General features: G+C 63.1%; 72 protein-coding genes and 1 tRNA gene (1 of these 73 cut by a window edge). 50 read left to right on the top strand and 23 right to left on the bottom strand.

Features of this window, described 5'->3' with window-relative positions; all coding sequences use genetic code 11:
• From J3489_RS19400 to J3489_RS19360, 9 genes are all read right to left on the bottom strand, one after another.
• Window positions 1-191: the 5' portion of a hypothetical protein gene (locus J3489_RS19400; protein ID WP_207000695.1), read on the bottom strand. Its footprint begins 346 nt before the window's first position; only the first 191 of its 537 coding nucleotides appear in the window; it begins with the start codon at window positions 189-191; the stop codon falls past the left edge of the window.
• Entirely contained in the window at window positions 191-706 is a 516-nt protein-coding gene (locus J3489_RS19395; RefSeq protein ID WP_207000693.1) for a polynucleotidyl transferase, read from the bottom strand. The genes J3489_RS19400 and J3489_RS19395 overlap by 1 nt, the downstream gene beginning before the upstream one ends.
• Entirely contained in the window at window positions 699-2,096 is a 1,398-nt protein-coding gene (gene dnaB, locus J3489_RS19390; protein WP_207000690.1) for a replicative DNA helicase, read from the bottom strand. Before dnaB ends, J3489_RS19395 begins: the two co-directional genes overlap by 8 nt.
• The gene (locus J3489_RS19385; protein ID WP_207000688.1) at window positions 2,093-3,091 is read right to left on the bottom strand and encodes a phosphoadenosine phosphosulfate reductase domain-containing protein; all 999 of its coding nucleotides are present in this window, start codon (window positions 3,089-3,091) and stop codon (window positions 2,093-2,095) included. The genes dnaB and J3489_RS19385 overlap by 4 nt, the downstream gene beginning before the upstream one ends.
• Window positions 3,088-4,059 (bottom strand): hypothetical protein, encoded by a 972-nt coding sequence (locus J3489_RS19380; RefSeq protein WP_207000686.1) that lies wholly within the window; start codon window positions 4,057-4,059, stop codon window positions 3,088-3,090. Before J3489_RS19380 ends, J3489_RS19385 begins: the two co-directional genes overlap by 4 nt.
• A gap of 13 nt (window positions 4,060-4,072) precedes the next feature.
• Window positions 4,073-4,309 (bottom strand): hypothetical protein, encoded by a 237-nt coding sequence (locus tag J3489_RS19375; protein WP_207000684.1) that lies wholly within the window; start codon window positions 4,307-4,309, stop codon window positions 4,073-4,075.
• Window positions 4,306-6,822 (bottom strand): DNA methyltransferase, encoded by a 2,517-nt coding sequence (locus J3489_RS19370; protein WP_309491394.1) that lies wholly within the window; start codon window positions 6,820-6,822, stop codon window positions 4,306-4,308. Before J3489_RS19370 ends, J3489_RS19375 begins: the two co-directional genes overlap by 4 nt.
• On the bottom strand, window positions 6,819-7,187 hold the full coding sequence (locus J3489_RS19365; protein ID WP_207000683.1) for a transcriptional regulator: 369 nt from the start codon (window positions 7,185-7,187) through the stop codon (window positions 6,819-6,821). Before J3489_RS19365 ends, J3489_RS19370 begins: the two co-directional genes overlap by 4 nt.
• 285 nt (window positions 7,188-7,472) lie before the next feature.
• The gene (locus J3489_RS19360; RefSeq protein WP_207000681.1) at window positions 7,473-7,688 is read right to left on the bottom strand and encodes a hypothetical protein; all 216 of its coding nucleotides are present in this window, start codon (window positions 7,686-7,688) and stop codon (window positions 7,473-7,475) included.
• A gap of 90 nt (window positions 7,689-7,778) precedes the next feature.
• Here J3489_RS19360 and J3489_RS19355 point away from each other — a divergent pair, with 90 nt between their 5' ends.
• The 33 genes from J3489_RS19355 (at window position 7,779) to J3489_RS19195 (ending at window position 23,503) form a co-directional block, all read left to right on the top strand.
• Complete coding sequence (locus J3489_RS19355; RefSeq protein WP_207000678.1) at window positions 7,779-8,369, top strand: helix-turn-helix domain-containing protein; 591 nt, start codon at window positions 7,779-7,781, stop codon at window positions 8,367-8,369.
• A complete protein-coding gene (locus tag J3489_RS19350; RefSeq protein WP_207000676.1) occupies window positions 8,329-8,592 on the top strand; it encodes a hypothetical protein in 264 nt (87 codons plus the stop codon). Before J3489_RS19355 ends, J3489_RS19350 begins: the two co-directional genes overlap by 41 nt.
• Window positions 8,593-8,595: 3 nt before the next feature.
• Entirely contained in the window at window positions 8,596-9,006 is a 411-nt protein-coding gene (locus J3489_RS19345; RefSeq protein ID WP_207000674.1) for a hypothetical protein, read from the top strand.
• Window positions 9,003-9,269, top strand: a complete 267-nt coding sequence (locus tag J3489_RS19340) for a DUF4236 domain-containing protein (RefSeq protein ID WP_242540134.1) — start codon at window positions 9,003-9,005, stop codon at window positions 9,267-9,269. Before J3489_RS19345 ends, J3489_RS19340 begins: the two co-directional genes overlap by 4 nt.
• A 158-nt stretch (window positions 9,270-9,427) precedes the next feature.
• Window positions 9,428-9,565 carry a hypothetical protein gene (locus J3489_RS19335; RefSeq protein ID WP_207000672.1) on the top strand — a complete coding sequence of 46 codons (138 nt, stop codon included), beginning with the start codon at window positions 9,428-9,430 and terminating at the stop codon, window positions 9,563-9,565.
• A gap of 8 nt (window positions 9,566-9,573) precedes the next feature.
• Window positions 9,574-9,750 carry a hypothetical protein gene (locus J3489_RS19330; RefSeq protein ID WP_207000670.1) on the top strand — a complete coding sequence of 59 codons (177 nt, stop codon included), beginning with the start codon at window positions 9,574-9,576 and terminating at the stop codon, window positions 9,748-9,750.
• 14 nt (window positions 9,751-9,764) lie between these two features.
• Complete coding sequence (locus J3489_RS19325) at window positions 9,765-10,199, top strand: hypothetical protein (protein WP_207000668.1); 435 nt, start codon at window positions 9,765-9,767, stop codon at window positions 10,197-10,199.
• A gap of 141 nt (window positions 10,200-10,340) precedes the next feature.
• On the top strand, window positions 10,341-10,625 hold the full coding sequence (locus J3489_RS19320) for a KTSC domain-containing protein (RefSeq protein ID WP_207000888.1): 285 nt from the start codon (window positions 10,341-10,343) through the stop codon (window positions 10,623-10,625).
• Between the two features lie 259 nt (window positions 10,626-10,884).
• Window positions 10,885-11,205, top strand: coding sequence for a hypothetical protein (locus J3489_RS19315; RefSeq protein ID WP_207000666.1), 321 nt, complete (start codon window positions 10,885-10,887; stop codon window positions 11,203-11,205).
• Entirely contained in the window at window positions 11,202-11,384 is a 183-nt protein-coding gene (locus J3489_RS19310; protein ID WP_207000907.1) for a hypothetical protein, read from the top strand. Before J3489_RS19315 ends, J3489_RS19310 begins: the two co-directional genes overlap by 4 nt.
• Window positions 11,384-11,545, top strand: coding sequence for a hypothetical protein (locus J3489_RS19305; RefSeq protein ID WP_207000665.1), 162 nt, complete (start codon window positions 11,384-11,386; stop codon window positions 11,543-11,545). Before J3489_RS19310 ends, J3489_RS19305 begins: the two co-directional genes overlap by 1 nt.
• Window positions 11,546-11,562: 17 nt before the next feature.
• Complete coding sequence (locus J3489_RS19300) at window positions 11,563-12,441, top strand: ERF family protein (protein ID WP_207000663.1); 879 nt, start codon at window positions 11,563-11,565, stop codon at window positions 12,439-12,441.
• Window positions 12,434-14,074 (top strand): YqaJ viral recombinase family protein, encoded by a 1,641-nt coding sequence (locus J3489_RS19295; protein WP_207000661.1) that lies wholly within the window; start codon window positions 12,434-12,436, stop codon window positions 14,072-14,074. The genes J3489_RS19300 and J3489_RS19295 overlap by 8 nt, the downstream gene beginning before the upstream one ends.
• Window positions 14,075-14,106: 32 nt before the next feature.
• Window positions 14,107-14,850: a hypothetical protein gene (locus J3489_RS19290; protein WP_207000658.1), complete on the top strand. Its 744-nt coding sequence runs from the start codon at window positions 14,107-14,109 to the stop codon at window positions 14,848-14,850.
• An 87-nt stretch (window positions 14,851-14,937) separates the two neighbouring features.
• Window positions 14,938-15,312 carry a hypothetical protein gene (locus J3489_RS19285; RefSeq protein ID WP_207000657.1) on the top strand — a complete coding sequence of 125 codons (375 nt, stop codon included), beginning with the start codon at window positions 14,938-14,940 and terminating at the stop codon, window positions 15,310-15,312.
• Window positions 15,313-15,320: 8 nt separating this feature from the next.
• Window positions 15,321-15,599, top strand: a complete 279-nt coding sequence (locus J3489_RS19280; protein WP_207000655.1) for a hypothetical protein — start codon at window positions 15,321-15,323, stop codon at window positions 15,597-15,599.
• Entirely contained in the window at window positions 15,596-15,940 is a 345-nt protein-coding gene (locus tag J3489_RS19275) for a hypothetical protein (protein ID WP_207000653.1), read from the top strand. The genes J3489_RS19280 and J3489_RS19275 overlap by 4 nt, the downstream gene beginning before the upstream one ends.
• Entirely contained in the window at window positions 15,937-16,122 is a 186-nt protein-coding gene (locus J3489_RS19270) for a hypothetical protein (protein WP_207000651.1), read from the top strand. Before J3489_RS19275 ends, J3489_RS19270 begins: the two co-directional genes overlap by 4 nt.
• Before the next feature lie 2 nt (window positions 16,123-16,124).
• Window positions 16,125-16,532, top strand: a complete 408-nt coding sequence (locus J3489_RS19265) for a hypothetical protein (protein WP_207000650.1) — start codon at window positions 16,125-16,127, stop codon at window positions 16,530-16,532.
• An 85-nt stretch (window positions 16,533-16,617) separates the two neighbouring features.
• Entirely contained in the window at window positions 16,618-16,980 is a 363-nt protein-coding gene (locus J3489_RS19260) for an Lcl C-terminal domain-containing protein (RefSeq protein WP_207000648.1), read from the top strand.
• A 30-nt stretch (window positions 16,981-17,010) separates the two neighbouring features.
• Complete coding sequence (locus tag J3489_RS19255) at window positions 17,011-17,472, top strand: Lcl C-terminal domain-containing protein (RefSeq protein WP_207000646.1); 462 nt, start codon at window positions 17,011-17,013, stop codon at window positions 17,470-17,472.
• Window positions 17,473-17,491: 19 nt separating this feature from the next.
• On the top strand, window positions 17,492-17,866 hold the full coding sequence (locus tag J3489_RS19250) for a four helix bundle protein (protein WP_207000645.1): 375 nt from the start codon (window positions 17,492-17,494) through the stop codon (window positions 17,864-17,866).
• A 180-nt stretch (window positions 17,867-18,046) separates the two neighbouring features.
• Complete coding sequence (locus tag J3489_RS19245; RefSeq protein WP_207000644.1) at window positions 18,047-18,490, top strand: hypothetical protein; 444 nt, start codon at window positions 18,047-18,049, stop codon at window positions 18,488-18,490.
• On the top strand, window positions 18,487-18,954 hold the full coding sequence (locus J3489_RS19240; RefSeq protein ID WP_207000643.1) for a phosphatase domain-containing protein: 468 nt from the start codon (window positions 18,487-18,489) through the stop codon (window positions 18,952-18,954). Before J3489_RS19245 ends, J3489_RS19240 begins: the two co-directional genes overlap by 4 nt.
• A 1-nt stretch (window position 18,955) precedes the next feature.
• Window positions 18,956-19,120: a hypothetical protein gene (locus tag J3489_RS19235; RefSeq protein WP_207000904.1), complete on the top strand. Its 165-nt coding sequence runs from the start codon at window positions 18,956-18,958 to the stop codon at window positions 19,118-19,120.
• Window positions 19,113-19,829, top strand: coding sequence for an HNH endonuclease signature motif containing protein (locus J3489_RS19230; RefSeq protein ID WP_207000642.1), 717 nt, complete (start codon window positions 19,113-19,115; stop codon window positions 19,827-19,829). Before J3489_RS19235 ends, J3489_RS19230 begins: the two co-directional genes overlap by 8 nt.
• A complete protein-coding gene (locus J3489_RS19225; protein ID WP_242540133.1) occupies window positions 19,819-19,998 on the top strand; it encodes a hypothetical protein in 180 nt (59 codons plus the stop codon). The genes J3489_RS19230 and J3489_RS19225 overlap by 11 nt, the downstream gene beginning before the upstream one ends.
• Before the next feature lie 62 nt (window positions 19,999-20,060).
• Window positions 20,061-20,279, top strand: coding sequence for a hypothetical protein (locus tag J3489_RS19220; RefSeq protein ID WP_207000640.1), 219 nt, complete (start codon window positions 20,061-20,063; stop codon window positions 20,277-20,279).
• Window positions 20,276-20,467: a hypothetical protein gene (locus J3489_RS19215; RefSeq protein ID WP_207000639.1), complete on the top strand. Its 192-nt coding sequence runs from the start codon at window positions 20,276-20,278 to the stop codon at window positions 20,465-20,467. Before J3489_RS19220 ends, J3489_RS19215 begins: the two co-directional genes overlap by 4 nt.
• Entirely contained in the window at window positions 20,460-21,554 is a 1,095-nt protein-coding gene (locus tag J3489_RS37705; RefSeq protein WP_242540132.1) for a hypothetical protein, read from the top strand. Before J3489_RS19215 ends, J3489_RS37705 begins: the two co-directional genes overlap by 8 nt.
• The gene (locus tag J3489_RS19205; protein ID WP_242540131.1) at window positions 21,551-22,042 is read left to right on the top strand and encodes a hypothetical protein; all 492 of its coding nucleotides are present in this window, start codon (window positions 21,551-21,553) and stop codon (window positions 22,040-22,042) included. Before J3489_RS37705 ends, J3489_RS19205 begins: the two co-directional genes overlap by 4 nt.
• A complete protein-coding gene (locus J3489_RS19200; protein WP_207000638.1) occupies window positions 22,039-22,425 on the top strand; it encodes a hypothetical protein in 387 nt (128 codons plus the stop codon). Before J3489_RS19205 ends, J3489_RS19200 begins: the two co-directional genes overlap by 4 nt.
• Before the next feature lie 4 nt (window positions 22,426-22,429).
• The gene (locus tag J3489_RS19195) at window positions 22,430-23,503 is read left to right on the top strand and encodes a DUF5131 family protein (RefSeq protein ID WP_309491393.1); all 1,074 of its coding nucleotides are present in this window, start codon (window positions 22,430-22,432) and stop codon (window positions 23,501-23,503) included.
• Window positions 23,504-23,505: 2 nt separating this feature from the next.
• Here the strand turns inward: J3489_RS19195 and J3489_RS19190 are convergent, their stop codons facing one another.
• On the bottom strand, window positions 23,506-23,757 hold the full coding sequence (locus J3489_RS19190) for a hypothetical protein (RefSeq protein WP_207000634.1): 252 nt from the start codon (window positions 23,755-23,757) through the stop codon (window positions 23,506-23,508).
• Between the two features lie 35 nt (window positions 23,758-23,792).
• Between J3489_RS19190 and J3489_RS19185 the strand changes: the two genes are divergently transcribed.
• The 4 genes from J3489_RS19185 to J3489_RS19170 all read left to right on the top strand — a co-directional run bounded on the left by J3489_RS19185 (window position 23,793) and on the right by J3489_RS19170 (window position 25,871).
• Entirely contained in the window at window positions 23,793-24,464 is a 672-nt protein-coding gene (locus J3489_RS19185) for a hypothetical protein (RefSeq protein ID WP_207000632.1), read from the top strand.
• Window positions 24,465-24,592: 128 nt separating this feature from the next.
• Window positions 24,593-25,099 (top strand): J domain-containing protein, encoded by a 507-nt coding sequence (locus tag J3489_RS19180; protein ID WP_207000630.1) that lies wholly within the window; start codon window positions 24,593-24,595, stop codon window positions 25,097-25,099.
• On the top strand, window positions 25,099-25,638 hold the full coding sequence (locus J3489_RS19175; RefSeq protein ID WP_207000629.1) for a DUF1643 domain-containing protein: 540 nt from the start codon (window positions 25,099-25,101) through the stop codon (window positions 25,636-25,638). The genes J3489_RS19180 and J3489_RS19175 overlap by 1 nt, the downstream gene beginning before the upstream one ends.
• Window positions 25,635-25,871, top strand: coding sequence for an AlpA family transcriptional regulator (locus J3489_RS19170; RefSeq protein WP_207000627.1), 237 nt, complete (start codon window positions 25,635-25,637; stop codon window positions 25,869-25,871). Before J3489_RS19175 ends, J3489_RS19170 begins: the two co-directional genes overlap by 4 nt.
• Here the strand turns inward: J3489_RS19170 and J3489_RS19165 are convergent.
• The 5 genes from J3489_RS19165 to acs all read right to left on the bottom strand — a co-directional run bounded on the left by J3489_RS19165 (window position 25,846) and on the right by acs (window position 31,917).
• On the bottom strand, window positions 25,846-27,087 hold the full coding sequence (locus tag J3489_RS19165; protein WP_207000625.1) for a tyrosine-type recombinase/integrase: 1,242 nt from the start codon (window positions 27,085-27,087) through the stop codon (window positions 25,846-25,848). The two genes, J3489_RS19170 and J3489_RS19165, sit on opposite strands and share 26 nt — an antisense overlap.
• Before the next feature lie 148 nt (window positions 27,088-27,235).
• Window positions 27,236-27,326 (bottom strand) — tRNA-Ser (locus J3489_RS19160).
• Between the two features lie 62 nt (window positions 27,327-27,388).
• A complete protein-coding gene (locus J3489_RS19155) occupies window positions 27,389-29,407 on the bottom strand; it encodes a sodium:solute symporter family protein (protein ID WP_207000623.1) in 2,019 nt (672 codons plus the stop codon).
• On the bottom strand, window positions 29,404-29,769 hold the full coding sequence (locus tag J3489_RS19150; RefSeq protein WP_207000621.1) for a DUF4212 domain-containing protein: 366 nt from the start codon (window positions 29,767-29,769) through the stop codon (window positions 29,404-29,406). The genes J3489_RS19155 and J3489_RS19150 overlap by 4 nt, the downstream gene beginning before the upstream one ends.
• Window positions 29,770-29,934: 165 nt before the next feature.
• Entirely contained in the window at window positions 29,935-31,917 is a 1,983-nt protein-coding gene (gene acs / locus J3489_RS19145) for an acetate--CoA ligase (RefSeq protein WP_207000619.1), read from the bottom strand.
• A 494-nt stretch (window positions 31,918-32,411) separates the two neighbouring features.
• On the opposite strand from acs, the gene J3489_RS19140 reads away from it, so the two are divergent.
• The 8 genes from J3489_RS19140 to J3489_RS19105 all read left to right on the top strand — a co-directional run bounded on the left by J3489_RS19140 (window position 32,412) and on the right by J3489_RS19105 (window position 39,482).
• Window positions 32,412-33,314 carry a DMT family transporter gene (locus J3489_RS19140; protein ID WP_207000617.1) on the top strand — a complete coding sequence of 301 codons (903 nt, stop codon included), beginning with the start codon at window positions 32,412-32,414 and terminating at the stop codon, window positions 33,312-33,314.
• 185 nt (window positions 33,315-33,499) lie between these two features.
• Entirely contained in the window at window positions 33,500-35,023 is a 1,524-nt protein-coding gene (locus J3489_RS19135; protein ID WP_207000615.1) for a fumarate hydratase, read from the top strand.
• Window positions 35,024-35,264: 241 nt separating this feature from the next.
• Window positions 35,265-35,747, top strand: a complete 483-nt coding sequence (bfr, locus tag J3489_RS19130; protein WP_207000613.1) for a bacterioferritin — start codon at window positions 35,265-35,267, stop codon at window positions 35,745-35,747.
• A gap of 159 nt (window positions 35,748-35,906) precedes the next feature.
• Window positions 35,907-36,812, top strand: coding sequence for a glutamate racemase (murI, locus tag J3489_RS19125; RefSeq protein WP_207000611.1), 906 nt, complete (start codon window positions 35,907-35,909; stop codon window positions 36,810-36,812).
• A gap of 204 nt (window positions 36,813-37,016) precedes the next feature.
• A complete protein-coding gene (locus J3489_RS19120; RefSeq protein ID WP_207000609.1) occupies window positions 37,017-37,253 on the top strand; it encodes a (2Fe-2S)-binding protein in 237 nt (78 codons plus the stop codon).
• 286 nt (window positions 37,254-37,539) lie between these two features.
• Complete coding sequence (locus tag J3489_RS19115; RefSeq protein ID WP_207000607.1) at window positions 37,540-38,295, top strand: energy transducer TonB; 756 nt, start codon at window positions 37,540-37,542, stop codon at window positions 38,293-38,295.
• A 25-nt stretch (window positions 38,296-38,320) separates the two neighbouring features.
• The gene (locus J3489_RS19110; protein WP_207000605.1) at window positions 38,321-39,049 is read left to right on the top strand and encodes a MotA/TolQ/ExbB proton channel family protein; all 729 of its coding nucleotides are present in this window, start codon (window positions 38,321-38,323) and stop codon (window positions 39,047-39,049) included.
• A gap of 13 nt (window positions 39,050-39,062) precedes the next feature.
• The gene (locus J3489_RS19105; protein ID WP_207000603.1) at window positions 39,063-39,482 is read left to right on the top strand and encodes an ExbD/TolR family protein; all 420 of its coding nucleotides are present in this window, start codon (window positions 39,063-39,065) and stop codon (window positions 39,480-39,482) included.
• Window positions 39,483-40,008: 526 nt separating this feature from the next.
• Here J3489_RS19105 and J3489_RS19100 read toward each other — a convergent pair.
• Complete coding sequence (locus tag J3489_RS19100) at window positions 40,009-41,010, bottom strand: LysR family transcriptional regulator (protein ID WP_207000601.1); 1,002 nt, start codon at window positions 41,008-41,010, stop codon at window positions 40,009-40,011.
• A gap of 122 nt (window positions 41,011-41,132) precedes the next feature.
• On the opposite strand from J3489_RS19100, the gene J3489_RS19095 reads away from it, so the two are divergent.
• The 4 genes from J3489_RS19095 (at window position 41,133) to hemP (ending at window position 43,570) form a co-directional block, all read left to right on the top strand.
• The gene (locus tag J3489_RS19095) at window positions 41,133-42,005 is read left to right on the top strand and encodes a pirin family protein (RefSeq protein ID WP_207000599.1); all 873 of its coding nucleotides are present in this window, start codon (window positions 41,133-41,135) and stop codon (window positions 42,003-42,005) included.
• A 160-nt stretch (window positions 42,006-42,165) separates the two neighbouring features.
• Window positions 42,166-42,564: an OsmC family protein gene (locus tag J3489_RS19090; protein ID WP_207000597.1), complete on the top strand. Its 399-nt coding sequence runs from the start codon at window positions 42,166-42,168 to the stop codon at window positions 42,562-42,564.
• A gap of 51 nt (window positions 42,565-42,615) precedes the next feature.
• Complete coding sequence (locus J3489_RS19085) at window positions 42,616-43,101, top strand: SRPBCC family protein (RefSeq protein WP_207000595.1); 486 nt, start codon at window positions 42,616-42,618, stop codon at window positions 43,099-43,101.
• A 214-nt stretch (window positions 43,102-43,315) separates the two neighbouring features.
• The gene (gene hemP / locus J3489_RS19080) at window positions 43,316-43,570 is read left to right on the top strand and encodes a hemin uptake protein HemP (protein WP_207000594.1); all 255 of its coding nucleotides are present in this window, start codon (window positions 43,316-43,318) and stop codon (window positions 43,568-43,570) included.
• A gap of 188 nt (window positions 43,571-43,758) precedes the next feature.
• On the opposite strand, the gene J3489_RS19075 is transcribed toward hemP, so the two are convergent.
• The 6 genes from J3489_RS19075 to uvrB all read right to left on the bottom strand — a co-directional run bounded on the left by J3489_RS19075 (window position 43,759) and on the right by uvrB (window position 49,880).
• Window positions 43,759-44,169, bottom strand: coding sequence for a GlcG/HbpS family heme-binding protein (locus tag J3489_RS19075; protein WP_207000592.1), 411 nt, complete (start codon window positions 44,167-44,169; stop codon window positions 43,759-43,761).
• A gap of 61 nt (window positions 44,170-44,230) precedes the next feature.
• Window positions 44,231-45,643: a 4Fe-4S binding protein gene (locus J3489_RS19070; RefSeq protein ID WP_207000590.1), complete on the bottom strand. Its 1,413-nt coding sequence runs from the start codon at window positions 45,641-45,643 to the stop codon at window positions 44,231-44,233.
• Window positions 45,640-46,482, bottom strand: a complete 843-nt coding sequence (locus tag J3489_RS19065; RefSeq protein WP_207000588.1) for an FTR1 family iron permease — start codon at window positions 46,480-46,482, stop codon at window positions 45,640-45,642. The genes J3489_RS19070 and J3489_RS19065 overlap by 4 nt, the downstream gene beginning before the upstream one ends.
• Window positions 46,483-46,536: 54 nt before the next feature.
• Window positions 46,537-46,875, bottom strand: coding sequence for a cupredoxin domain-containing protein (locus J3489_RS19060; RefSeq protein ID WP_207000586.1), 339 nt, complete (start codon window positions 46,873-46,875; stop codon window positions 46,537-46,539).
• Between the two features lie 70 nt (window positions 46,876-46,945).
• On the bottom strand, window positions 46,946-47,494 hold the full coding sequence (locus tag J3489_RS19055) for an iron transporter (protein WP_207000584.1): 549 nt from the start codon (window positions 47,492-47,494) through the stop codon (window positions 46,946-46,948).
• A 295-nt stretch (window positions 47,495-47,789) separates the two neighbouring features.
• Window positions 47,790-49,880 carry an excinuclease ABC subunit UvrB gene (uvrB, locus tag J3489_RS19050; RefSeq protein WP_207000582.1) on the bottom strand — a complete coding sequence of 697 codons (2,091 nt, stop codon included), beginning with the start codon at window positions 49,878-49,880 and terminating at the stop codon, window positions 47,790-47,792.
• 301 nt (window positions 49,881-50,181) lie between these two features.
• Here uvrB and J3489_RS19045 point away from each other — a divergent pair, with 301 nt between their 5' ends.
• Entirely contained in the window at window positions 50,182-51,381 is a 1,200-nt protein-coding gene (locus J3489_RS19045) for an amino acid aminotransferase (protein ID WP_207000581.1), read from the top strand.
• Window positions 51,382-51,579: 198 nt separating this feature from the next.
• Here the strand turns inward: J3489_RS19045 and J3489_RS19040 are convergent, their stop codons facing one another.
• Window positions 51,580-52,815 carry a DUF3734 domain-containing protein gene (locus tag J3489_RS19040; protein ID WP_207000580.1) on the bottom strand — a complete coding sequence of 412 codons (1,236 nt, stop codon included), beginning with the start codon at window positions 52,813-52,815 and terminating at the stop codon, window positions 51,580-51,582.
• Between the last annotated feature and the right edge of the window lie 88 nt (window positions 52,816-52,903).

Raw genomic sequence — 52,903 nt, 5'->3', positions numbered from 1 at the left:
GAGAACTTCGAACGCACTGGAATCGGCCTGCGCCCCAAGCCCATCTGTATGGCGTGCCCGATCACCGATTGATACGAGCGATCGCCGAACATGTGCATCGCCTCTTTGATCGGCGTCTGCGTGGCCCACAGCTCGCGAAGCTGCTTTTCTTCTTGAACCGTCCAGAACCGGTATCCAGCGCGCTTTCCCATCACTTCGTCTCCACTTTCATCGCCAGGTTGAGGATCGCCAGCGCATCAGCCGTGTCGTCGGCGTCCGCCGACACCTTGAAGCCGCGGCGGCGCGCCTCGTCGATCATCTCGTCCTTGTTCGAGTTGCCGCGCCCGGTCCAGGCCTTCTTGATCTGGCCCACGCCCACGCCGACCAGGCGCACTCGGTTGATGTCGCAGAAGACCTGCAGCTGGGATTCGAATCCACCGTAGCAGTGCGCCGCCTGCGTGCCGGCGTGGTTCTTCACGTCCTCGTAGTAGATGGCGTGAAGCTCGCCGGCCGTGTTGTAGAGGCGCGCGAGCATCGCGCGGAATTTCAGCCACCGTTGACCGGGCCCGTCGTGCCGCTTCGGCGCGAACACAGAGGTGCCGTAGGTCATCGCGGCGCCGCGCGCGAGTGCCCAGCCGCAATAGGTTCCAAGGTCGAGCGCGAGGATATTGAGCGTCGGGTTGGCGCCCACATACTCGACGTCGAATTCGGTTACGAGATCAGTCATCTGAGAATCCCCTCGGCTTTGATGGCGGCGTACGCGGTGCAGGCATGTAGCCCATTGGCATGTCAGAGAAGCGCGCCTGCTCGTGCACGAACGACAGGTATGCAGTCCCGAGCGCGCCATTGCGCTGCTTGGCGATGATTGCCTCGGCGACGCCCTTGTCCGAGGTGTTCTCGTGATAGACCTCGTCGCGGTACAGCATCAGGATCGTGTCGGCGTCCTGTTCGAGCGCGCCTGAGTCGCGAAGGTCGGCCATGATCGGCCGCTTGTTAGGGCGCTGCTCGAGCGCGCGATTCAGCTGGGACAAGGCGATCACCGGCACGCCTAGCTGCTTCGCCAGCGCCTTCAGGCCTGCCGAGTAGCTACCGATGCGCAGGTCGTGGCGCTCGTCCGGTCCGCCGGTCATCAGCTGTAGGTAGTCCACGATGACCAGCTTCAGCCCGTACTTCCGCTTCACGGCACGGCTACGGCTCGCGATCTCAGGCATCGACAGCCCGGCGGTGTCGTCGATCAGCAGCGGCAGTTCGGAGACGATCTGGACGGCATGGGTGACCCTCGGCCAGTCCGCATCGGTCATGCGCGAGCCGTTTCGGATCACGTGCAGCGGGAGATCGCCGTGGCGCGAGAGCGCGCGCTGTATCAGCTGCTCTCCGGGCATTTCCAGCGAAAAGACCGCGACAGGCCCGTACTGCTCGGCCACGTGCTCACCGATCGCCATCGCCAGTCCCGTCTTGCCCATCGACGGTCGTCCGGCCACGATGACCAGTTCGCCGTCGTACAGACCGCCACCGAGCTTGAAGTCGAGCTCGCGCAGGCCGGTCGAGAGCGCTGTCGACGCTTCGCCGTGGTATTCGCGATCCATCCGTTCGACCACTGCAGTGAGAAGCGGGCCAACTTGCTTCATGCCCCCCGTGATCCCTTCCGACAGCGGCTCGAACTTCTCTTGCGCGTAGGCGATCAGCTCATCGACCGTCTTGCCATTTCGGGTGAACACCTCGGCAGAGACTTCGTCGGCCGCCGTGATCAGCTTCCGCATCTTGGCGCGGTCGATAACGATCTGCGCGTAGCGAAAGATGTTCGCGGCGCCCGGGGTGTTGCCGGTGATGGAGTTCAGGTACTTGAGGCCGCCGGTCTGATCGACATGCCCTGAAGCGCCCAGGCTTTCATAGACCGTCATCACGTCGGCCGCGCGGTTCGACATGATCAGCTTGGCGATCGAGTTGAAGATGAGGCGATGCTCGTAGCGGTAGAAGTGCTCGGCGCGCAGCTCGCCGATCCGGTCGATCGCCTCGTTATCGAGCATCAGCGCGCCGAGCACCGACTGCTCCATCTCGATGCTGTGCGGCGGCACGCGGACGCCGGAATCGTCATCAGGAAGTTCTCGCGCGTTCATTCGCAAAGTCCGTAGGAAGAGGAGCAGGCCGTCGGCTCAGTGGCATCAGCGAGCAGGTTGTACTGACGGCCACCGCGCGTGGTCTTCGCCCAGTCGACCACGCTCCAGATCGTCGATGACTGGCCGCGATGTCCTTTCGTGCCGAGGTGGAAGAACGAGACTGGCGATTCCGCGCGGCAGACGCTCGAGACGAGCCGCTCCCATTCGGCGATGCGCTCAATGTGCTCAGGGAAACGACGCGCGACTGCGGATAGCTCATCCTTCGAACAGTTGATGCAGGGCATGCACCCGACACGCGTCATGTCCTGGAGGTAGAGCGGGTTCGGCTTGATGCCAGCGTGCGCGTGCGCTTCGAAGACGTCTGCGACGTGCCAGCGGAGGATCGGCCGGTTGATGAACAGACCGCCGCCTACCACCTCGAAGCCCTTCACGCATGCTCCGGTGCCTTGCAGCCGCGTGCGGCGCGATTCACTTTCGTCGATGCGAACTCCCTGCCATGACCAGACCGCGTGACCTTCGTCGATGCGCTCAAGCGCGTATTCGGTCAGCGGCTCGGTCTTCAGGTACTGCGTGCAGAACTGGCGCTTCCGCGAAGGAAAGCCGCCTTTGAGCATGCAGAGATCAAGGTAGGGATTGCCGGTCGGATGCAGCAGTTCGAGCGCACGAGTAGCTGCCTCTTGCGTCCATGCGTATTTGAACTTCCGGCGCCCATAGACCGCCGACTCCGGCTCGCCCGCCGCGATACGCGCCAGGTTCCGACGCTTCACCTCGAACTCAGCGGAGAAATCCGCTCGCACGACGTCGACCGTGATGTCCAACGCGCGCGGCAGATATTCCAGCGCATATTCGTAGGTGATCTCGTGCTCGTTGCCGGTATCGGCAAAGACGAAGCGGCAGTTCTCGCGGCCGTGCATCTCGATTGCCAACAGCGCGGTCGTAGTGCTGTCCTTGCCGCCGGACATCGAAACGACGTGGAGGATCGGTCGATCTGTCACGCAGCCTCCCGGTGGTACTTGTTCTCGAGGATCTTGGTGAAGTTCGCCGCGTTCATCACCCAGTCGATGTCGGCCAGGAACGGCGGCTTACCGGGCTGTGGCTTCGCTTTGCCAGTCAGGAAGTCCGATTGCGCGCATACCGTGAAGAACTTGCGCCAGGCCACCATGCCAGCTTCGACGGTTTCATAGCCGAACGGTCGGCACTTCAGCTTCGCCGCCTCTTTCCACCGAGCGGCGATGTTCTTGCGCCGGGCGTCGCTAAGGTTCTTCACGCGGGGGTTGTCCGGCATGAGTTCGTGATAGGCGTCAACGATGCGTTGAGCGGGGCAAACCAAGGAAGGTGCAGGCACGTGGCCGAGCAGGTCGACAGGCGGCGCGACTTTGCCGCTGTCGACAGAGGCGTTAGCCTCTGTGTTTTTCTCCTGCTCCTGCTCCTGCTCCTGCTCCTGATTAAGGGAAGTCTTTCCGGAAGGCTTAACCGAAGCCTTTCCGGAAGGCTTAGAGAAAGCCCTATCGAAAGCCTTGGCGAAAGCCTCTCCAAGCCCACAGATATTGGCTCTCAACGATTCGTACGACTCGCGTTTCAGGTCGCACTCGGGGATCAATTCCCACTCGGAACCCCACGATGTGACGACGTTAGGCGACTCCGGACGGTTGCACGCAACAGCGTTCGGAATCCACACGACTTTGGCTTTCCAGTCGGCTTTCACGATGCCTTGCTGGAAGGCTTCCCGGAAGGCTTCGTCGAAGGCTTCGATGTCCCAGTTCAACTCTTCGGCCATCGCAGCGCGACCGATGCGGAAGATTCCCGGGATCGGTCCGGTATGCGGTCCAGTCAACAGATAGACCCAGAGACCCTGGCCGCACGGCGGGATCGGCGTCAGCTTGCAGAACTTCTCGTCGCCCCACATCCGCACTTCGATCTTGCGGAATCGGGCACGCTTCTCGGGTTTTACGGCTTCGCTCATGGCGGACCTTCAGTTACTCGGCTTGTTGCTTCACCACGTACGCGCGCAGCTTCACGATCGCGTCGCCTGCCATCCATTGCAGCGTCGCCAGCGTCCCAGTCGACGCCATGCGATGCAGCAGCTCCATCACCGCGGCGAGATCCGGGTCACGGATCGGGAAGGCGTCGCGCGTCGACACGATGCGACGCAGACGCTCGGCGATCACGCCCTCGTCGGCCGTCAGTGGCCGCACTTTCCGGTTGGCTGTCATGCGGGGTGCTCCTCGAAGTCGAACAGCGTGGGCATCGACATCTCGCGCTCCGCTGCCTTGAGGTAATGGACGCCGTCCATGAAATAGGCGGTGTTGAGCTCGCTGCCGGCGCCGCAGCGCCCTTTTAGGAGCGCCCGGTACGGTACGGTCATCAGGCCGGCGAACGGGTCATAGACCAGGTCGCCCGGGTTGCTGTAGCGCTCGATTAGGCGGTCGACGATGTCGAACTGCAGCGGGCAGACGTGCTGCTCGACCGCGCGGCGCTGCTGGTCGCCGTTGAGCGTGCGCATGCGGTTGACGTCGTGCCAGATATCGTCGCTATGGCTGCCGGGCGCCAGGCTCATGAAGGTCGACGGCAGCGCGCCGCGCTCGTCGAGCTCCTCGCCGATGCGCACGTGGAACTCGTGGTCGTAGACGTTCGCGAGGCTGTACTCGGTGAACATCTTGGCGAGCTTCGCGGGCCCGTAGCTGGCCATTTCCTCGGCGGTCAGGAGCCGGTTGCCGCTCGAGCGCCAGAACGCATGGGCGTCCGTCTGCCAGCGGGCCCGGGTGTAGGCCGCCTTGTCCTTCTTCACCGGCTCGTCGGCATAGCCGCGGCTGCGATCGGTCTGGGGCTTGCGGACCACCAGGACGTATTCCGGGCAGCCGACACCCATCTTCGTGCCGTCCTTGCACTGCTCCGACCAGCCCAGGCGGTACGTCTGGTTGTTCTCGCGCACGACGTCGGTGTTCACGACGATCATCGCCATCTTCACGAAGCCGTGCTTACGGAAGTGGAGCGAGGCCTCCTCGTGGAAATAGTCCATCGACGGCGCGCCGAGTCCGGTCACGTTCTGGAACAGCACGCGATCCTTGACGTGAAAGCAGGCGATGCGGCCCGGACGCAGGATCCGGAACAGTTCCGGCGTCAGGAAGTCCATCTGCTGCCAGAAATGCCCGTTGTTCTCGGTATGGCCGAAGTCGTTGTAGCTCGGCGAGTACTCGTAGTGGTTCGCGAACGGGATCGACGTCACGATCAGGTCGGTACCGTTCTCCGGCTGGCGGCGCGCCTCATCGACGCAGTCGTTATTCGCGACCGTGAAGTCCAGGCCGCTGACTTCGAGACGCTCGACGCCGATCGAGCGCACCAGCGCGTCGCGCATCGCAAGCTGGTTGAGTCCGTACTCGCGGATGATCGCTGTCATCTTCTCGCCCACCTTAATGTGCTGTTGCCACTTCACCTGCAGGTTGCGCACGACTTCGCGCTCGGCCTCGGTGTGGACGATGTCGATCCGCACGCGGTGCAACTGCTGGAAGCGCTGTACGCGGTGGATGGCTTGGATGAAGTCCCGGAATTTGAAGCCGACGCCAGCGAAAACCTCGCGGTGGCAATGGCGCTGGAAGTTGCAGCCAGCGCCAGCGATGATCGGTTTGGTCGACAGCACGCGGTAGGCGCCGTCGCTGAAGTCGGCAATGCGCTGCTCGCGCTCGTCGAGGTTTTGCGTACCCCAGACGCTGACCGCTTCAGGAATCGCAGCCTGCAGGGAATGGCGCTCGTCCTCGAGGTCGTGCCAGACAATGAAGTGGTCGTCCGGATCCGCAGTGACAATCTCGGCCGCCTTCGCTACGCGCGCCGCCATGGAGCCGCGCTTCTCGCTCGCCGCGGCGGACAGGCCCATCGCGATATCCGGAATCAGCAGACCCTGGCCCATCTTGTCCGCGCCGGCCGCCGCGTAGTCGCTCGCGACCTCGTGATAGCGGACGTCCATTTCCGGCAATGTGTATCCATCGTCGGAGTGGCCTAGATCGCTCGGGCGCTGGATGAATACTGCCCAGCTCGCGACCCACAGCCAGAACTCATGTTCCTTGTGCGGATAGAGCGTGAGGTTCCCGGCCTTCTCGCTGTCGCGTTGAAAGAAGCGCGTGAGCGCCTGGCCGCTATCCATGACGCCGAGGAACGCGGCGTAGTGGATCAGTTCCTTGTACCGGTTCGGGCTGGGCGTCGCCGAATTGACGAACTTGAACTCGACGCCGTCGAATAGCGGCAGGAACTCCTGGAAGGTCTTCGAGCCGTAGCTGCGCAGTACATCCGCCTCGTCCAGGCTCGCCGCGCGGTACCTCCGAGGATCGATCTTGCCCTCGCGCACCGACTCGTAGTTCGTCAGGTAGAGGGTGCGCTCGTCGCCAATTTCGCTGTCCGACCGGATGAACCGCGCATCGATCGCATAATCGTCACGAAAGCGCTGCTCGATCTCGCGGCGGAACTCCTGGCGCACGCCGAGCGGCATCACGTTCAGGCGCAGGCCAGGGCGATGCACGCCGATCAGGCGCATGCACTCCAGTTGCGTAGCCGTCTTGTGCAGCCCGAACGAGGCGAACACCGCGCGCCGGCCGCCCTGTAGCGCCCATCGCACGATGTCGCGCGTGTGCGGCTTCAGGTTTGGATTGATCTCTTCCGGTGATACATCGAAGCCATCGAAGTGCGCCATGCGCACCTTGGCTTCGAGGAACGCGCGATAGTCTGGCGCGCTCACGCGGCCTTCCCTTGCAGGAGTTGCCGCAGCAGCTTGTTCTCGCTCTCCAGCCGCTTGGCCTCGGCCTGCGCCTCCTTCGCCAAGCGCTCGGCCTCGGTCTGGATCATCATCAGCGTGCAGCCGACCTGAAACGCGACCCATTCGGGGTAGACGGTGTTCTTCACGATCCGGCAGAACTCGCCCACACGGTCGCCATCGAGCGTCGCGGTGCCCTTTTTCATGCGCGAGAAGTAGCCCGCGTCGATCGGCGGCGCGAACGCCATGTAGATTTCTTTGTCGTCGAGGCCCGACGTGTCGCACGCCAGCGTGAACGCAGCCCCAACGGTCTTTTTCTTCTGGATCATCTCGATCGGTACGGGCGTCATGTTTGGCGTCCTGATGAGTGCGAGTTCCTGCTGGTCAACAATCCGGCTCAATGTTTCTGACGGCACTTGACGAACCCCCAGCTGCGAAAAAATAGGACCATGCGGTCCATACGAACAACGAACGAACGCCGCATGACTACCGATCTATTCGTCCGCCGCCCTTCTTCTAGCCGCCCAAGCTGCTCTGGCTCAGACGGTTCAGGCGTAAAAAAGCCCAGCCCTGAGGCTGGGCAGACCAACCCGCACGGGGACGCGGGAGGAGACCACTGGTTGCCACTGAGCTGCTTACGCAGCTTCGCCGGCAGATTCCGTTCTCGACTTCAACTCGGCGTGCCATTGCTGGATCGCCATCAAGGTCCCGGCCTTGCACTCCGATTTCCCGTTCAGGATTCGGTTGACGGTGGGCTGCGAGATCCGAAGGCGTTCGGCAATAGCGATCTCGCCGAGCTTCGTCAGAGCCTTGATCTCGATGAGCAGTTGCGTCGGAGTGAGTGTATTCATGGCTCACATTCTATACGCGATTGAATAGATGTCAATGCGCGAATGAATGCGATTTTGACCCACCCTATTCACGCTCGCATAGTTTGCGTCATGAAAGGACATGCAAAGGAACGGTCCGTCGGCGACCGACTCGACGAATTGATGCAAGCCTCACCACAGTTCAGGGTGCGCGGCCAGAGCGCCCTTGCGCGCGCGTCGGGCGTTAAGCAGCCGACCATCAACCGGATCCTCAACAACAAAAGCGATCCAGAGTCGGAGAACGTCAGGAAGCTTGCGAACGTCTTCGGTGTAACTTTCGAATGGCTGATGAGCGAGCGCGGACCGAAGTACGTCGTCGACTTGGCGTACACCGAAAAAGATGGCAACCGGGTATCAGTAGAGGCCAAACGGCTGCCGCTATCGGCAAATTCAGCAATAACTGAAGAGTTCGTAAACACCAGTACTAAGGGCAATCCCGCAGCGGTAAACAATGACCTAGACGAGCTCCTCCTTGGGTTCATAAAAGAACTCAGGGAGGCTCACGACGCGGGGCGCATTTCCGAAGAACTCATTGGTGCTCTGAAGGCTATGCTCGGAGCGATGACCAAGGCCAGAAAGCCCCCTTACGCCAGCAAGACGAAGAACATAGGGGCCGGTCGTAATGAACGAGGAACAAGAAAACGAGGCACAGGAACCGGATAACGTGATCGACATGCAGGGCTATCGCCAATCGCGCAAACGTTCTCGTGGTGCGCGACGAGGCGACATGCATCGGGCAGACGACGGATCAGTGCATGTGTACATCGACCTTGAGAATGGTCACTTGGACTACGGCCTTGCAGCCGTCACCCAGGAGAACGCGCTCTGGCTTCTCGAGCCATGGCTGGAGCTCGGTAGTGACCTCCTGAAAATTTACATGGATTGAATAATGAAGAATTCGATTCTTGCACTAAGTCTTTGCGTCGCGCTGGCAGGCTGCGTATCGAGCGGAGTCGAAGTGAAGCCAGAACAGACTTCGGACTTCCGGGCCGGCGTCACGACGCGACAGGAGGTGATTTCTAGACTGGGTACTCCAACGACGCAGGCTACGTTGCCCGATGGATCGACTATGCTCGTGTACAGCTTCAGCGCAGCACAGGCGCGTCCGGCCAGCTTCATTCCGATCCTCGGTGCGTTCGTGGGTGGCGCTGACGCGCGCAGCTCGATGGTCAGCTTCCAGTTCACGCCGGCCGGCGTCCTGAAGGGCTCGAGCAGCACATCGTCGCAATCCGGCTCGCAGATGGGAACGACCACTACCACGACGCCGATGCAGACGGATCAACCCCGACAGGTGCAATGATGGGATTCCGCTTTCGCAAGTCGATCAACGTGGCGCCCGGCGTGCGCCTGAACGTCAGCAAGAGCGGCGGCAGCTGGTCGTTCGGCAAGCGCGGCGCGACCGTCAACGTCGGGCGACGCGGCACTTACGCCGACGTCGGCATCCCAGGTTCGGGGCTCTCCTACCGCAGGAAACTCGACGCGCGCAGTGGCGCGTCCCGCTCGATCGCTATCATCTTCCTCGTGCTGACCGCCCTCTACTTCCTCGGTCGCTTCGTCCACTGACAACTCTCTAGGACCGGTTCAAAGCCCGCTTCGGCGGGCTTTTTTATTCCCCGGCGAGCGAACCGCACAATCTTCTATTCATTCGCGTATTGACATTTCTATACGTTGACGTATAGTTCAGTCGGACAGCAGGACACGTAGCACCTGAGGAGACGGACATGAGTAGGTCGATGAAGGTCATGTACAAGCGCATCGCCGGTCGCTGGATCTCGATGTACGAGACGCAAGTCCGTAACGCGGCCGGCGAGCTGAAGTTCCGCGAACTGGTCGATCTCAACGAAGTCGTCTGGGGGTGAGGTGTGCCATGCGAATCACCAAGGCGTTGCACCGCGCCGCCCGCAAGTCGCTCGATGGGCATGTGCGGTTTGTTGTGAAGATCGACCGCGGCTGTCACGTGTGCGAGCTGCGTGACCTGTGCAACCTGCGTTGCGGCCGCATTGAAGCCGCGTACTCCGCTGGCCGTTACGTGCCGGCTTCCTGAGACAAAGGACAGCAATGAACGAGAAGAAGGCAAAGGCGCTGCGCAAGCAGCTGCGCGAACAAGGCGTAGCAGTCGGCGGCTCTGGCCGCAAGGCCTATCGGATGGCGAAGCGCGACGCGCGCCCGCTGATCCCGAACATCGCGAAGCCGCTCGCGCCGACGCACAGCCATCGCACTGCGGAGGCACGTGCGCACGCCGCGCTGCCGAAGGACGAGCGCAACGAACCGTGGCGCGTCGGAGCGCCGCTGATCAGCGCTAAGCACCCGCAGCGCGCTCGCCGATCCGGCCGGAAGACTGGCAACCGCATGAACATGACACCGCCAGAAATGCAGCTGGCGCTTCGCCTGCAGGGCTTCGGCAAGTTCGCCGGCGCGTTCCTGTCCGGCGCGATGGGTGCGCTGGCCGGCATCGCCGGCCGCTATCAGAAGCGCGCTGCGCGCGGCCAGTAAGGGGCAACAGAGCGATCGCACGGCGCTTAATCCGGGCTCGCAAGGGAGCGACGGCCGCTTTGCGCCGCACCGGTGGAATACCGGATTACCCAACAAAACCGAGAGGCAGACGTGAATACCGAAACCAATACCGAGGCGGTTATCCCCGCCGCACCTAGCATCGCGCTGACGAAAGTCGATTCGACTCAGATCGACTCCATCGGCCATGACCCCGCAACGCAGACGCTCGCGATCCGGTTCAAGAACCGTTCGACCGGCGCGCCCACGAGTCTCTACCACTATTCGAACTTCACGGCCGAAGACTTTGCCGCATTCGAAGCCGCCGAGTCGAAGGGCTCGCACTTTGGGAAGCACATCAAGGTGTTCGACAAGAAGTACCCATACACGAAGATCGAAGACCGTCCAGCCGAGCAACAAGCGGCCTGACGGTTGCACGGCGTGCCGGCATCCGACCGGCACCTTCAAGAGTGGGCATTCGACGGCAGCGGGTGGGCTCCGCTGCAACAGCCCTGATTCGTCAGCGCGGCGCCAAATGCTGCCTTATGCAAGCGTCGAGCGTCCACCCTTGAAGTCACGAGTCACCTGACATTGCTATGGAGACCTACATGGAATCGCAAGCCAAAGAACAGCAGCCGCAGCCGGCCCAGCCGGTGCCGCGCCGCGTTCGCCTCTGGGACGAGCTGTGATGCGCCCCTACCACGAAATCAGGCGCACGCCGCTGAATGAGCTGAGCACCGCAGAGCATGGCGTGCTCCAGCTCGAATGGGCGATGCTGAAAGTCCGCGAGACGGCCAACCAGATCCGCGTCAAGTCGTGGATGAGCTATCGCGACATCAGCTACGACGTCGGCTACTTCAACGGCGTTCGCTTCTCCATTGCCATGGCGTTGCCAATTGGATCGTCGGACTACTACGAGTTCCGAGAAGTGTCCTCACGCTACGCGAGCGAGGTCCGATTCCTGTCAAGCGCTTACCTCGATCGTCGTCGTGGGAGCCGCCTGTCATGAGCCCGCTCTCGCTTCGTCCGTCGATACGCAAGTACGCCTCGCACCTAAGCCGCGAGCAGCGCCGCGCGTGGATGCGGCAGCGTCTCGCCCGCTCGCCGCGCGTCTCGATCAGCGGCGGCTACGTTCCGCCCAGCGTCGCACGTCAATTCGTGCGCACGCCGATCGGAGGTGCCAAGTAATGCGCTGGCTCGATCGACTCTACGAAAAGTACCCGCGCCGCACCATGGCCGGGATGCTGCTGCTCGGCGCGATCTGTCTGTACCTCTCGATCGAATGGGACAAGTCAGACACCGCGGCGATCCAGATGCAGATGCTCTACTCAACCAGGACCCAAACGTGAACACTGCCACTGCAACCATGGCGGACGTCGTCGACATGGAGCCCGCTCAAGCGCAGCTACCCGCTGCGCAGCCGGCCGCTCAGGTGCCGCGCGCCGTATCTCAATCCCCCATCAGCATCACGACGCCGATCGACCTGATGCGGTTCGCCCTTCAGAGCGGCGCCGATCTCGATCGCCTTCAACAGCTGATGCACATGCAGATGGAGTGGGAAGCAAACGAGGCGAAGAAGTCCTTCCGGCGCGCAATGGCCGCATTCAAGGCTGAGTGCCCGCCGATCTTCAAGCGCAAGGCCGTCGGCTACAACACACGCGAAGGCGACTTCGTCGGCTACAAGCACGCCGAACTGTCAGATGTGACAGATGTCGTCATCCCATGCATGGCACGCCACGGTCTGACCCACGACTGGGATATCCATCAGGAGCCCAACAAGATCATCGTCGAATGCATCGTGACGCACGTCGACGGCCACTCGAAGAAGGTCAAGATGGAAGGGCCACCTGATACGAGCGGCAAGAAAAACGTGATGCAGCAGGGAGGCAGCACGGTCACCTATCTCGAGCGATACAGCCTGCTCGCGGCACTCGGCATGTCGACAAAAGGTGAAGACGACGATGGTGCCGGCGGCGCGGAAGGTGATGCTGGCAAGGAAGGTAACCCATCGCACCAGACGACTCCAGCCGGCAAGACTGCCGCGACTAAGGATGAACCCGCGCAGGCCGACACGAAGTTCTACGACCAGACCAAGTTCAACGCGAACAAGGACGCCTGGCGCGAGGTCGTCAAGTCCAAGCGCAAGACACCGGCGCAGATGGTCAAGTTCATCGAATCCAAAGGCGCCCCCCTCACCGAAAACCAGAAGCTCACCATCGACAGCTGGAGCCACGAGAATGACTGAACGGATCACCCATGACTTGGTGCAAGGAACTCCAGAATGGCTGGAGTTCCGCCTCACCCACTTCGGCGCCAGCGAAGCCGCCGCGATGCTCGGCCTCTCGCCGAAGGTGAAGCGCAACGAACTGCTGCACATGAAGTTCACCTGCCAGCCGAAGGAATTCAGCGACTGGGTGCAGGAGCACATCCTCGACGAAGGTCACAGGCTCGAAGCGCTCGCGCGTCCGATCGTCGAGCAGCAGATCGGCGAGGACCTCTATCCCGTCACGTGCTCGCTCGGGATCCTCTCCGCATCGTGCGACGGCCTGACCATGGGCGAAAGCGACGCATGGGAGCACAAGCAGTACAACGAGGCCCTGTACGAATCGATCGAGTTCGGCGAGCTCCCAGAAGAGCACATGCCACAGGCGCAGCAGATCCTGATGGTGACCGGCGCGGACCGCCTCAAATTCACGTGCTCGGACGGCACGCCCGACAAGATGGTTCACCTCGAGGTGCTGCCTGATCCGGAGTGGTTCGAGCGGCTGCGCGCCGGCTGGGCCCAGTTCGAAAAGGACCTCGCCGCATATGAGCCGCGTGAGCTCAAAGAGAAGCCGCAGGCCGAGGCGATCATGGGTCTGCCGACGCTGGCCGTCCAGATCAAAGGCGAAGTCGTCGCGAGCAACCTGCCGCGCTTCAAGGCTGCGGCTGACGTGTTCATCGCGGGCATCAAGACAGATCTGAAGACCGACCAGGACTTCGCAGATGCCGAAGAAACGATCAAGTTCTGTGACAAGGCGGAAACCCAGATCGACCTTGCACAGTCTGCAGCCATCTCCCAGACGGCCAGCATTGATGACCTGATGAAGACGCTCGGTCACATCAGGGAGCAGCTGCGCCGCAAGCGCCTTGACCTTACCGGTACCGTAAAGAAGCGCAAGGAAGAGATCAAGACCGAGATCCTGCTCGACGGGCGCCGCCAGTTCGCCGATCACATCAAGGCGATCAACCTCGAACTCGTCGACGTGTGCACGGTGGACGTGCGCGTGAACGTCGCCGAGCCGGACTTCGCTGGCGCAATCAAGGGCAAGCGCACGCTCGCCAGCCTGCACGAAGCGGTCGACACTGCGCTCGCGAACGGCAAGATCGCCGCTGACGCGGCCGCGCGCGAGCTGCGCGCGAAGCTCGACTGGTACGTGAAGAATGCGGACTCGTTCGACTTCCTCTTCCGCGACCTCCAGACGGTCATCCAGAAGCCTGCAGACGACTTCAAGCTCGTGGTGACGACGCGCATCGATCAACACAAGCAGAAGGAAGCCGAGCGCAAGGCGCGTGAGGATGCCGCATCGGCAGCAGCGGCCGAGGCTGCAGCGAAAGCTGCTGCTACCCAAGCCGCGCCGGCTGCTGAAGCGCAACCTGCGGCCCCCGTAGCCAGCGCCGCGCCCTCCGCAACACCCGGCGCTGGTGAAGCTCACCGCCCTGCTGCTACCCAAGCCGCGCCGGCTGCAGGCGGTGGTCTCCGCATCCCGCGCCCCACCGCCGCGCAGATCATCGACATCCTCGCCGAGCACTACGGGACGACCTCGCAGCAAGTCGCGGCTCTCCTGTCGACCATGGACTTCAAGGCTGAGCTCGATCGCCTCGAAGCGACTGCCTAATCCCCTCCTCCACTCAGAAAGGAATCCGCGTCATGTCTGAATTGAAGCTGATCAACGTCAAGGCCAAGGTAGCTCACGTGCAGGGCCGACAGGAACTGAACGGCGATGAGTACCGCCTCGCATGCGATATCCGCCTTGAAATGGATCTACCGAACCGCGTGCTCGACCAACTCGACACGCGTCTGCTCGAAACCTTCTACTGGCGCAATCCGGCATTGGTAGACACGAAGACTGAAACGATCGAGGGCGTCGAACAGGTGTATCCGAACCTGCGCTTCGAGCACCTGCACATGCCGCTGAAGTGGAACGAACGTTTCGATGAAGGCCTGTTCGTCATGCCCCATGGCGACGAGGTGGACGCGGACGTGCGCCTGGGCGAAGTGAAGATCAATGAGATCACGCTCTTTCCGAAGGAAGGCGGGACGGTGCACCTGTCGGTCCGCATACAGGCCCATCCAGACGAAGAGGACCTCGTGCGCATGTTCACGGTCATGCAGCGCGTGGTGACGGTGACGGTCGATACCGATCCGGAAGACGAGGAAGAACAGGAATCAGAGGCGCCGGCAGCCGAGAAGAAGCCCGCACGCGGCCGTCGCAAGAAAGGCGAAGCGGTTCCCGAAGAGCAAGTCGGCCAGATCGCGCAGGCGATGACCGAAGCGCAGCAGAAGGCGGAACCCAATCGCAAGAAGAAAGGCCAGCAGGCTGACGTCTTCGACGATGGACGCGTCGAGCAGATCAAGGAAGCGATGACCGCCGGCGAAGGCGCGTCGCAATAACGAACGGGCGAAGCCGTCGGCCGACTGGATGGAGCTTCGGCATTGATCTCCGACTGGCCGACGGTCGGAGCCCCACCTGAGAGAGACATGAGCACTCCACACCTTGCAGCCGAGAAGTTCGAGCAGTGGGCAATCGTCGAACTGTTCGGCCACCAGCGAATCGCGGGACGCATCAGTGAGCAGACGATCGGCGGCTGCGCCTTCGTGCGCGTCGACGTGCCGGCTCTGCCTGCAGACGACACCTACATCGCGACGCAGGCGTTCACGAAGCTCTACGGCAACGGCGCCATCTACGCGATGAGCTTCGTCGACGAGGCTGCCGCACTGATGGCCGCGCGCCAGCTGCGCCTGCAGCCGATATCGGCATTCGAGCTTCGCCGCGCGCTGGAAAACCTGCCAGCTCGCGGTGGCCAGCCGCAGCTTGAGTACGGCACCGATCAAGGCGACGAAATTCCCCTGTGAGGCGCGCGATGAGCGATCAACACGACAACCGCATCTATCGCGAGCAGACGTCGAATCTTGAAGACGGTGGGCCGGCGTTTCCGGTTTCCGATCCGTTTGCATTCAGTCCAAAAAACGAAGGGGAAGCAAAGCGGCTCGCACACGGCATGACGTTGCGCGACTACTTCGCGGCGAAGGCACTCGCGGGAATGATCATCAGCCATGGTCACAGGTTTAGCGCCAAGGAAGATGCCGGGCGCTGCTATGCAATCGCCGACGCGATGCTCTGCGCGCGGGAGGCATCGTGAGCCGCGACCGCTATCCCCGCATCGGCACGGAGATGAAGGCGCAGACGAAGTTCTGCTCGTGCTGCGACCAGCCGGCCGTCAAGCGCATCGACGTCCAGACCGACTGGATGCGCGGCAACGATGACGTGATGCAGGTGTGCGACGCGCACCTGGTGATGGCGCGCGCCAGCCAATGGCGTCGGCTTTACCACGATCACGAGACGGAGCAGCGCAAGCGGCGCGACGAGCACGAGGTTGCAACGCTCGTCCCGCGCGTGAACTGCCCGACCTGCAGCCGTCGCGTCAAGGAAACCGGTCTAGCCGACCACATGCGCGACTCACACGGAGTGCCGAAGCAATGACGACACAGGAACCTCTCTGGAAGGCGCTGCGCCGGCTTGAGCACGCGCATCTCAGCGACTTCGACAGAAACCTGCTGCGTCCGGCGTTCGCCGCTCTGCACGGCAGCGAAGCGATGAAGCTCCCAGAGCGCGTCGTGAGCCTGATCCGCAAGCTCGACGCGCAGCTGCCGAGGGAGGCTTGACCATGCTGCTCGACAGGATCACCGGCGCCGACAAAGAACTGCGCGCCTCGGTCGAAAAGACGTATTGGGGCGGCAAGGTCGGCAGCGAGCCGCACCCGAAGTACGGCTACGGATGTGACGTGTTGCCGAACGGCTGGAAGGAGATCAGCTGGTCAGACTTCGCTGGCTCCCATTTCTTCTGGTACACGCCGATCGCGACTGGCTGGTTGAGGACCACGATCGGCGATGCGCGTCTGTTCTTCATGCACAACCAGATCAGCTTCGCACTGCTCGGAAACCGGGACGGCACGGTCAAGGTGTTCCAGTTCGGCTGTCAGCACCAGATGGACAGCGTGAACGTGGGCAACTGCCTGAACCGCTACACCTGCAAGCTGTGCGGCTTTGCGGAGACCGTCGACTCGTCCGATTGACGAAAGAGTAACCCCTAACCGCGCGATATGCGCGGCATGTTTGACCGGCGTTAGCCGGGTCGTTTTCCAACTCACAGGAGATGTCATGCAGCAACTTCAGCTTCCACCGATCGCCGAAGGCGAGGTCTACGTCGGCGCGATCGGCGACAAGAACGGCGACTTCTACCACGTCATTCTGCTGCCGGGTGATAACGATGATAAGCCGTTTGCAGATCAGCTGGCATGGGCGAAGAGCATCGGTGGAGACCTGCCGAACCGGATCGAGCAGGCCATGTTGTGGGCGAATCACCGCGACCTGTTCAAGCGCGACTGGTATTGGAGCAACGAGTCGCACCACGACGATGACGCCTGCGCCTGGTGTCAGCACTTCAACGGCGGCAACCAGAGCAGCGTCCGCAAGAGCTACAGCCACTGCCGCGCGCGTGCCGTCCGCAGATTGCCGATTTAGTCATTCATTCATTTTCGAGGAGCATCAGCAATGACCATCACGCTTGAGGCCATCGAGGCCAAGCAGTCCGAGATCAGCACGTTGATCGAGGCATTCAGGAAGCAGTCGGCCAGCACGACCGTCGACGTCGCAGCGATGACGATCAGCCTAGCGCCCGGAGAGCGCTACGCGGGGCTCATCCTCGGCGACGACGGCATGCCGTCTCACCACCTCGTGATGTTGCCCGGTGATATGGACGGCGACACCTGGAGCAGCGCTCAGGAATGGGCCGCAGACCTAGGTGGTGAGTTGCCCACGCGGCGTGAGCAGTCCCTACTGTTCGCGAACCTCAAGGGAGAGTTCCAAAGCGCCTACTACTGGTCCAGCGAGACGCATGAGTCGGATAGCGCCTGCGCCTGGTTTCAGTACTTCGGCGGCGGCGGCCAGGGCAGCGGCCACAAGGGCGACTACGGCTGCCGCGCGCGTGCCGTCCGCAGATTGGTTATTGAGTAATTTAGTCCTTTAAACCAGCATGGCCACTCACACCCAACTCCCGATCTACAAGGTCGCGTACGACCTGCTCGACGTCGCGACCAGTCTGGTCAAGAACATGCAGCGCGATTTCAAGCGCTCGATCGGTGACAAGATCACCACTGAGTGCATCGAGATCACGGTGCTGATCTTCCGCGCGAACGTTGCGCAGGAAAAGGCACCTCATCTGCTTGAGCTGCTCGAGCGCCTGCAGGTCGCCGAGCTGATGATCCGTCTAGCGAAGGATAAACGGCTGATCTCGCCGGACGGTTATGCAAAGGCGGTCGAGATGACGACCAGCATCGGGAAACAGGCTAACGGGTGGCGCAAGTCCGCAGTGCGCCCGCTTCATGGAGGTCAAGGCCGCCATGACTGAGCGCCAATTAAATCTGGTCGTGCCGCTGGCTCACAAGGCCACCGACATGCGCATAACGGATACCACCGGGAGTCACCGGGTTCGGTCCGGCGCAGTTTCCGCACTGATCGGCGCATGCCTTCGGTGTGGCGACGTAGATAGCACGATACGACGCAGTTCTCGGCCAACTTGGATCAATGCATGAACCCGAACGGAACCACCAAACACGGTCATCACGGATCGCGCACATATATGCGATGGAAGGCTATGCGCCAGCGTTCCTCTACTGGTCGTGATGCACACCATGCCGAGTACTACGCAGGCGTGACGTGCTGTGATCGCTGGGCGAGCTTTGAAGCGTTCCTAGCCGATATGGGCGAATATCCACCGGACCACACGCTAGACCGCTTTCCGAATGCGAACGGCAACTATGAGCCGGGCAACTGTCGGTGGGCCACGATGGCCGAGCAGAACGCCAACCGATCGAACTGCATCCTGATCACCCGCGATGGCGTCACGAAGACTGCTACCGAATGGGCGCGCACGCTCGGTTTGCGCCCGACTACGGTAATTGAACGTCTGCGGCGCGGATGGAGCCATGAACGCGCGCTGTTGGCACCGACGAGGCGGAGGTCTGCGTCATGAAACCAATTTATATCTTCGACCTTGATGGCACGCTCGCACTGATCGAGCATCGCAGACACCTCGTCGAAGGGCCCAAGAAAGACTGGCGTGCGTTCTTCGCCGCTTGCGTTGATGACAAGCCCAATCAGCCTGTTATCGACACCCTCAAATCGCTGCGCAAAAGCGCGGAGGTTTGGGTATGGTCTGGCCGCAGCGACGAAGTGCAAAGGGAGACGTTGCAATGGCTGCATAAGCACGGCGTTTTCCATTCCTTCTGGAACCCGCTGAAAGCGCCTGAGCAGTTCCGCATGCGCAAGGCTGGCGACCATCGCTCCGATGTGGAACTGAAGTTCGGATGGCTCTCCGAGATTGAGCCACCAGAGTACAAGCGGCTAACGGCTGTTTTCGACGACAGAGATTGCGTTGTGAAGATGTGGCGCGATTCAGGTATCCCCTGCTTCCAAGTTGCTCCCGGAGACTTCTGAGGTGAGCGCAACGGCCAACAGCTATTTCGGACTGTTGCGGCAGGCGCCGGCGAGTCACCACGACCGCGCGCGGCTGTCAACCGTGGTGCGCGAGCGCGGGCACGCCGTCAACGCGGCTTTCACACAGACGTATCGGCGTGGCCGCACGGGAGCCATCAATGACTAAGCGCAAACCAGGATCGACAACGCCACCGCGCGTCCTCTGGCCACCCGAACAAGTCGCTGAGCTTCGACTGCGTTACCCAGACGAGAAGACGGAGGTCATCGCTGAATCGTTCGGTGTTTCGGTGAGCCGTGTCTATTCAAAGGCCGCGAAGCTTGGCCTGTCCAAGTCGGAAGCCTTCTTTGCGTCGCCTGGCTCTGGCCGCATGGACGGCGTACGCGGTGCTAGTAGCCGGTTCGTCAAGGGGCAGACACCCGTCAACAAGGGGATAAAGCGACCCGGGACCGGCTCGCGTACCTCGTTCAAGCCGGGCCAGCGGCCGCCTAACTGGATGCCGATTGGAAGCCTGCGCGACAGCCAGGGCGGCTACCTGCAAGTGAAGGTATCGGAGACCAATAACCAGCTAAAGGATTGGGTCTTCCTGCACAAAAAGCTGTGGGAAGACGCGCACGGCCCAATCCCAAAAGGACATGTCGTCGTGCTGAGGGATGGCGACAAGAAAAACGTCGTTCTCGAAAACCTGGAACTGATTACCAAGCGCGAGCTGATGGCTCGCAACACTGTTCACAACTTGCCTAGCGAGCTGAAGGAAGTGATCCGGCTCAAGGGCGTCCTTTCAAGGAAGATCAATGGCCACGATCGAGGAGCTTCGGACTCACCTGTTCGCAACGTTGGAAGCGCTGAACGACAAGGAAAAGCCGATGGAGATTGAGCGCGCCAAGGCGGTCGCCGAGGTGGCTCAGGTCATCATCAATTCCGCCAAGGTCGAGGTCGAGCACTTGAAGGTAACCGGCGGCAAGGGAACGGGCTTTATTGCCGATACCCAGCCGCAATTGCCGAATGGAATCACCGGCATCACGAAGCATCGGCTAGCGGGCTAGACGCCATGCTAGTGAGATTGGGCGCGTACATTCGGACGTCATACGACACTGGACCGTACATCGTGGAAAAGGTAGATGGCCCATGCACGTGCCCTGAATACATCCGCTCGATCAACGGCGACGTGCGCCCATCGAAGCCTCATTATCACCTCACGGTGCTAGGCGTCGAGCGCCACGAGAAGGGCAAGACCTACTGGCTGAACGGTTACACCATGGATGGACGATCGGTGTGGAGCAAAGATCGTTTGACAGATGCAAGCCAACTGGAGCTTTTCGCATGACTGATGCTGAACTGTCGCACATCCGAGACGAGGCGGCGACGATCGCCGACGACTGGGCAGAACGGCAAGCGGTCGAGCCGTCGAAGGAAGCCTGCAATGCCCGGTTCATCCGCGAAGTGGTCAGACTGCTGACTACGCATACCAGCGCCAGCGAGCGCATCGACCAAGAGGGAGGTGACCGTGGCTGAAATCGACTTGGACGCGCTGCGAAAAGAGTTCGCAGACTACATCACCGAAACGGAGCCCAGTATCCGGGCCAAAACGCCAGGGCTAAAACAGATTGAAGTGCTGGTCGTGGTCGCGATATCGCTATTCGGTGCGGCCAAGGAACTGAAAGCTCGCGTCGCGGAGCTTGAGCGAGACATCACCTTCCAGAAGTCAGTAACGGACGCGGCACGCCAACAGCAGGCTGAACTTCTCGGACGCGCCGAGAGCGCTGAGTCCCGTCTCGGCGTGCACGCCACGACGACGTCATGCATGTGCAGTGGACTGGGGCCGTGCGAGCAGCGCACTGACGGCTCGTGTCGTCTCGCTAAGACCGTCGAAGCCAGCGCAGGCGGGGAAGCGGTGGCGTTCCAGAATCGCGTGCGACCGTGGATGCTGGAATGCTTCGGGTCCGAGATTGCATCTGACCGGATCGAGCGGAACCACCGCTTTTTCGAGGAAGCGACCGAGCTCGTGCAGGCCTGCGGAATGACGGCCAGTGAAGCACATCAGCTGGTCGACTACACATTCGGGAGACCTGTCGGCCAGCGTCATCAGGAGGTTGGTGGCGTGATGGTGACGCTCGCGGCTCTGTGTCTGGCGAACGAATTGAATATGCATTACGCAGGCGAAGCGGAACTCGCACGTATCAGCGTGCCCGCGACCGTCGAGAAGATTCGCGCCAAACAAGCTGCGAAGCCGAAGCACTCGCCCCTCCCCGAGCACACGACTACGGCCAGCGCGGCATCAACGGCGAGAGCGGCCCGCGCCGAGGGCATGGAAGAAGCGGCGAAGATCTGCGACACCTTGCAGAGCGCCAGCAAGGTCGGCGCATACCGAGGTGCGTATGGCCACGCCGCCGAGTGGATCCGTACCGTCGCAAAGACTGCGGACGTAGTTGAGAAACTGGAGCCGGTCCCAGTTGCCACCGTCATCGTGGCCGATTTCGCGCGCTGCGCGGCCCACCCCGACGGCGACTGCACTCACGCGAAGTGCCCGCAGCTCCGCGACGGCGAGCCGGAAAAGTCCGGTCGCCACTGCCCGCTTGATACCCGAGGAGACGACGAATGATGCGCACCCTGCTCTACTGGCTCAGCGGCATGCGGCCGTGCCGAATCATCAGCGACGGGGGCAAGCCCTACCTCGAACGCTATTACCTGTGTACGGTCTTCGGCACGCGCTGGTACCTGCACCGCTTCGTCGCGAGCGACCCTGATAGAGGATTCCATGATCACCCATGGCCGTGGGCTATCTCGCTCATCTTCATCGGCTGGTACTGGAACCTGACGCGTGCTGGCACATGCCGCGTGCGCTGGTTCAACTTCATCGGCGCCGACACCTTCCACCGCGTGGTGCTGCCTAGGGATCGCGGTGTACCCGAAGTTTGGACGCTGTTCGTGCACCGCGCGCAGGACGTGAAGCCGTGGGGCTTCTTGCGCGAGAAAGGCCAGCTCGGCATGGTCTACGTCCCGTTCAGCTACCCGCAGGGCGTCAAGCAGAGCGAATGGTGGAAGACGGCGCCGCGCGGCCGAAATGAACTCCGGAGGATGCCGCGATGAGCGCAGTGACCGGACCAATCAGCACGCTGCCCGGTGCGCACCATTCCGTGCCTGAGGGCACCATGTGCGACGACCATCCGGACCGGATGGCGACGCATCGCGTGCAGGGTGAGACCGATTCATTTGGCAGCGAGCTCAACGACATGTGCGATGAGTGCTATGCCACATACAAGCGCGAGATGGCCGAGACGGCTGCCGAGCGGGCAACCGGAACGTGTGATTGGTGCGGTAAGGCAGCGACGGACCTGCGCCAGCGACGCGACTACGAAGAAGGCTCGTACGGACGCCTCTATGACGTGTGCGGTGCGTGCATCCGGCGCCAGAACCAAGAGGCCGAAGAAGAGTTGGAGCGCTACGGCTATTACGACGACTGTGGAGATTGATAGCGTGAGCCAGAACAGCAAAATCGAATGGACGGACATGGTTTGGAATCCATTGCGCGGATGCTCGCGCGTCTCGCAGGGCTGCACGCACTGCTACGCCGAGCGCGTCGCGATGCGCTTCAGTGGCGCCGGGCAGCCGTATCACAAGCTCGTGCAGATGACGTCGCAGGGGCCGAAGTGGACGGGCAAGGTTCGCACGGTACCGGAGGCGCTCGCCGCGCCGTTCGGCTGGGCGAAGCCGCGCCGCGTGTTCGTGAACAGCATGTCGGATCTGTTCCACGAGTCGGTACCGTTCGAGTTCATCGCGAGCGTGTTCGCGGTGATGAGCGTCACAACGCGGCACACCTACCAAGTGCTGACGAAGCGTCCGGAGCGCATGGTCGAGTTCTTCAAATGGGTCAAAGACGGCGAAGGCGTGTTCGATGATGACGCAATCAGTAGTCGCATGCCAAAGGACATCCCGTGGGTACCGCATCACCACAACACGCGGCGCGGCGGCTATGACAACTGCGGGCCCGGCTTCCCGTACGAGAACGTCTGGCTCGGCGTGAGCGTCGAGGATCAGCGCGCCGCCGATGAGCGCATCCCGCTGCTGCTGAAGGTGCCGGCTGCGGTGCACTTTCTCAGCGTCGAGCCGATGCTGGGACCAGTCGACCTCGAGCGCCCGATGCCGGGACCGGATCTCGACCAAGGCAGCGGCGCGAAGATCTGCCAGCCCTGGTACATCCAGAGTGGAATCGACTGGGTGATCTGCGGCGGCGAGTCGGGGCCTGGCGCGCGGCCGATGCATCCTGACTGGGCGAGGGATCTGCGCGATCAGTGCGCAGAAGCCAAAGTGCCCTTCTTTTTCAAACAATTCGGTGAGTGGGCACCCGGCGAGAACTGCGGCGGTCCGCTCAAGCGCACCGAGCAGGTTGCGCACTGGTTTGGCGATCAATGGTGCTTCAGCACGCTCACGCCGAGCGGCTCAGTCGGCATGCACTACGACGATGAGCCGACCGTCTATCGCGTCGGCAAGCGCACTGCCGGCCGTCATCTCGATGGCCGCACGCACGACGAATTCCCGGAGGCTAAGTGAATTCAGCCCCCGTGGACCGTGAACCCGCCATCGATGAACATGCGGCCCGCTTCAAACCCCAGCTGGAAAGCCTCATTCATCGACTGCGATTCGCCGACGCCGCCGACCTTGCGCATGCCCTTCTCGCGCGTGCCGACGTACACGTGAAACGGCCAGCTCTCGCTGCGGATCTCGTACGCGGTAATGACGTGGATCAGCTGGTCCTTGTAGTCGTCTTCCGCCACCTGACGCGGCCCGGTTTCGATCTGGCGCATGGTCGTCTCCAATGTGATTTTCGAGGAATCCTAGCATGATTGAGCGCCCTATCCTGTTCAGTGGCCCGATGGTCCGCGCGATCCTTGACGGTCGCAAGACGCAAACACGGCGCGTCGTCAAAGGCTTCGCGCTCGAACTGCTGCATCCCGATAACTTCACGCCGGAATATGTCGCGCTGCCGGAGAACGACCTCAGTCCCTACGGGTACGCCGGTGACCACTTGTGGGTCAAGGAAACCTTCGTCGCATTCGGCCGCTGGGAGACGCGCTACAGCGAGGAAAAGGGCCGCGACGAGTGGCATTTCGTCGATATGACGGTCGAGGCCGGATTCGCGTACCGCTTCGACGGCGCCGATCCTGACGCGCGCCGCCGAGCTGGGGCCGCGCCTACCTGGCATACGCGCCCCTCGATCTTCATGCCGCGCGCGGCCTCACGCATCACTCTTGAGAATGCCGGCGTGCGCGTCGAGCGGCTGAATAGCATCAGCGAGGCCGACGCGATCGCCGAAGGCATCGAGCGCCATTACACCGGATGGCGCCCGTACACCACGATGTTTTACGAAGCGGACGGGGTGACGCCAGCCAACTATCTTCGCGATCCGCGCGACAGCTATCGGCAACTGTGGGACAGCCTCAATGCCGCGCGCGGCTATGGGTGGGATGTCAATCCGTGGGTGTGGGTCGTGGAATTCAGGAGGGTCCAATAATGATCGCAGCCTATCCGCTCCAGTGGCCTGAAGGCTGGCCGCGCACGAGGTCATATGCGCGGCAAAACGGAAAATTCAGCACGCGTGCTCGATCGACGATGCGTGAAATGCCGAAGGCGCTTACCGTCATGGACGGCGTCGAGCGCGTGTTGCTAGAGCTTAGTCGCTTCGGCATTGGCCGAGACGATATCGTGATCTCGACCAATATCCCGACGCGCCTAGATGGTCTCCCCCGATCCGACCAGAAAGCCCCTGACGATCCAGGCGTCGCTGTCTACTGGCGAACACGAAAGGGCGATCATCGCGTCATGGCGATCGACCGCTACCAGAAAGTGGCCGACAATCTCGCGGCCGTTGCAGCCACGCTCGATGCTATGCGCGCGATCGAGCGGCACGGCGGCGCGCAGATCTTAGACCGCGCGTTCACCGGTTTCACGGCGCTTCCAGCACCCGGCGCGCCGCGGAACTGGCGCGAGGTGATCGGCGTCGGGCCCGGCGTGCGCGACATGGCAACGGTGCGCGCCGAATACCGGCGCCGCGCGCAAGAGCATCACCCGGATCGTCCCGGCGGCTCGCACGATGCAATGACGGAACTGAATGCGGCGCTCGCCGCAGCGGAAAAGGAACTAGGCTGATGCAATACCTGACCGAGACCGACCTCGCCGGCGAGCGCGGCTGCATCTTGAGCGACTGCGGCACCTACCGGTACCGCCTGTGGCGCGAGTGGGACCGTACGCGGCCGACGCTGGCGTTCCTGATGCTCAATCCATCTACGGCCGACCACCTGACGGACGATCCGACGATAACGCGCTGCATGTCGCGCGCCGTCGCAGGCAAGTTCGGGCGGCTTGACGTCGTGAATCTGTTCCCACTGCGCGCCACCGATCCGGCCGAACTACTGACGCATCCGGACCCGATCGGCCCGAAAGGCAAAGGCATCAGCGCGGACGGCGCAATCCTGGACGCGATCGATCAGGCCCACACGGTCATCTGCGCCTGGGGTGCGCACCCGGCCGCCGCGGCGCGCGCCGCCGACGTTATGCGAATCGTCAGCATGTGCGGCATGCGCAATAAGCTCTACCACCTCGGTCTGAACAAGGACGGCAGCCCGAAGCATCCGCTTTACATCGCCGCGAGCACGCGGCCTAAGCGTTTCGAATGGAGTGATCGATGAGAGCCATCAACATCAAACAAGTCGCCGCGAAGGTTTCGCTCGGCCAGTCGACCATCTACCGCATGATCGCCAAAGGCGAGTTTCCGAAGCCCTTCTCGCTCGGCGGCAACCGCACGGCATGGCTCGAGGAGGATATCGACGACTGGCTCGCCGACAAAGCGGGGAAGCCGCGGCCGGCGCGCAGCGATGCGCCCGACCGCAGCAACATCACGCCGCTGACTGTCGCGTCGTGAGCGGCACGACGGGCGCCTTCTTGCTGCTGCAGTACCGCGCCCACTCCTCCATCATCTTGCGGCGCCGCTCGAGCATGTCACCGCGTCGATAGGCGCCTTCTACTTTGCTCTCGACGGCATGCGCGAGGGCCATCTCTGCCAGCGAGTCCGCATATTCCGTGCACTCCGCAACCCAGTCCCGGAACGTCGATCGAAAGCCGTGTACCGTGATATCGGTATAGCCCATGCGATCGAGCAGGTTGAGCATCGCCATGTTCGACAGCGGTTTGCCTATCTTCTGACCCGGGAATAGATAGCCGCCAGGCTTCGCCATCTTCAGCGCCTCGCGCACGATCGCGACGGCCGACTCGGATAGCGGCACTCGCAGCGCAACTTCCATCTTCATGCGATCTGGGGGCACCGTCCACACGTTGCGATCGAGATCGAACTCCTCGGGCCGCGCGAGCAGCGCCTCGGATGTTCGCACGCAGGTCAGGATGAGCAGATGCAACGCGCGCGCCGCCGGCGCCGGTCGCTCGGCGAGCTGTGGCATGAACTCGGAGATCTGCGCGTAGGGCAGCGCCGGATGATGCTTCACGCGCCGCGCGCGCTTTCGCTTCGGGAGGATCTGCTCGAGGTGGCCGCGCCAGCGCGCCGGGTTCTCGCCGCTGCGCTTGCCGAGCGCCTTCGCGGCATCGAGGACCGATTCGATGCGCCCGCGCACGCGGCTCGCGGTCTCGGGCTTCTCAAGCCAGATCGGTTGCAGGATGCGCACGACCATCGGCGTATCGACGTCGCGCACATCGGTCGTCCCGATAATCGGGTAGGCGTAGGTCGTGAGCGTGTTCTCCCACTGCTGCGCGTGCTTCTTGTTCTTCCAGCTGCCTTTATGCGCAGCAATGAAGTCGGTCGCGGCTTGGCGGAAGGTCAATACATCGGGCGCGGCCGCCGCAGCTCGCTCACGATCGGCATTGCGCGCCTCGATCGGGTCGATGCCCTCGGACAGCAACTTGCGCAAGCGCCCAGCCTCGGCCCTCGCCTCGGCGAGCGAGACCGACGCGAGCGGCCCGAGGCCCATCTCACGCGCACGCTTGAGGAACATATAACGGAAGATCCACGAGCGCGATCCGCTCGAGGATATTTGCAGATACAAGCCGCCGCCGTCGGCGTGATACCCCGGTTGGACCTCGCGGGACACGCGCAGCGCGTTGAGCCGATGGAGTTGTTTTGAGCCCATGTCTACCCACAAATCTACCCACAAACGATGGTGCGATTATGTGGGTAGCCCTGAGAAGCGGCAAGAATATTGACACCCCCAAAACGGCCGTGGGTACGAGGCTGGCGGGTGTTGCTGAGAGAATCTGAGAACTGCTGAAAGGCTTGACTGGCGGAGAGAGGGGGATTCGAACCCCCGATAGGCTATTAACCTATACACGCTTTCCAGGCGTGCGACTTAAACCACTCATCCATCTCTCCGGCGGGAGGCGCATTATAGCAAACTTCGGGCCCCGCGCCACCCACCTGCTGCTCCCGCCCTGTCACGGGTGGCGAATGTAGTCGACGAGCGCCGTCGTATAGGCATCCGGCTTGCGATCGAAGAGGCTCACGGCGATCGTCACGGCAAACCCCGCCGGCACGCCGAACACGCCCGAGCTGATCGGCTCGATTCCGAACCACCGTTGCCCGGCGAAGCCCGTCAGCTGCGTGAAATACGGATACGTCGACACGATGTAATAGACGCACACCACAAGCCCCGCGACCATGCCCGCCACCGCGCCGAGCTTGGTCGTGCGCTTCCAGAACACGCCGAGCACGAGCACCGGAAACAAACTCGACGCCGCGAGCGAAAACGCCGCCCCCACGAGAAACAGAATATTCCCCGTATTCAGCGACGCGACATACGACGCGAACAGCGCGACGCCCAACAGCAGGATCTTCGAAATCGTCACGCGCCGCTGGCTCGACGCCGACGGGTCGACCATGTGGTAATAGACGTCGTGCGACAGCGCATTCGCAATCGTCAGCAACAAGCCGTCGGCGGTGGAAAGCGCCGCCGCCAGCGCCCCCGCCGCGATCAAACCCGATATCACATACGGCAGCCCGGCGATCTCGGGCGCGGCGAGCACGACCATGTCGGGCTGCATCCGGATCTCGGACCAGCGGATGATGCCGTCGCGATTCGTATCCGCGATCCCGATCAGCGACGGCTCGACCCGGTGCCACTGCGTCACCCATTGCGGCCAGTCGGCAAACGGGTGTCCGACGAGGTTCGTCAATATCTCGTACTTGATCAACACAGCCAGCACCGGGACGGTCACATAGAACAGCGCGACGAAAAAAAGCGTCCAGCCGACCGAGCGGCGCGCAGCGCTCACCGACGTCGTCGTGTTATAGCGCGTCAGGATATGCGGCAGGCTCGCGGTGCCGAGCGACAGGCACAGCAAGAGCGACAGGAAATTGCGTTCGTGAATGCGCCGCTCCTCCTCGTTCGAGGCAGGAAACGCCTCGTGCATCGGCACCGGATCGGTTGCAAGCGCAAGCATTTCGTCGCGCTCCTGGCTCCAGACGACGCGCGCCGCCGCGGCATCGTGCGGAAACTCAGCAAGCTCATGCTCACGCTGATCGATCTCGCGCAATGGTCCGTTGTGCCGCCGCAGTTCGGCGATCTCGTTGGCGAGCCGCGTTTTGTCGTCGACATAGGACGCGGGCAGCGCGGCGATCCGCGCATCGATTTGCGCCGCGCGCTGCCGGTACGACGCGCGCACGCTCTCCTCCTTCGGCGCGTCGCGCACGTCGTGCTCGAGCGTTTCGAGCTTTTCCATCAAGTGGCCGTAGCTCAACTGCGGCACCCAGCCGAGGCCGTCCTTGTGCGCGATCATCGACACCGGAATCAGAAACGCGCTGATCAAGATGATGTATTGCGCGACCTGCGTCCACGTCACCGCGCGCATCCCGCCGAGGAACGAGCAAACGAGTATCCCCGCCAGGCCGCACGAAATGCCGATCGCAAAGTCGACGCCGATAAAGCGCGTCGCGATCAGCCCGATCCCCTGGATCTGCGCGACGAGATAGACAAACGAGCAGAGAATCGCGGCAAGCGCCGCGAGCGCGCGCACCATGTTGCTGGAAAAGCGCGTGCCGAGAAAATCGGGAATCGTATAGCGCGCGAGCTTGCGGACGTACGGCGCGAGCAGGAAGGCGACCAAGCAGTAGCCGCCCGTCCAGCCCATCAGGTACGCGAGGCCCTCGTAGCCGGTCGCATAGAGCGAACCGGCGAGACCGATAAACGACGCGGCCGAGAGCCAGTCGGCCGCGGTCGCCATCCCGTTGAACGCCGACGGCACGCGCCGCCCCGCCACGTAGTATTCGACGAGGTCGGACGTGCGCGACAAGAGCCCGATCACCGCGTACACCGCGATCGGCACGAACAGGAACACGTAGCCGATCCACACGCCCGCGCCGGTCGTGCGCTCGATCCGCCACAGCACATAGATGAACAGGAAGAAGCCCAGCGTATAGAGCGCGTAAGCGCGAATCAGCCGGTGCGTGAGCGTCATCGAGCGGCTTCCGTCGCGCTGTCGGCGCTGGCTGCATCCGCATCGAAGGCGCGCCGCAATGCGCAGTCCGCGCGTTGCATCAGCGCGATATAGACGGCGATCAGCACGAGGTAGACGAGAATCGAGCCCTGCGCCCCGATATAGAACGGCAGGCGAAAGCCCGCGACGCGCACGGCCGAAAGCGAGCGCGCCAGCGCCGGCACGACGAACGACACGAAGAAGCCGATCGACATCAGCGCGGCGATCAACGCGACGTTGAAGCGCCAATAGCGCCGATGGGCGCGCGCCATCGCGTCCGTGACCGGCGGCGGTTCGGGCGGAGGGTTCAGCGGGAGAGCGTGAGGGGGATGCGGCGCGGCCATGCGCCTATGTATCAAAAAGGCACGGCGCAGACAATTGGGATTGTCCGCGCGCTTGCCTCTACTCGCATGCAGCGACAGGCAGCAGGCAACGGCGATTCAGTGCTTGAAGCGATAAAGCCCAGCACTGCCGGCGTAGCGGCCACCGTCGTCTCAAACGCTCGTCGCTTAAAGCGACTCGCCGAGCTGATCGAGAATCGCGGGATTCTCGAGCGTCGACACGTCCTGCGTGATCGCTTCGCCCTTCGCGAGCGAACGCAGGAGGCGGCGCATGATCTTGCCGGAGCGCGTCTTCGGCAGGTTCTCGCCGAAGCGGATGTCCTTCGGCTTCGCGATCGGCCCGATCTCCTTGCCGACCCAGGCACGCAGCTCGTTCGCGAGCTTCGCGGCCTCGTCGCCCACCGGACGCGCGCGCTTCAAGACGACGAACGCGACCACGGCCTCGCCCGTGGTCTCGTCCGGCCGGCCCACGACTGCCGCTTCCGCGACGAGCGGATTGGCGACCAGCGCCGACTCGATTTCCATCGTCCCGAGCCGGTGGCCCGAGACGTTGAGCACGTCGTCGATGCGGCCCATGATCGTGAAGTTGCCGGTCTCCTTGTCGCGCACGCTGCCGTCGCCGGCGAGATACAGCTTGCCGCCCAGTTCCTCGGGGTAGTAGCTCTTCTTGAAGCGCTCGGGGTCGCCCCAGATCGTGCGGACCATCGACGGCCACGGACGCTTCACGACGAGAATCCCGCCTTGCCCGTTAGGCACGTCCTGCCCGGTCTCGTCGACGATCGCGGCCATGATGCCCGGCAGCGGCAGCGTGCACGAGCCCGGCACGAGCGGCGTCGCGCCCGGCAGCGGCGTGATCATGTGGCCGCCGGTCTCGGTCTGCCACCAGGTGTCGACGACCGGGCAGCGCGAGCCGCCGACGTTCTCGTAGTACCACATCCACGCTTCCGGATTGATCGGCTCGCCGACCGTGCCGAGCACGCGCAGGCTCGACAGGTCGTAGCGCTTCGGATGCACCTTCGAATCGGCCTCGGCGATCTTGATCAGCGAACGGATCGCGGTCGGCGCCGTATAGAACTGCGTGACTTTGTGCTTCTCGATCATGCTCCAGAAGCGGCCGCCGTCCGGGTAGGTCGGCACGCCTTCGAACATCACCTGCGTCGCGCCGAGCGCGAGCGGCCCGTACGCGATGTACGTGTGGCCCGTGATCCAGCCGATGTCGGCGGTGCACCAGAAGATGTCGGAGGGCTTCCAGTCGAAGGTCCACTTGAGCGTCTGCACGGCCCACAGCAGATAGCCGCCGGTGCTGTGCTGCACGCCCTTCGGCCGGCCCGTCGAGCCCGACGTGTAAAGGACGAACAGCGGATGCTCGGCGCCGACCCATTCCGGCGGGCACGAATCGGCCTGACCCTGCGTGATTTCGTGCATCCAGAGGTCGAGGCCCTCGTTCCATTGCACCTTGCCGCCCGTGCGCCGGTGGACGATCACGCTCTTGACCGCCTCGCAGCCGCCCATCGCGAGCGCTTCGTCGGCGATGTTCTTGAGCGGCAGCGCCTTGCCGCCGCGCATCTGTTCGTCCGACGTAATCAGCGCGACCGCGCCGACGTCGACGAGCCGCTCGTTGAGCGACTTCGACGAGAAGCCGCCGAACACGACCGAGTGCGTCGCGCCGATACGCGCGCAGGCCTGCATCGCGACGACGCCTTCGATCGACATCGGCATGTAGATCACGACGCGGTCGCCCTTCTTCACGCCGCGCGTCTTGAGCGCATTCGCGAAGCGGCATACGCGCTGCAGCAGGTCCTGATAGGTGACGCGGGTGACAGTGCCGTCGTCGGCCTCGAAGATGATCGCGACGGTGCCGCCCTTGCCCGCTTCGACATGGCGGTCGAGGCTGTTGTACGACGCATTGAGTTCGCCGTCCTCGAACCACGTGTAGAACGGCGCGTTCGATTCGTCGAGCACCTTCGTGAACGGCTTGTGCCACGCGAGCGTTTCGCGTGCGAGCTTCGCCCAGAAGCCCTCGTAATCGCGTTGCGCCTCGGCGGCGAGCGCCCGGTAGGCGTCCATGCCGGAAATCGCCGCATTGGCCACCATGTCGGCGGATGGCGGAAATACGCGGCTTTCGTGAAGAACCGATTCAATCGTAGACATCGACAACCCCTTCCTGAAGGTGAAAGTGAATCCGGTATCCGGCGCGCTACGGCACGCCTTGTCTTATAGCGCAGTTCGCGAGCTGCGCTTGTCCCCAAACCCTCGCACGTACCGCTCGCCGCCGCACGTGCTGTCGACGTGTCACGCCCGATACCGCGAATGCGGCATTGCAGCATGCGAACGCTGCCCGTCGTGACACCCATGCCGATTGCTGCCGCGCCCGCAGGCTCGAAGCCTTGCGCGCCCGGCAGGCCGCTGGCCCTGGCAGGCAGGCGGCGCACTCAATCGTGACGATAACCACCGCAACTTACCGTGCACTTACGCGGCTCGAAAGCGCGCCTTGTGGCCCACGTCATACGTATTTGAACGCTGCCGCGCCAAGCAGTTGCCTGAAAGCGAATCGCAACACAAGCGCCTTGCGGCAGGCTTTACGTCATATTAAGCGCCAACCTACAATGCTCAATGCTAACTGAACTCCCCGTTTGGATTCCAGCTTGAACCGCTACGCTTTGCTCCTCATTGCCGCGATGCTGCTCGTCGGCAGCAACGTCGGCATCGGCAAATCGATCGTCGCTTTCGTTCCCGTTTCCGTCCTCGCCCTGCTGCGCTTCGTGGTGGCGATCGCGGTGCTGTGGCCGCTCTTTCGCCCCGTCAAGATGAAGAGCGTGAAGCGTGGCGAATGGCTGAACCTGTTCCTGCAGGCGTTTTTCGGCACCTTCATGTTCACGCTGTTGATGTTGAACGGCGTGCAGCGCACGAGCGCGGTGGCCGCGGGCGTCATCACGAGCACGATTCCCGCGGTGGTCGCGCTCTTCTCCTGGATCTTTCTCGGCGAGAAGCCGAACCGCCGCGCGCTGGTCTCGATCGCGCTCGCGATGACGGGCGTCGTCGTCGTCAACTTCGCGCACAGCGGCTCGATGGAAGGCGCGGTATCGAGCGAGAGCTCGCTGAGCGGCAACCTGATGGTGCTCGGTGCGGTCTGCTGCGAATCGTTCTATGTGATCCTCTCGCGGCGCCTCACGCAAACGCTCGCGCCCATCGATATCTGCGCCTACACCCACCTGTTCGGCTTGCTGCTGATGCTGCCGCTCGGCATCGGCGCGCTGTTCTCGTTCGACTACGCGAGCGTGCCGGGCAACCTCTGGGCGCTCGTGATCTGGTATGGCCTGTCGGCGAGCATCTTCTCGTTCTGGCTGTGGATGAAAGGCATCCGCCACGTGCCGGGCAGCCTCGCCGGCGTGTTCAGCGCCGTGCTGCCCATCGCCGCGGCCGTCTACGGCATCGTGTTCCTCGGCGAGCGCCCGACGCTCGCGCACGGTGTCGCGCTTGCCTGCGTCGTCGCAGGCATCGCGCTCGCGAGCCTCAAGGCCAAGCGCGCGCCGCCCGTCACACCGTGAGCGCCGAAGCGGAAATAATCATCGGCGCGGTACAATGACGCGCTTTTTTTCAGTTCCCGCCCGCCGCGCCGCGCCCGGCCGCGGCGGCGCCATGACCACGAAGAGGAGCGCCCGTCAGAGGCGCCGGAGCTGTCCAAGGAAGTTGCCTGAATTACGAAGCCTCTTGTCCCCACTGAGCCCAAGCCATGACCGTCATCAAACAGGAAGACCTGATCCAGAGCATTGCGGATTCGCTCCAGTACATCAGCTACTACCACCCGCTCGACTACATCCAGGCGCTTGGCCGCGCGTATGAGCTCGAAGAGAGCCCGGCCGCCAAAGACGCCATCGCGCAGATCCTGACCAACAGCCGCATGTGCGCCGAAGGCCACCGGCCGATCTGCCAGGACACCGGCATCGTCACGGTGTTCGTGAAGGTCGGCATGGACGTGCGTTGGGACGGCGCGACGATGGGCGTCACCGACATGATCAACGAAGGCGTGCGCCGCGGTTACCTGAATCCGGACAACGTGCTGCGCGCGTCGATCGTGAGCCCGCCCGAAGGCGCGCGCAAGAACACGAAAGACAATACCCCCGCCGTCGTTCACTACGAGATCGTGCCGGGCGACAAGGTCGACGTGCAGGTCGCGGCGAAAGGCGGCGGTTCGGAGAACAAGTCGAAGTTCGCCATGCTGAACCCGTCCGATTCGATCGTCGACTGGGTGCTCAAGACCGTGCCGACGATGGGCGCCGGCTGGTGTCCGCCGGGCATGCTCGGCATCGGCATCGGCGGCACTGCGGAGAAGGCGATGGTCATGGCGAAGGAGTCGCTGATGGACCCGATCGACATTCAGGAGATCATCGCGCGCGGCCCGCTGGACTGGATCGAAGCACTGCGTGTCGAGCTGCACGAGAAGGTCAATGCGCTCGGGATCGGCGCGCAGGGCCTGGGCGGTTTGTCGACGGTGCTCGACGTGAAGATCATGGCCGCGCCGACGCACGCCGCTTCGAAGCCGATCGCGATCATCCCGAACTGCGCGGCGACGCGCCACGCGCACTTCACGCTCGACGGCACGGGTGCCGCCAAGCTCGATGCGCCGCCGCTCGACGCATGGCCGAAAGTCACGTGGCAGCCGAACACGGAAACGAGCCAGCGCGTCGACCTCAACACGCTCACGCCCGAAGACGTCGCGGGCTGGAAGCCGGGCCAGACGCTCTTGCTCTCGGGCAAGATGCTCACGGGCCGCGACGCCGCGCACAAGCGCATCGCCGACATGCTCGCGAAGGGCGAGAAGCTGCCGGTCGATTTCACGAACCGCGTGATCTATTACGTGGGCCCGGTCGATCCGGTGCGGGACGAAGCGGTCGGCCCGGCAGGCCCCACCACCGCAACGCGCATGGACAAGTTCACCGAGACGATGCTCGCGCAAACGGGTCTCATTTCGATGATCGGCAAGGCCGAGCGCGGCCCGGTCGCGATCGAGGCGATCAAGAAGCACAAGGCCGCCTACCTGATGGCTGTGGGCGGCGCAGCCTATCTCGTGTCGAAAGCGATTCGCAAAGCGAAGGTCCTTGCGTTCGAAGACCTCGGCATGGAAGCGATCTACGAATTCGACGTCGTCGATATGCCGGTAACAGTGGCAGTCGATTCCAACGGCACGTCGGTGCACCAGACCGGCCCGAAGGAATGGCAGGCGAAGATCGGCAAGATTCCGGTCGCTGTCGCTTGATGCTGCTTGCCTGTTGAACGAAAGCCAGGCCGCTCGGCCTGGCTTTTTTTATGTCGACCCGAGTAAGCGCTTCAGCTGTCGGCTGGAGTTAGTGCTTCAGCACTTACTCGGGTCCCATGCAACGCTGCGCGCCGCGCGGCCGCCCCCTCTCCCTTTCGGTCAACGAAAGACTTCGGTCTTGGCTTTTTTTTCCCCAGCGTTTATCGTTGGTAGTCGAAGTCACCCCCCACAAGGAACAATTATGCAAGGCGATAAAAAGGTCATCGAATATCTGAACGCCCAGTTGAAGAACGAGTTGACCGCCATCAACCAATACTTCCTGCACGCACGGATGTACAAGCACTGGGGGCTCGATAAGCTCGGCAAGCATGAGTACGACGAATCGATCGGCGAGATGAAGCATGCCGACTGGCTCATCGAACGCATTTTCATGCTCGACGGCCTGCCGAACCTGCAAGACTTGCATAAGCTCCTGATCGGCGAAGAAACGAAGGAGATCCTCGAGTGCGATCTGAAGCTCGAGCAGATTTCCCAGGGCACGTGCAAGGAAGCCGTCGCCTATTGCGAATCCGTTCGCGATTTCATTTCGCGCGAGATCTTCGTGAAGATTCTCGACGACACCGAAGAGCACATCGACTGGCTAGAAACCCAGCTCGATCTCATCGACAAAGTCGGCATCCAGAACTACCAGCAGTCCGCCATGGGCGGCGCGGACGAATCGTAAGTCCAAGCTGGTAACATTCCCGCTCGTGTCTGTTTTCGTGCGCCGTCCGGCGCGCCGAAGCGTGTCTCGCCACGCTTCGGCGTTGCGGTGCTGCCCGCGCACGGGAGCGGGTACGGCGCGATCCATGCTTGGCCCTACCCCTATCCGCCGCACGCCCATATGACCGCACCGCACGACACGCCCGCCAGCGGGTCCGCGCGAGTTTCGACCGACGCTATCGGCCGCTCGCCGGCGCCTGTCGGCATCTTCGATTCGGGCCTCGGCGGCCTGTCCGTGCTGCGCGCCGTGCGTGCGCAACTGCCCGATGAAGCGCTCATCTACGTCGCCGATTCGGCTTACGCGCCGTACGGTCAGCGCGACGACGACTTCATCGCCGACCGCACGCTCGCGATCGGCGAATGGCTGGTCTCGCAGGGCGCGAAGGCGCTCGTGGTGGCATGCAATACTGCGACTGCGCAAGCGATCTCGCTCGTGCGCGAGCGGCTTGCGATTCCGCTCGTCGGCGTGGAGCCGGGCATCAAGCCTGCCGCGCTGCAGTCGAAGGCGCGGGTGGCCGGCGTGCTGGCCACGCAGGTCACGTTGAGGAGCGCTCGCTTCCTGGCACTGCAGGAACGCCACGCCGGCGATTGCCGTTTCCTGTGCCAGCCCGGGCATGGCCTCGTGGAAGCCATCGAGCGTTGCGATGTCGACTCGGCCGAGGTGCGCGCATTGCTCAAGCGTTATCTGGATCCGATGCTCGACGCCGGCGCCGATACCCTCGTGCTCGGCTGCACGCACTACCCGTTCTTCGATCGCGTGATTCGCGACATCGTCGGCGACCGTCTCATGCTGATCGACACGAGCGTCGCCATTGCCCGGCAGCTCGAGCGCGTGCTCGACGCGAACGGCCTGCGCGCAGCTGCGGCCGAAGCCGCCACGACGCCGGCGCTGCCCCGCTTCTGCTCGACCGGCGACGGCGAACATCTGCGCCAGCTGGCAAGCACGCTGCTCGGCTTCGACGCGCCGGTCGAGCGCGTTCACGTGCCGTCGCGACGAACTGCCTCGACGGCGTCGCAAGCCGCTTGACCGGCCACCGGTCGGCCGAATGATCCGACCCCGCTGTACCCCGCATCGTCGCTACGCGGCGTGACATCGCACGGCCGCCGCTCGCTGCAGTAACCCTGCCAGCCACCCAGCTTTGTTACAAAAAAACCAGCTTCGCAGCTTGCCAAGCGGCTCGAACATAATGATAATAATTCGCATTAACGTTAGCTATCGTACTAATTAATCATGATCGTCTGCGTGTGCAAGTCTGTTTCCGACCGGAAGATCCGCGCCGCTATCGCTGAGGGTGTCGATACCTTCGACGAGCTTCAGTTCGAGCTGGGCGTTGCCACCTGCTGCGGCAAGTGCGAGGAATCCGTGCGCGACGTCATGGCGCAAAGCGGCGTCTGCCAAAGCCATTGCGGCGTCGAGCATCACACGCGAGCGGCCCCGGTGGCCTTCTACGAGCGCAAGGCCGCTTGATCGCCTTCATACGCTAACGTCCAAGCCGGCGTCGCCGCAACGCCAGCCGCGCTTTTCCAGCCGGGCCGTACGCGGCATCTCCTCGCCTGGTTTTCGCTTCACCTCCTGTCAGCAAGCCAGTCTCGCACTAGCCAGCGACCGCTCATTCCTCAAGGAGTCTGAGATGGAATTGCTGATTGGTTTCGTGGTGACTTTAGGTATCTCCCTCTTGATATTTCGAAAATGACGCGATTTAGCGCAAGGTTCGGCGCGGGCGTCGTTTGCGCCTTTGCCCAACCCAGTTAACATGCAGGGTCAGCCTTCCGTTACCGTCGGCGCATCGTCGGCGGCGCTTACAACAATGAGTCCCCGTGTGGTCTCGGCGGTCACCGTCGTGGTGCTGCTTCACGCCGCGCTGATCGCCCTCCTGGTTACGATCCGAAACGAGCCGCCGCTGCGCCCGCTCGAATCGCGCTCGATTACCGCCGAATTGCTGAGCCCTGCTCCTGCGGCACCCGCCGCGCTGCAGTCGACTGCGCCGGCGCCAACACCGGCGCCGCCCGTGCCGCGCGTCAAACCGAAGGTCGAACCGAAGCCCACGCCGATTCCGAAGACGAAGTCCGAGCCGCTGCCGCAAGCCGCCACGCCATCGCCATACGAGCGTGCACCCTCCGAACCTGCGCCGCCCGCGACGCCCGCGTCTGCCGGCGCAGCGCCTGCGGGCCCGGCAACCGCCGCTCCCGCAGCGCCCGCAACAGGCCGCGAGACGCTCGCGATCGCGGCGCCGAAGGACGTCGCTCACCTTGATTGCGACATCACGAAGCCGGCCTACCCGGCGCTGTCGCAGCGCCGCGGCGAAGCGGGCACTGCGTACGTGCGGTTCGTGGTCGGACTGACCGGCAAGATCGAGGACGTCGAACTGAAAAAGAGCAGCGGCTTTTCGCGCCTCGACGAGGCCGCCATGGCCGCGATGCGCGCGAGCGCCTGCCGCCCGTACGTGGAAAACGGCACATCGATGCGCGCGGCCTATACGCAGCCGTTCACGTTCGGCTTTAACGATTGATTGGAAAAGAAGAAAAGGACTTGAGATGCAGAACTACGGTTTTTCGCACGTTTGGGTGCAAGGAGATTTCGTGACGCGCGGCATCGCGGTCGCGCTGATCTTCATGTCGGTCTTGTCGTGGTGCGTGATCGTCATCAAGGGCATGAACGTGATTCGACTGAAGCGCCTCACGAAGAACGCCGAGCAGGCGTTCTGGCATTCCGGAGATTTCTCGGACGGCATCAAGAAGCTCGGCGCATCGTCGTCAAGCGCGAGCGGCAACCCGTTTCTCGCGCTCGCGCTGTCGGGCCAGGAGGCGGTCGATCACCATCATCAGACGCAACCGCATTTGCACGACAAGATGGACGTGTCGGACTGGATCACGCGCTGCCTGAAGGACACGATGGACGACGGCATCGCGTGCATGCAAAGCGGCCTGGCCGTCCTCGCGTCGATTGGCAGCGTCGCGCCGTTCGTCGGCCTGTTCGGCACGGTATGGGGCATCTATCACGCCCTCCTCGTCATCGGTGCAACGGGGCAGACCTCGATCGATCAGGTCGCGGGTCCGGTCGGCGAATCGCTCATCATGACCGCGCTCGGCCTCTTCGTCGCGATCCCCGCGGTGCTCGGCTATAACGCGCTGACCCGTGCGAACAAGAGCGTCGTCGGCAAGCTGCGCCGTTTCGCGCACGGTCTGCACGCGTATTTCGTGACCGGCTCGCACGTTGCGTCCGCGACGCGCGACGGCCTGCGACTTGCCGCACGCACGAACTGAGTGCGAGGCGACGATGGCAATGAACGCATTCGCCGACGACGATGACGACGGCCTGATGAACGAAATCAACATGACGCCGCTCGTCGACGTGATGTTGGTTCTCCTGATCATCTTCCTCGTGACGATCCCGGCGATCCATCACGCGGTGAAAATCGACCTGCCGCGCGCGAGCAGCCAGAAGGAGGACACGAAGCCCTCGCACGTGACGATATCGGTCCAGGCAGACGGTACTCTTCTCTGGGACGACAAGCCGGTCACCGACGACGTGTTGCGCGCGGATATCGCGCGGGCCGCCCAGGCCAATCCGCAGCCGGAGCTGCATTTGCGCGCGGACCGCAAGGTGCCGTATGAGCGCGTCGCCGATGTGATGTCCGCCGCGCAGGCGGGCGGGCTGACAAAGATCGGCTTCGTGACCGAGCCGAAGACGAAGTAGTCCGCGACATCGCGCTAACGAGCGCGCAGAGGGCGCTGTATCGAACAGCGGAAGGCATCGCTCGAAGCCATTGCAGCCGGAAAATCGCGCGTTTTTCGGCGCCCGGCGTTGCAGGGGACCCGAGTAAGTGCTTTGAATGGGGTCGGAGTCAGTGCCGAAGCGCTAACTCGGGTCGACAAAGTAAAAGGCCCTCATCGTCAGATGAGGGCCTTTTGTCTTGCGCGCGCAGCGCCTTCGGGCGTCGGGCTCACTTGCCATCGGAGTAGCTCGTAGAGTCACCGCATGCGACAGCCGTGGTCGTCACGGACAGCGCGATCAGCCCTATCAGGCTCGCTATAAGAGCAGCCATCAATTTCCGCACCGGAATCTCCACTGCGAAAGGGATTTCAATATAGGCGGCGCCGCGCGCGCATTCAAGAAAACGCCCATTGAAACTACTGATCGCCGAAGACGCTTAAATGGCAAAACCGATTTTCGCCACGCAACGGTGCCGAGAGTCCTGGTTTTCACCTTCGAGAACGGCGTGTTACGGCGCGATTTTTTCGGGCGTGTCGCTCGCCGCAGAAAACTCGCGCTGGATGTCCGCTTGCCGGCCCTCGGGACACTCGATCGCCGCCAGCTTGCGCTCGTCGAGCATCTCGACGAGGTAATCGACGAACGCGCGCACCGCCGGCACCATCCCCTGGCGCGACACGAACACGGCGTAGAGCTGAGGCATCGGCAAGGTCCAGCCCGGCATCACCGGCGACAATTGGCCGGAGCGCAGTGCCGCCCCGTACATCATCGCCGGCAGCGCCGCAATGCCCACGCCGGCGAGGGCAGCCTCGCGTATCGTCATCAAGTCCGCCGTCACGAGACGCGGCTCGTGCTCATGCACGTGATGCGTGCCGTCCGGTGAAATCAGATGAAACGCGTAGCGCCCGTCGGAGCTCGGTGTATCGAGCGTTTCGAAACGCTCGAGATCGGACGGCACGAGCGGCGGCGAATTCTGGCTCAAAAGACTCGGTGCGCCGACCAGCATCTGTTCGGTGCGCCACAGCGGCCGCACGACGATATTCGCGCTCTCCGGCGGATCCGAGCGCACGCGCAGCGCGACATCGACCGAATCCTCGTACAGATCGATCACGCGGTTCGTCACGCGCATCACGACCCGCACCTCCGGATAGCGATGCATGAACTCGGGCAGGATGCTCGACAGGAGCGTCTGCGACACCGTGACCGGCACGCTGACGCGCACCGTGCCGCGCGGCGACGTTCGCATCTGCTGGACGACGTTCACGGCGGCTTCCGCCTCGGACAGCATCGCCCGGCAATGCTGGTAGAACAGCTGTCCGGCTTCGGTGAGCGCGAGCTTGCGCGTCGAGCGCTGCAAAAGCCGCACGCCGAGCGACGCCTCCAACTCGGAGAGGCGCCGCGACAAGCGCGATTTCGAAATGCCGAGCACGCGCTCGGCCGCCGAAAAGCCGCCATGCTCGACGACCTGCGAGAAATACATCAGGTCATTCAGGTTGTGCTGATCCAGTTTCATCTCATCGTTCCGTTGATAGAACAATCCATTGCCGGAGGGCGGCTAGAAAGGCGTGAATCGGTCCATATAATAGCCTTGTGTTTCAAAAATGATGCTATTCCCGTATTTTCAGGTGACCTTTCATGACCACGATTCGCACGATCCAACGCACTTTTCCATCGGTTCGCACGATCGAAGGCGGCGGTTTCGTCGTCCATCGGCCGTTTCCGACCCGCATGCTGATGGACTTCGATCCGTTCCTGCTGCTCGACGAAATGGGCCCGGTCGACTACGCGCCGGGCGAGGCCAAGGGCGCGCCCGATCATCCGCACCGCGGCTTCGAAACCGTGACCTACGCGCTCGAAGGCCAGTTCGCACACCGCGATTCGGCCGGTCATTCGGGCACCTTGCGCGCAGGCGACGTCCAATGGATGACGGCCGGCTCGGGTGTCGTGCATAGCGAAATGCCCGACCCGGCGCTCGCCCGCGCAGGGGGCCGCGTGCACGGCGTACAACTGTGGGTGAACCTGCCGCGCCGCGACAAGATGACCGCGCCGCGTTACCAGGAGATCCCGTCGGCCGGCATTCCGACTGCAACCTCGGCCGACGGCAAGGTGCGCGTGAAGGTGATCGCCGGCGAGGCGTTCGGCGTCAGCGCCGCGATCGAAACGCGCACGCCGATCCTCTATCAGCACTTCACGCTGCAGCCAGGGGCGTCGGTTGTGCATCCGGTGCCGCACGAGTACCGCGTCTTCGCCTACCCGCTGTCCGGCAGCGGCTTTTACGGCGACCAACGGCGCACGATCGCCGCCCGGCAGATGGTCGTGTTCGACAACGACGGCGATGCCGTCAGCTTCGCCGCCGGCGGCGAGCCGCTCGACGTCCTGCTGCTTGGCGGGGTGCCGCTGAACGAACCGGTCGTGCGGTACGGCCCGTTCGTGATGAACACCGAGGACGAGATCCGCCAGGCCGTCGTCGACTACCAAACCGGGCGCATGGGGCAGATCGCGCGCTGAAGTCCAAGCACGCGCGAAGATGGTGCAAGGCCGTCTGCGCGCGAAGCGAACGTGCCGCCGGCACGCTCGCGCCACACCGCACGGCTCGGCGCAATTCGCGTCACAATAGCCGTCACACCCACCTGGCTGCAGGAACCCCACCTCGCTCTGGAGCGCACGCATGACAACAACCACGGTCGTCGCCAGCATCGGCTCAGTCGATTATCAGGTTCTCCTCGACGACGGCACCCACACGTGGCTCGGCGACGAGCCCGAATCCGCAGGCGGCGGCGACCGAGGACCCACGCCCGATTCGCTGTTGCTGTCGAGCCTCGGCACGTGCACGTCCATCACGCTGAAAATGTATGCGAAGCGCAAGGACTGGCAGCTCGACGCGGTGCGCGTCACGCTGTCGCTGGAAACGGGCGCTCAAGGCACGACGATCACGCGCAACATTCACCTCCAAGGCGAATTGTCCGGCGAGCAGCGGGAACGGCTCTTGCAGATCGCGAATGCGTGCCCGCTGCACAAGATCCTGACACACCCCATTGAGATTAATACGGGGCTTGTCGCCGTCTGATTCGGGGCGCATGATCCGACGCTTGCAGCGCTTGAAGAGGAAGCTTCTGCCTTGAATTTCGAACACCTGATTCAGATTAACGATCCGCTGAACCCGTTCGTCGATACGATGACGCGCGCCCAACTGTGGGAAGGCCTCGTGCTGCGCGCCGAGCAGCCGCAATTGTTCGTGATGGGCCTGGACAGTTGCACGATCCTGTCGCGCACCGACAGCACGCTCGAGCGCGAGCTGCACTACGGCCATGCCACGGTGCGCGATCGCGTCACGCTCACGCCGCAGGAAAGCGTGCGCTACGACATTCAGGCGACCGCATCGCACGTCGGCGGCTCACTGACGATGACCATCGAGCAGCCGGACGATCTTCAGCTATTCCTGCGCTTCGAGTACCGCACCACCCTGCCCGTGGCCGACACGCAGGACGCACGGCAGACGCAGGAGATCGTGAAATCGGCCTACCGGGAAGCCGATATCGACACTGTGCGGCTCATCCGGCAGTACGCCGCACAGAATCCGGAGGATCCAGGCGCGCTGCATTGAGCGCCGGCAGTCTTCCGAAACGCAGGCGGCGACACGCCGCCTGCGCGGCTTTCTTGTGGCCGCGCTTCCCCTCCCGCCGGGTCGTACGCCCCCGCGTCCAATCCTTTCCGATTCTGCCTATCGAAAACCTGCGCCGATGAACACTTTACGGTTGCAAATGGGAATTGTTCGCATTTATACTTGGTTCATCGAATCGACGAACCAACAACGACGAATGAACGATTTCTCACGCGCTTCCACGCTCACCCTGCGCCGCAATGGCAACGCCGCGACCAGTAGCCGTTCGAAGAACGCCGTTCCTTCCACCGATGTCGATCGCACCAGGACTTCGAAATCGAACGATGACGGCGAACGCGTCTTGCGCAGCGACACGCTCCTGCAAGGACGCAGCCACATCAGCATCACGCACAACGGCGAGACCTACCAGCTTCGCGCAACCCGGTTGGGCAAGCTGATCCTGACGAAGTAAGTACCGAGTATTGTGGGGACCACCTCTACGAGAGGTGTTGGGCAGTAGCCAGCCCCGACGGCTTGCACGCAAGATCTAGACCCCTTCGTGCAGACACCTTCAAGCAGCCGTCGAAGCCAGCCATGCCACTTTTTTGCGCTTTTTCTTGCGCTTTTTCTTGCGCTTTTTCTTGATTACGTGCCGCGAACTTATTCGCTGAGGCCCAGCGCCGCAATACCGGCGCGCGCCACAGCCGCATCCTGATCGGACTTCACGCCGGATACGCCGAACGAGCCGACCACTTCGCCTTCCACGACGATCGGCACTCCGCCCTCCACCATGCCCACCAGCGGCGCGCTCAGAAACGCCGTGCGGCCCTGCTTGATGATCTCCTCATAGACCTTGCTTTCACGGCGGCCAAGCACCGAGGTGCGCCCCTTTCCGATCGCCATTTCGACGGTGCTCGACGCGGCGCCGTCCATCCGGTGCAGATAGAGCAGATGGCCGCCGTCGTCGAAGATCGCGACGGTCACGGCCCAATGGTTCGCGATCGCGTGCGCCTCGGCGGCGTCGGCCATTTTCTTGACGTCTTCGTCAGTCAGTACAGGTTTGGTTCTCACGAGCATCCTCTTTGGTTCATCCATCGGGGCCGCTCCGGAACGCATGCGCCAAGCGGGAGATTCAGCGCGAACAGCCCCAGAACATCAGCCACCACGCGCCGTCGACCATCGCCAGCGCACCGACGAACCATACCATCGCGAACGCCCGCTGGAAAAGCGATGCGCTATGACGGCTCGTGACGCGCCATGCGAGCCACGCGCTCCATACATTCGCAATCGCGAGAACGGCGACGCGTACCTCTGACGCCCAGCCGAGCGGCACGTGCTCCGCGCGCAACAGCGACAGCGTCGTCGCCGACAGGCCGAGGAACACCCCGGCGCCCGCGATCGGAATCAGCGCCTGCGTCAGATGGTGGAGCCGGATGCGATCGAAGCGGCCGAGCACGTGCGTCGCGAGCGCGAGCATCGCAAGCAGCGCGGTGCCGAGCACGAACCCCGTCGCCACGATGTAGCCGATGACGAGCGAGCCGTCGAGCCACGAAAAGACGTCGTTCTCCTCGGGGTAGTGTGTGAACAGGAACCACGGAGCGTCGGTGCTGAGCGGCCAAGTGATGTCGCGATCGATGAGGGCCGTTGCGAGCCACTGCTTCAGGTGCACGAACCATGGACTCGCGCTCCAGTGAAACGCGCCGATCGCGATGCCGAGCAAGCCATACAGAATCAGCACGGTGTCCCATCCGCTCGCCTGCTGGTCGCCAAGCTCGACCACCTCGGCCGACGGCGAGCGCCACGCGAGCGCAACCGCGTCGCGATGGCCGCTGCAACGCCCGCACATATGGCACGAGGCTGCCCCCTTCATGCTGCGCAACGGGACGAGCGGCGCGCAGTTGATCGGAATCACGCGGCGGCCGCGCTCGCCTTGCGTGTACGAGCGACGCCACGCGTCCTCGTCGACCTTGTAATGAAACGGCGCGAGCCGGGCCAAAAGCGAAAAGACGCCGTTCACGGGACACAGGTACTTGCACCAGACGCGCTTCTCGCGGCCGTACAGCAGTCCGATAACCATCGCGGCCGCCGTGGACCCGCCCAGCACCAGCAGCACCGCGCGCGGGTACTGGTAGACGCTCACCATCTGTCCGTAGATCGTCGTGATTCCGAAGGCGGCGAACGGCCAACCGCCCCAGCGCATCCAGCGCGGAATGGCCCGGCCGCGGCCATGCTTGCTCGCGAATTCGGCGAGCGCGCCTTCCGGACACAGCACGCCGCACCAGACGCGTCCGAACATCACCATCGACAGCAGCACGAACGGCCACCAGATGCCCCAGAACACGAACTGCGCGGCGAGCGTCAGGTTGCTCCACAGGTGAGCCGTTTCGTCGGGCAGCGGCTGGAACACGGGCACGAGAATCAGGAACGCGTACACGGCGACAACGCCCCACTGAATCGCGCGAATGGCAGCGCCGCGGCGCTGCATCCATTGCCCCGCGTGCGCGAGCCGGCCGGGCCGCGCGCTGGCGGCGGGCACGCAGCTCATGCCGCGCGACCCGCAGCCGGCAACGGACTGCGGCTTGCGCGACGCACGAGCCAATAGACCACCGCCCAATAGAGCGCATACGCCGCGAGATTCGTGAGCGACGGATGCGCGCGATAGCCGGTCAGCGATGCGACCAGCGAGCCGAACGTGCTCGAATCGTCGAGCGCGGCCGAGGTATCCCAAAGCTGCGAAATGCCGAGCGGCAGGATCTCCTTGTCGATCAGCTTATCGATGCCGGTTTGGAACAAGCCCGCGCCGAGAAACAGCAGCATGATCTCGGTGACGCGGAAGAAGTGGCGCCACGAAAGGACTTTGCCGCCGAGTTGCAGCACGTAGAACGTCAGGAACGCGAGACCGAGACCCATGGCGACCGCGAGCAGCTGTGCGCTGTCGACGTGCCCCGGCTGCCCGAAGCCCAGGCCATAGAGGAAGATGACCGTCTCGCTGCCCTCGCGCGCGATCGCGAGCGCGACCAGAATCGCCACGCCCCACCAGTTCGCCTCCTGCGTGCTCTTCTCGAGCGACTGTTCCATGTCGCGCTTGAGCGAGCGCCCGTGCTGCTTCATCCACAGCACCATCTGCACGATCAGCACGCCGGCGACGAGCACCATGCCGGTCTGGAAATAGTCCTGCGCGTCGCCCGACAGCACCTCGGCAAAGCCGACGAGCGCCGCGCCGAGCGCGACGGCCGCGAGCAGACCCGCGCCGACGCCCGCCCACAAGTACGGCAGGCCGCGGCGCGCTTGCTCGTCGCCGTTATTGAGCCACGCATAGAGAATGCCGACGACCAGCAGCGCCTCGACGCTTTCCCGCCATACGATGAACAACACCTGTCCCATCGAAAACCTCCGCGCGCGATCCCACTCGAGCCGGCGCCGCGCGTAAAAACCGCACTATTTCGCGACGATCACGCCTTGAGCCTGCGGATGAAAATCGTCGAAGAACTTGTACTCGCCCGGCGACAGCGGCGCGATCACGACAAACGACTCGCCGCCCGGAGCCAGGACCTTTTCCTTGCGCAACTGAACGCTTTCGAATTCGACTGCGCCCTTACCGGTGTTCTTGATTTCGATCTTGATGCGCTGACCCGCCGGCACCTCGATGCGAGCAGGGTTCAGCTTGCCGTCGGCCATCTCGAGCTTGAAGGTCGGCAGGTCGGCTGCGAACGCGGACGCGGACGCGGCCATGAAGAGCGACACCGCGAGCCCTGCGAATTTGGATTGGAGTTTCATGCGCGTATCCGTTGTTGCGCGGCGGGACGCGCGGCTCGCGCAGCTTCTCCCGCCGCTTGCCTCGCCGCGATCAGTACCCGCCCTTCTTGCCGATGCCGGCGAAGGCGAAGTCGTACTCCAGCGTGATCGGCTTGAACCACGGGCCGACGCCCGTCTCCTTGTCGATATGGCGGCCGAACGCCATGTGGCGCGTCTGCATCGGCGGCTCGACGACGAGCTTCAGATGGTATTTGCCGGGGCCGAACAGCTTGACGTTATCGCCGTAGTGCGGTCCGTCGCTCGCGACCATCGCCATCAGGTCGCCCTTCACCGCCTGGTTCGTCCCGGCCCTGGTCAGCTCGTAGCGCACTTGGAGGTACGGCATCCAGTCGCCTTCGGCGAAGCCGGTCGGGTTGTTCTTGACGGCGTGGATGTCGGCTTCGAGATGGATGTCCGAATCGGAGGCCTTGCGCATCATGCCTTCTGGGTCCATCGAGATCGGCTGCAGGTAGACGGCGCCGATTTCCATGCCGCCCTGGATCTGGTGCTTGCCGATCGGATATTCAGCCGCGGTCGCAGACATCGCTGCGACTGCGGCAACAGCCGCAACGGTGGCGCGAACGTTGGAAGAACTCAGCATTGAAACTCCTTGTTATTGATCTCGAAGCGCCTGATGGACGGGTTGGCCGCTTTGCATTTCCCTGAATACGGTTAGTCAATGCACAGCAAACACTCGCATTTTAAATCGTAATGGGAACCATTCTCAATGCAAAATTAGCCGAGTACGCCGTTGGGCGCCTTTCGAGCGGGTGCTTATGCGGAGTGAGGGACTTCCTTCGGGGCGCGAGGGGGTGCCTCAGCGCGCTTGGGGCGGTCCGGCGCGCGCTGAGAAGAACGCCGTGCGGCGCGCGACCGCACGGCGTCGGACAAGACAATCAATCCGTGCCGGTCAGATGGTCGCCGACATTCGCGCCGAACACGCGTTCGCGCAACAGCGCGAGCTGGTCGCGCACCTGCGCCGCCTTTTCGAATTCGAGATTCTTGGCGTGCTCCATCATCTGCTTCTCGAGCCGCTTGATCTCCTTCGCGAGCTGCTTCTCGGACATGTCCTCGAACTTCGCGCGCTGTTGCTGCTCCTTGAGTTCCGCGCGCACTTCGTCGGCGTTGTAGACGCCGTCGATGATGTCCTTGATGCGCTTCACGACGCCGCGCGGCACGATGCCCATCTTTTCGTTGTGCGCGATCTGCTTCGCGCGCCGCCGCTCGGTTTCGCCGATCGCGCGGCGCATTGAATCGGTGATCGTGTCCGCGTACAGCAAGGCTTTGCCGTTGACGTTGCGCGCCGCGCGGCCGATCGTCTGGATCAGCGAACGCTCGGCGCGCAAGAAGCCTTCCTTGTCCGCGTCGAGAATCGCGACGAGCGACACCTCGGGAATGTCGAGCCCCTCGCGCAGCAAGTTGATGCCGACGAGCACGTCGAACGTGCCGAGCCGCAAGTCGCGAATGATCTCGACGCGCTCGACCGTATCGATATCGCTGTGCAGGTAGCGCACCTTGACGCCGTGGTCGGCGAGAAACTCGGTCAGCTGCTCGGCCATGCGCTTGGTGAGCACCGTCACGAGCACGCGGTCGCCGGCCGCGACGCGCACGTTGATTTCGGAGAGCACGTCGTCGACCTGCGTGCGCGCCGGCCGCACTTCGACCTCGGGGTCGACGAGGCCCGTCGGCCGCACGACCTGCTCGGCGACCTGGCCCGCCGTGCGTTTCTCGTAGTCGGCAGGCGTCGCCGAAACGAAGATCGCCTGGCGCATCTTGCGCTCGAACTCGTGGAACTTGAGCGGCCGGTTGTCGAGTGCCGACGGCAGCCGGAACCCGTAGTCGACGAGGTTTTCCTTGCGCGCGCGGTCGCCGTTGTACATGCCGTTCAACTGACCGATCAGCACGTGCGACTCGTCGAGCAGCATCAGCGCGTCGGGCGGCAGATAGTCGACGAGCGTCGGCGGCGGCTCCCCCGGAGCCGCGCCCGAAAAGTGCCGCGAGTAATTCTCGATGCCCTTGCAAAAGCCCAATTCCTGCAGCATTTCCAGATCGAACCGCGTGCGCTGCTCGAGCCGCTGCGCTTCGACGAGCTTGCCGTCCTGATGGAAAAATTCGAGCCGGTCGCGCAATTCAGCCTTGATCGTCTCGACGGCGCGCATCACGGTGTCGCGCGGCGTCACGTAGTGCGACGACGGATATACGGTGAAGCGCGGAATCTTCTGCCGCACGCGGCCCGTCAGTGGATCGAACAACTGCAGCGACTCGACTTCGTCGTCGAACAGCTCGACGCGCACCGCCATCTCCGCGTGCTCCGCCGGGAAGATATCGATCGTGTCGCCGCGCACGCGAAACGCGCCGCGCTGGAAATCGGCTTCGTTGCGGCTGTACTGCATCGCAATCAGCCGTGCGATGACGTCACGCTGGCCGATCTTGTCCCCGGAGCGCAATGTCAGAATCATCCGGTGGTACTCGGACGGATTGCCGATACCGTAGATCGCCGACACCGTCGCCACGATCACGACATCGCGCCGCTCCATCAGACTCTTGGTCGCCGACAATCGCATCTGCTCGATGTGTTCGTTGATCGACGAGTCCTTTTCGATGAACAGGTCGCGCTGCGGCACATAGGCTTCCGGCTGGTAGTAGTCGTAGTACGAGACGAAGTACTCGACCGCATTGCGCGGGAAGAAGTCGCGAAACTCCGAGTAGAGCTGTGCGGCGAGCGTCTTGTTCGGCGCGAACACGATGGCCGGGCGGCCGAGCCGCGCGATCGTGTTCGCCATCGTGAACGTCTTGCCGGAGCCCGTCACGCCGAGCAGCGTCTGGAATGACAGGCCGTCCTCGACGCCCTCGACAAGCGTCGTGATCGCGCCGGGCTGATCGCCCGCCGGCGGATACGGCTGGTACAGATGAAACGGAGAGCCGTCGAACTCGACGAACTTCGACTCGTCGAGGGTGTCGTCGACTGGAGATAGGTGTTCGGACATGAGGAAGCGGTTCCTTCGCCGAGGGCAAAAGGCTATTTTAGCGCCTCGGGCATGGGCGGGCTGATGGTCTGTCGGGTCCGGGGATGCGCCCGGGCCGTTCCAGAATTGGGGCGGGATTATGGCGAAAGCGAGGCGAAAGCGCGCGACCGTCCGCGATTTTACTTGGCTGGCTTTTCCGAATCCGGGGCCTGGATTCGCTACAATGCCAAATTACGCTCGTGCGCCGCCGGTCCCCGCCATATTTGGACGGACCCGTTAGACCGGGAGCTTGCCTCTTTCTTTTCACTACCGCCGATACATCATGTCCCTCTTCTCCGCTGTCGAACTCGCTCCTCGCGACCCGATCCTGGGCCTCAACGAAGCCTTCAACGCCGATACCCGCACCACCAAAGTCAACCTCGGCGTGGGCGTCTATACCAACGAAGAGGGCAAGATCCCGCTGCTGCGCGCGGTTCGCGATGCGGAAAAAGTGCGCGTCGATGCGGCGCTGCCGCGCGGCTACCTGCCGATCGAAGGGATCGCGGCCTACGACGCAGCCGTGCAAAAGCTGCTGCTCGGCAACGACTCGCCGTTGATCGCAGCCGGCCGCGTCGTCACGGCACAGGCGCTCGGCGGCACGGGCGCACTGAAGATCGGCGCGGATTTCCTGAAGCGCGTGAACCCGAACGCCAAGGTCGCGATCAGCGATCCGAGCTGGGAAAACCACCGTGCGCTGTTCGAAAGCGCCGGCTTTGAAGTCGTCGCGTATCCGTACTACGACGCACAGACCAACGGCGTCAATTTCGACGGCATGCTGAGCGCACTGAACAGCTACTCCGCAGGCACGATCGTCGTGCTGCATGCGTGCTGCCACAACCCGACGGGCGTCGACCTGTCGGACGCGCAATGGAAGCAAGTCGTCGAAGTCGTGCAGGCGCGCCAACTGGTGCCGTTCCTCGACATCGCCTACCAAGGCTTCGGTGACAGCATCGAAGCGGATGCCGCCGCCGTGCGCCTGTTCGCGGCGTCGGAACTGAACGTGTTCGTGTCGTCGTCGTTCTCGAAGTCGTTCTCGCTGTACGGCGAGCGTGTTGGCGCGCTGTCGATCATCACGGACAGCAAGGACGAAGCCGCGCGCGTGCTGTCGCAACTGAAGCGCGTGATCCGCACGAATTACTCGAACCCGCCGACGCACGGCGGCTCGGTGGTCGCGGCCGTGCTCGGTTCGCCGGAACTGCGCGCGACGTGGGAGCAGGAACTCAGCGAAATGCGCGACCGCATCCGCGCGATGCGCGGCGGCCTCGTCGAGCGCCTGCGGGCAGCGGGCGTGGATCGCGACTTCAGCTTCGTCAACGCTCAGCGCGGCATGTTCTCGTACTCGGGCTTGAACGCCGCGCAGGTGGACCGCCTGCGCGAAGAGTTCGGCATTTACGCGGTCAGCACCGGCCGTATCTGCGTGGCGGCACTCAACACCCGCAACATCGACGTGGTGGCGAATGCCATCGCGCTCGTGTTGAAGTAAGCAATGGCTGTTGAGGCGGCGGCGCTGCGTTCATGCCGCCGTGCCATCCACCAGCGTGATGTTTGTCAGTTGCTTGCATGACGAACGTAAATGGCGCCCTTCGCAGGGCGCCATTCTTCTTTCTGCCGCTCCCCGTTTGACTCTTTCGGGCCGCAAGTCGCCGAACTTCCGTCGCCTCGATGCGGCGCTGCAAACGCGCTATCGCTGATCGCGATGGATATCGTGCGTCACGAACCCCGCGTCGTTGTCCGGCAAGTCCAGCCAGCCCGGCTGCGCGAGACTCGCGCGTATATCCTGCAGCCCGCTTTCCCAGTGGTCGCGCATCGTCGACAAGCCGAACTGAAAGTCCTTGTAGTTGCCTTCGTATTCCTTGTCGCGATAGACGAGTTGAATCACGTTGTAGCGCTTCGAACAGGAGAGCTCTTCCGCGAGCCTGCACCACGGGTCGTTTCGATGCTCAGCCGGGACGCGCGTCAGCACTTCTCGCAGCACGTGCCGAAAACGTTGTGAGTGCTGCATCATGTCCGTGACGAAACGCGTTCGGCTCGAGTATTGGATGTCTTTCATGCGGCCTTGCACGTCGGTGATGTTGTCCGGCACCGGCCCGTGCGCGCTCCACAGATCGACTTGAAACGCCAGCGTGTCGCGCCGCGGCGTAGTCTGAATCACTTCCCGAAGCGGCGTATTCGACATCAAACCGCCGTCCCAGTAAAACTCACCGGCGATCTCGACCGCTGCGAAGCCGGGCGGCAGCGCGCCAGACGCCATGAAGTGCTCGGCATGCAGCTTGATATGCGTGTTGTCGAAGTAGGCGAAATTGCCGGTGCCGACGTTGACTGCCCCGACAGAGACGCGCACTTCAGCCGAATTGATCCGGTCGAAATCGCAGAACCGCTCGAGCGTGGCCTTGAGGGGCGCGGTGTCGTAGTAGCTCGCTGTCAGCGGCGACCCGGAACCGGTAGGCATCGGCGGCGGAAAGCGCGGCACGAAAAAGCCCTTCTGCCCATCGACAAGCGCTCCGACCGCCTGCATCGCCGTGAAAGCCTTGCGCATCGTATCGTTCGAATTGAACAGCGCTCGCTCGACAAACGGCGGCATTGGCGGCCCATACGCCGGCTGACAGATCAGCTCCCAGAACTCGCGTAGCTTCTCCACCCGGCGCTCCGGCGCATTGCCTGCAAGGATCGCCGTATTGAGTGCACCGATCGAAATGCCGCAAAAGCGGTTGGGGAGAATGCCGGCTTCGTCCAGGCCCTGATAGACGCCGGCCTGGTAGGCACCGAGCGCGCCCCCGCCCTGCAAAACGAGCGCAATGCTCTCGTAGTCAGGCACGACGATGCGGGAGCTTTCATCCGTCTCCTGCTCACGAGCGCGCTCGCCGCCCCCTTCTACGGGGGCGTCGGCGCGCGCGTGTTTCACTTTGCGCTGCGCCATCATCGGCTCCTTATTGCATGAACCAGCCGTGGCTGACGATGAACGACTGGCCGGTGAGCGCCGCGCTCGGGAACGCCGAGAGGAACAG

Source organism: Trinickia mobilis, assembly GCF_017315705.1.
GTDB classification, from domain to species: Bacteria; Pseudomonadota; Gammaproteobacteria; order Burkholderiales; family Burkholderiaceae; genus Trinickia_A; species Trinickia_A mobilis.
Note: the sequence above shows the minus strand (reverse complement) of the source record. Positions and strands in the feature narration are given on the sequence as shown.

Coding starts and splice junctions, on each gene's coding strand:
- J3489_RS19395 (WP_207000693.1), bottom strand. CDS start 706: ATGACTGATCTCGTAACCGAATTCGACGTCGAGTATGTGGGCGCCAAC.
- dnaB (WP_207000690.1), bottom strand. CDS start 2,096: ATGAACGCGCGAGAACTTCCTGATGACGATTCCGGCGTCCGCGTGCCG.
- J3489_RS19380 (WP_207000686.1), bottom strand. CDS start 4,059: ATGAGCGAAGCCGTAAAACCCGAGAAGCGTGCCCGATTCCGCAAGATC.
- J3489_RS19375 (WP_207000684.1), bottom strand. CDS start 4,309: ATGACAGCCAACCGGAAAGTGCGGCCACTGACGGCCGACGAGGGCGTG.
- J3489_RS19365 (WP_207000683.1), bottom strand. CDS start 7,187: ATGACGCCCGTACCGATCGAGATGATCCAGAAGAAAAAGACCGTTGGG.
- J3489_RS19360 (WP_207000681.1), bottom strand. CDS start 7,688: ATGAATACACTCACTCCGACGCAACTGCTCATCGAGATCAAGGCTCTG.
- J3489_RS19355 (WP_207000678.1), top strand. CDS start 7,779: ATGAAAGGACATGCAAAGGAACGGTCCGTCGGCGACCGACTCGACGAA.
- J3489_RS19350 (WP_207000676.1), top strand. CDS start 8,329: ATGAACGAGGAACAAGAAAACGAGGCACAGGAACCGGATAACGTGATC.
- J3489_RS19345 (WP_207000674.1), top strand. CDS start 8,596: ATGAAGAATTCGATTCTTGCACTAAGTCTTTGCGTCGCGCTGGCAGGC.
- J3489_RS19340 (WP_242540134.1), top strand. CDS start 9,003: ATGATGGGATTCCGCTTTCGCAAGTCGATCAACGTGGCGCCCGGCGTG.
- J3489_RS19335 (WP_207000672.1), top strand. CDS start 9,428: ATGAGTAGGTCGATGAAGGTCATGTACAAGCGCATCGCCGGTCGCTGG.
- J3489_RS19330 (WP_207000670.1), top strand. CDS start 9,574: ATGCGAATCACCAAGGCGTTGCACCGCGCCGCCCGCAAGTCGCTCGAT.
- J3489_RS19325 (WP_207000668.1), top strand. CDS start 9,765: ATGAACGAGAAGAAGGCAAAGGCGCTGCGCAAGCAGCTGCGCGAACAA.
- J3489_RS19315 (WP_207000666.1), top strand. CDS start 10,885: ATGCGCCCCTACCACGAAATCAGGCGCACGCCGCTGAATGAGCTGAGC.
- J3489_RS19310 (WP_207000907.1), top strand. CDS start 11,202: ATGAGCCCGCTCTCGCTTCGTCCGTCGATACGCAAGTACGCCTCGCAC.
- J3489_RS19305 (WP_207000665.1), top strand. CDS start 11,384: ATGCGCTGGCTCGATCGACTCTACGAAAAGTACCCGCGCCGCACCATG.
- J3489_RS19300 (WP_207000663.1), top strand. CDS start 11,563: ATGGCGGACGTCGTCGACATGGAGCCCGCTCAAGCGCAGCTACCCGCT.
- J3489_RS19295 (WP_207000661.1), top strand. CDS start 12,434: ATGACTGAACGGATCACCCATGACTTGGTGCAAGGAACTCCAGAATGG.
- J3489_RS19290 (WP_207000658.1), top strand. CDS start 14,107: ATGTCTGAATTGAAGCTGATCAACGTCAAGGCCAAGGTAGCTCACGTG.
- J3489_RS19285 (WP_207000657.1), top strand. CDS start 14,938: ATGAGCACTCCACACCTTGCAGCCGAGAAGTTCGAGCAGTGGGCAATC.
- J3489_RS19280 (WP_207000655.1), top strand. CDS start 15,321: ATGAGCGATCAACACGACAACCGCATCTATCGCGAGCAGACGTCGAAT.
- J3489_RS19270 (WP_207000651.1), top strand. CDS start 15,937: ATGACGACACAGGAACCTCTCTGGAAGGCGCTGCGCCGGCTTGAGCAC.
- J3489_RS19265 (WP_207000650.1), top strand. CDS start 16,125: ATGCTGCTCGACAGGATCACCGGCGCCGACAAAGAACTGCGCGCCTCG.
- J3489_RS19260 (WP_207000648.1), top strand. CDS start 16,618: ATGCAGCAACTTCAGCTTCCACCGATCGCCGAAGGCGAGGTCTACGTC.
- J3489_RS19255 (WP_207000646.1), top strand. CDS start 17,011: ATGACCATCACGCTTGAGGCCATCGAGGCCAAGCAGTCCGAGATCAGC.
- J3489_RS19250 (WP_207000645.1), top strand. CDS start 17,492: ATGGCCACTCACACCCAACTCCCGATCTACAAGGTCGCGTACGACCTG.
- J3489_RS19245 (WP_207000644.1), top strand. CDS start 18,047: ATGAACCCGAACGGAACCACCAAACACGGTCATCACGGATCGCGCACA.
- J3489_RS19240 (WP_207000643.1), top strand. CDS start 18,487: ATGAAACCAATTTATATCTTCGACCTTGATGGCACGCTCGCACTGATC.
- J3489_RS19230 (WP_207000642.1), top strand. CDS start 19,113: ATGACTAAGCGCAAACCAGGATCGACAACGCCACCGCGCGTCCTCTGG.
- J3489_RS19225 (WP_242540133.1), top strand. CDS start 19,819: ATGGAGATTGAGCGCGCCAAGGCGGTCGCCGAGGTGGCTCAGGTCATC.
- J3489_RS19215 (WP_207000639.1), top strand. CDS start 20,276: ATGACTGATGCTGAACTGTCGCACATCCGAGACGAGGCGGCGACGATC.
- J3489_RS19205 (WP_242540131.1), top strand. CDS start 21,551: ATGATGCGCACCCTGCTCTACTGGCTCAGCGGCATGCGGCCGTGCCGA.
- J3489_RS19200 (WP_207000638.1), top strand. CDS start 22,039: ATGAGCGCAGTGACCGGACCAATCAGCACGCTGCCCGGTGCGCACCAT.
- J3489_RS19190 (WP_207000634.1), bottom strand. CDS start 23,757: ATGCGCCAGATCGAAACCGGGCCGCGTCAGGTGGCGGAAGACGACTAC.
- J3489_RS19185 (WP_207000632.1), top strand. CDS start 23,793: ATGATTGAGCGCCCTATCCTGTTCAGTGGCCCGATGGTCCGCGCGATC.
- J3489_RS19180 (WP_207000630.1), top strand. CDS start 24,593: ATGGACGGCGTCGAGCGCGTGTTGCTAGAGCTTAGTCGCTTCGGCATT.
- J3489_RS19175 (WP_207000629.1), top strand. CDS start 25,099: ATGCAATACCTGACCGAGACCGACCTCGCCGGCGAGCGCGGCTGCATC.
- J3489_RS19170 (WP_207000627.1), top strand. CDS start 25,635: ATGAGAGCCATCAACATCAAACAAGTCGCCGCGAAGGTTTCGCTCGGC.
- J3489_RS19165 (WP_207000625.1), bottom strand. CDS start 27,087: ATGGGCTCAAAACAACTCCATCGGCTCAACGCGCTGCGCGTGTCCCGC.
- J3489_RS19155 (WP_207000623.1), bottom strand. CDS start 29,407: ATGACGCTCACGCACCGGCTGATTCGCGCTTACGCGCTCTATACGCTG.
- J3489_RS19150 (WP_207000621.1), bottom strand. CDS start 29,769: ATGGCCGCGCCGCATCCCCCTCACGCTCTCCCGCTGAACCCTCCGCCC.
- acs (WP_207000619.1), bottom strand. CDS start 31,917: ATGTCTACGATTGAATCGGTTCTTCACGAAAGCCGCGTATTTCCGCCA.
- J3489_RS19135 (WP_207000615.1), top strand. CDS start 33,500: ATGACCGTCATCAAACAGGAAGACCTGATCCAGAGCATTGCGGATTCG.
- bfr (WP_207000613.1), top strand. CDS start 35,265: ATGCAAGGCGATAAAAAGGTCATCGAATATCTGAACGCCCAGTTGAAG.
- murI (WP_207000611.1), top strand. CDS start 35,907: ATGACCGCACCGCACGACACGCCCGCCAGCGGGTCCGCGCGAGTTTCG.
- J3489_RS19120 (WP_207000609.1), top strand. CDS start 37,017: ATGATCGTCTGCGTGTGCAAGTCTGTTTCCGACCGGAAGATCCGCGCC.
- J3489_RS19115 (WP_207000607.1), top strand. CDS start 37,540: ATGCAGGGTCAGCCTTCCGTTACCGTCGGCGCATCGTCGGCGGCGCTT.
- J3489_RS19110 (WP_207000605.1), top strand. CDS start 38,321: ATGCAGAACTACGGTTTTTCGCACGTTTGGGTGCAAGGAGATTTCGTG.
- J3489_RS19105 (WP_207000603.1), top strand. CDS start 39,063: ATGGCAATGAACGCATTCGCCGACGACGATGACGACGGCCTGATGAAC.
- J3489_RS19100 (WP_207000601.1), bottom strand. CDS start 41,010: ATGAAACTGGATCAGCACAACCTGAATGACCTGATGTATTTCTCGCAG.
- J3489_RS19095 (WP_207000599.1), top strand. CDS start 41,133: ATGACCACGATTCGCACGATCCAACGCACTTTTCCATCGGTTCGCACG.
- J3489_RS19090 (WP_207000597.1), top strand. CDS start 42,166: ATGACAACAACCACGGTCGTCGCCAGCATCGGCTCAGTCGATTATCAG.
- hemP (WP_207000594.1), top strand. CDS start 43,316: ATGAACGATTTCTCACGCGCTTCCACGCTCACCCTGCGCCGCAATGGC.
- J3489_RS19070 (WP_207000590.1), bottom strand. CDS start 45,643: ATGAGCTGCGTGCCCGCCGCCAGCGCGCGGCCCGGCCGGCTCGCGCAC.
- J3489_RS19065 (WP_207000588.1), bottom strand. CDS start 46,482: ATGGGACAGGTGTTGTTCATCGTATGGCGGGAAAGCGTCGAGGCGCTG.
- J3489_RS19060 (WP_207000586.1), bottom strand. CDS start 46,875: ATGAAACTCCAATCCAAATTCGCAGGGCTCGCGGTGTCGCTCTTCATG.
- J3489_RS19055 (WP_207000584.1), bottom strand. CDS start 47,494: ATGCTGAGTTCTTCCAACGTTCGCGCCACCGTTGCGGCTGTTGCCGCA.
- uvrB (WP_207000582.1), bottom strand. CDS start 49,880: ATGTCCGAACACCTATCTCCAGTCGACGACACCCTCGACGAGTCGAAG.
- J3489_RS19045 (WP_207000581.1), top strand. CDS start 50,182: ATGTCCCTCTTCTCCGCTGTCGAACTCGCTCCTCGCGACCCGATCCTG.
- J3489_RS19040 (WP_207000580.1), bottom strand. CDS start 52,815: ATGGCGCAGCGCAAAGTGAAACACGCGCGCGCCGACGCCCCCGTAGAA.